Origin of the sequence: Desulfobacula sp., assembly GCF_030611305.1 — a bacterium.
In the GTDB taxonomy this organism is placed as follows: domain Bacteria; phylum Desulfobacterota; class Desulfobacteria; order Desulfobacterales; family Desulfobacteraceae; genus Desulfobacula.
The window spans coordinates 1-57,671 of sequence record NZ_JAUWQB010000004.1; the positions used below are offsets into that span (position 1 = coordinate 1).

The window sequence follows — 57,671 nt, forward strand, 5'->3', positions numbered from 1 at the left end:
GCTTTTTAGCGTCGATGGTACTGCATGGGAGACTGTGTGGGAGAGTAGAACGTTGCCGGTTCATTTTTTTAAAGGTCCACCCCATGATACTGCATCATGGGGTGGACCTTTTTTGTTTAAAGCTTGTTCTAAGTGGTGTGATTTATTGAAATCCAGACTAAAATTTCTCATTTCATAAATACAGATGCCATCAACCGTAAGAGCCCCATCTGCTATAACGGAATAGTTACTATTTATATGGGTGACGGTTTTTATATGTGCATGGATTTCTATTTTTTTATTTAAAGGTATGATTTGTCCCCTGTAGATCCATTCATGGGATTGGCCCTGTGTCATTTGTGTTTTATATTCGTTTGCCGGGATATCAAATTTTTTAAGAAGAAAAAATCGAATCATTTGAAGAAAGGATTCAATTCCTAGGGAACCAGGACAGACCGGGTCCTGATAAAAATGTGCATTAAAAAACCATTCTGAAGGATCAACTATTTTTATTGCCTTAATATATCCCTTTTCATAAAGACCGGCATCAAAGCTTAAAACTTCAATATTATCAATCATTCTCAGGGCCTTTGAAGGCATTCCGTTGTTGTTATCGTAATTTTTGTCTTCAGGTGTCAAAGGGGCATTATTTTCGAAGTGATAGCTTTTTGTATTTTCAAGATTTTTTTTAGATAATGAATATTTATCAAACCTGCTGTCTCTGATACCGATCTGATTTGAAAGGGCCTGTTGGGTAAAAAAACCAAAATTGGTCGTTCCTTTATAAACCGCATCCCCATCCTTTAATACTTCCATGTCAAAGTCCTGGATGATCATACTGCCGGCTTTGGATACATCCGTCATCCTGTTCCTGATTGTGATGGTTCCGCAGCCCCGGGATAAAGGGTGAATCAGTGTGGCTTTGCCCCCCAGATTTCGGAAATGGAGCCTCTCGTCACTTTCAAGGGCGGAACCCGCATATGCAGCCAGCCAGCCGCAGGGCTGAAGTGCAATTTCAAGGAGGATGCAAAATGGTATGGTATCAGTTTTGTTAGCGTTAAAATACCACGCATCTTTTGGAATATCATATTGAGTTTCAATCCAGCCGCCCGGTTTCATTTTCCATTGAGGGTGATCTGCTTTAAGTACCCGGTCCATAAAGAAATAAGGCGGCCTGGGAAGACGTGCAATCTGCCTTTCTTTATCAAATATTTTATATTTTTCTCCAAATGCTTTAGAAGGGTTCCCCTGGGCAAATGCAAGAATGGATTTTTTTGAAAAGAGAGGTTTGGTTTTAAATTTTCCATTTAAAGACGGGGAGGTTAAGGCTTCAAATCCGGTGATGCTGGCAACAACCGTATTTTCTTCATTCAGAAAGGTAAAATAGCCTTTTATTTTGGTTTTGGTTTCTTCATTTACGATAAAGAGAATTCGAATATTTCCTTTTAATTTATCAAAGGATGAATACAGCCTTAAATTGGCGATAAAACTTGGCAGGCAAACCTGTCCCATTCTCTCATGCGACCAGAGTATGGCAGCCTGGAAAGCCGCATCCAGCATCATGGGTTCAATACTCCATTTTGAATTGTAAGGGGTTTTAAACCATTGATCCGGATTAGGCGCCAAACATGTAATAATTTCAATGCCTTTTTTTGAATATCCATTGATAGATTGTATGCCTTGCAAGGCCTTCCCATGGAAAAGAACATCAAGATAAGCCTGATTTACTGGAATTGAATAGGGTTTTAATTCCATGAAAGCGGCTTTGGACAGCACCGGTGGCTTAGGCAGTCTATCTTTTAATATAACAGTACAACTTGAATGGATAAATGAGTGTTTGCTGCCATTTTCTGACGTAATGTTGCTGAATGTCCCATATCCATTTTCATCTGGTTTACACTTTTCTAGGCTTACATTGATACTTAAGTTTTTCTTCCCGGGTTTAATGCCCTTTAAAAGGCGCATGTTGTCTATTCCGGAAAAAACAAGGCCCGGATTATTTTTTTGGGCTGCATGGGCATGATATTCCATTAATAATGCAAAAGGAACTACAGGTTCTCCCGCTATCTGATGGGAGGCTAAAACAGGTGTTGACGTTAAACCTAAAGACAGGGTCATCGCCTTTGCAAGTTTTGGTTTTTTCGATTTTTTCTTTTCCAAAAGATGTGCCCCAATGATCACTTCAGGTCCATTCTTTTCTATGCTTCCCATTTCATTTAATAATTGTCTGGCTCCAGTCTTTAAAGGGATAAGGTCAATCCCTCGTTTTAAAAATTCTTTTTTCAAAGATGCATCAACCATCCCGCCTTCCCATGGACCCCAGTTGATTGACAGGAATCTACAGCCAGAGCGTTCTAATGCCAGTTTTTGAGCCGTCTTATTTAAGATTTCGTTTGCAATTGAATAGTCACATTGTCCCCGGTTGCCTGTTCGGGCAGCAATGGAAGAAAATAAAACAAAATATTTGAGTTTATCCTGTTTTGATGCAGACAGCAGCGTATCAAGCCCTTTTACTTTTGTTGTAAGCACAGACATAAATTGATCAATATGTTTATCAATGATCAGTTTGTCTTCAAGGACACCTGCGCCATGAATAATGGCTGTTATTTGCTTGAACTCTTTTCGTACAGTTTTAAAAATGCTCTCAATTTCTTTTGGTTTCCTAATATCTGCTGAGAAGTATCTAACCTGCGAGCCATTTTCATTCATCAATTGAATATTTTTTTTTACTTCCCGGTTGGATATGATTTTCTGATATGTTTTTTCTATATCAGCGGGTTTTGGTGTCTGACCTTTAAAGTCATGGGTCAGTATGGTTTTTTTCAGTATTCCGGGATCATGAATGTCTTTTGCCCATTCAGGTTCTGTAGAGGGAGCCTTTGATCTGCCTATAAGAACAATGGTGGGGGAATATTCTTTTGCCATTTCAATGGCACATGCTGCGGTAACGCCTTTGGCCCCGCCTGTAATGACGACTACATCATCGGATTTAAGGTCAACATTGCCATGTGTCAGGCTTTGATCGGTCAGAATCGGGATATTACAGCTGTCTCCATCCAGACCCATTTCGACAGAGCCATAGGTCATCATTAAAGAGACTGCAGCTCCGGCATTTTCCGCACATTTTTTTTTGGAATCAGGCATGTCCAATGCCCTGCACAGAACATTTTTCCACTCAAGACTGGCTGTTTTTGCAAGCCCTGCAAGTCCGCCATAAACCGGATCACTCCGGAAAGCTTTTCCTGTAAAGCCAAACCCACCGCCTAAAAAGGAGACAGTTGTTAAAAATGCACCTTTTTTACTACCTGAATCCATGAGATAACAGGCATTCTTCTTTACCAGCAAGAATGCGGATTTTAAAAAATTTATGGAAGTATCTGAATTGTTTTTATTAAAAGAGTCCGGTATCAGAACAAGACCTGCAGCATCCGGTAACTCTGGAATATTTCCTTTGCTGATATCGATCAGATCTGCATTTATTCCTAATTTTTCAAATTCCGTTTTAAACAGGTTGGCTATATTTGAGCCATCTATCGTAATGTAGACTTTTTTTTTAGCCAGCAATTCTATTTTTGCGCCATTATAGAACCTGATCTGATTGGTCGGGTATTCCTGTAAAGAAACTACCTGCCGGGTCAGTTTTTTATCTAAGCTGACATTATTTGATTCTACTTGATTTGATTTTACCTGGGGATCATCATTGGGCGCCGACATTTTTTTTATAACTTCAACAGGTGTTTTCTGATCACTCTTTGTCAGATATGTAATGATCTCTTCAATGGTTTTCAGATTTGCAATGTCATCGGAAGAAATGGTCTCGATATGATCCAGTTCCTGCTCAAGTTTTGAAAGAATTTCTACCCGCTTAATGGAATCAATGCCCAGGTCTGATTCAAGATTCATGGAAGGTTCAAGCATTTCAACAGGAAATCCTGTTAATTCGCTTATGGTATTGACCAGTATAGTTGAAACGGCTTGATAGGTATCCGGTTCAATATTCCTTTGATTTATACCGTCAGTGGTGTCTGTATTTGCTTCACAAGTGGTTTCAATGACAGAGGCCGTCTCATTTTGTATGGTATTACTAATATCTTTCAAAGTCCTTACGGAACCAATATTTTCAGTGGTTAATCCCTCACAGGAAGGAATCTGTTTTTCAAGTTCTGAAATAATCTCCACTTTTTTGATTGAATCAATGCCCAGATCAGATTCAATGTCCATATCTGATTCCAGCATCTCAACAGGGAAGCCTGTCAATTTGCTTACAATTTCAAACAGGATTTTTTCAATTTGAGCACAGGTAATTTTATTTTCAGACTCATCAGCCAGGTCTGTTTCAACTCGTTGTGGCGTTTCAATTTGAGTATCAGGTTCAAGCGCTTGAGTTTCACTGCTAAAGGAAGAGGATTGAGAAATCGTGATATTATCATTTTCCTGGCGGACAGGTTCCGGCTTGTGTTCGTTCATCGCAGGTGAAGCAAGATTACGGGTTTGTTCCATCATGCTCGCCAGGGTTTTGCTTGCCTGGGCCTGTGTTTCAAGAAATTTTTCATGGGCCCGGGCTGTTTGTGTTTGAAGCTGCTGTATGGCTTCAAGCCCTTTCTGAACCATTTTCATGGCTTCAGTGGCAGGTGAACTCAGATTATTACTATCATTTTTTTGTGTATTTTGAGACGTCATATCAGATCCTTTTAAAACTGACCTGTTTTTATTAACTGCTTGTTTTTGTGATGGTTCCGGTTTTGATTTTGGGATGCCGCACTTGTTTTTCGGCTTAGGATTGGCACCTGAAAGCTTTATTTTTATTTTTTTAGGCACAGGTTTTTTTGCTGCATCTTCCCAGGGGGTAAGGTCAACTGCAAATCCCCTTGAAGCGATCATACACAATACATGGGCAAGATCTTCAATGCCTGATTTCTTTCCTGAAGATTCGTCAAGAGAAATCGCTGTAATATCATTTTTTCGTAAAACTGATTTTATCAGACCTGTCAGTACAGCCTTGGGGCCGACTTCTATAAAAGTGGATACGTTTTTGTCAAGCATACACTCAATATTCTCAACAAAGTTGACCGGGCTTATCAGTTGATTTCCAAGAATCTTTTTGATTTCATGTTCTTTTCTTGCATAAGGTTTTCCGGTTGTGTTGGAGAGGACGTCAACAGGTGTAGGAGAAAATGCCTTTGAGGATAAATCTTTTTTAAAAGGTGTTACGGCATTTTGAACAAGTCTGCTGTGAAATGCTGCGGCAACAGGAAGTTTAACGGCTCTTAGTTTTTTTTGTTTACAGATTTTTTTTGCACGAAGGATTTCGTTAGTCGATCCAGATAAAACCCCCTGGGTTTTGCTGTTTTTATTTGCAAGAATCAAATCAAGTTTTTCATCTTTCACCAGTGCCTCAATATCTTCCAAAGGGGCTTGAACAGCAAGCATACTGCCCGAATCACCATCCTGGTGTGATCCGGCAGTTGCCATATATTTGCCCCGTGCAGCAGCAAGAAAAAGAAAAGATTTTTCATCCATCCAGTCGGCTGAACAAAGGGCTGACAATTCTCCAAAACTGTGGCCACAGGTTATTGCAGGTCTTATACCAAATCTTTTTAACACTTTAATCATGGCAAGGGAGACTGCACCTATAGCCGGCTGGGCAATGTCGGTCTGGCGAAGCTCTTCTTCCGATTTTGTTTTTGTCTGCAAATGGGATGGGGGAGGGAATATATATTTGTGCAGCGGCTTGAATTTTGACGATTTGTTGTTTGTTTTGGAAAAAATATCTGTTGCCTGTTCTAATGCTTCTAAAGCTTCAGGAAACAGCGAAACAAGATCTTTTCCCATACCCGTGTACTGGCTTCCCTGGCCGGGAAATAAAAAGCCCAGCTTTCCTCCTTTTTTTTCGGATGAAAAATAGATATTCGGTTGTGATTTGCCTGTATCAATGCTTTCTTTGGCTTTGGTTAGATTTTTTTGAATATCGTCATCTTTTTTGTGAACAATCAGCAGTCTGAAATCATGGCTGGCTGAAAAGTTTTGTCTTGATTCATGGGACTGCCAGGCGATGGTCTGCCTTTTTTCCTGAGCATCTTCTGTCTCATTCAGATCTGTTTTAAACGCATAGAGTTTGTCCAGAAGCCCCTCTTTTGTATCAGATGAAAAGGCAATGATTTGTATGGTCCCATCCCAGGAAACATGAGATTTTGAAGGGCTATACTCTTCCAAAACTATATGAAAATTACTTCCGCCAAAACCAAATGCGCTGACACCTGATCTTCTGGGATGACCCGATGATTTTATTGGTGATTTTGATACCCAGGGTTTAGATTCAGAATTTAAATAAAACGAAGAATTGTTGATGTCGAGTTCAGGATCAGGTTCCAGGGCTTTTAGCGTAGGGGGAAGGACCTTATTGTAAAGAGACAGCGCAGTCTTTATAATCCCTGCAGCCCCAGCTGCGGCCTTGGTATGGCCGATCATGGATTTAACCGAACCAATGGTCGTTTGATTTTTTCCAGAAGATTGTTCAAAGCATTTTTTTAATGCCTCAAATTCGACTTTGTCACCAACCCTTGTTCCGGTTCCATGTGCTTCCACGAGTTCAACCGTGGAAGGGTCGATATCTGCCTCGTGGTAAGCTTCGTTTAGTGCTTTAAGTTGTCCTTTGGAATTAGGGGCATAAACGGCAGAGGTTCTGCCATCGCTTGAAGTGCCGATTCCTTTAATGACGGCATAGATTCTGTCCTTATCCTTTTGAGCATCGTCAAGACGTTTTAAAACCAGCATCCCGACACCTTCACCCAGAACAGTACCGTCTGCATCTTTTGAAAAAGGTTTTGCATCGCTGGTGTGTGACAGAACCCCGGTTTTTGCAAAGCACATGTGCATGAAAATATCATTCAATGTATCCACACCACCGGTAATAGACATATCGCATTTTCCGGAAACAAGTTCCATGACCGCCGTATGAATGGCAGATAAAGAGCTTGCACAGGCAGCATCTGTTACCGTATTTGTTCCGGAAAGGTTTAAACGGTTTGCGATTCTGCCGGCAACAACATTGCCAAGAAGACCCGGAAATGAGTTCTCCTGCCATTGGACATAATCACCTTGTATCCGTTGAATGATTTCTTCTTTTTTATTTCCGCTGATTCCGGAATCTTCCAAAGCCTTTTTCCAGATAGGATGTCCAAGCCGTGCGCCCAAGGGAATAACCAGTTCCTGGGTGCCGGTAACCCCTAAAATTACATTGACCTTTTTTTGTTCAAGAACAGGATGATTTATCGGATATCCGGCATCTTCAAGGGCCATCCTCGCCACCTCAAGCCCCAAAAGCTGGGATGTGTCCGTGGCTTCTATATTATTGGGTGGGATACCATAACTTAAAGGGTCAAAGGTTACAGGCGGGAGAAAACCGCCTCTTTTGCAATAGATATGGTCTGGTGTGGATGGGTCCTGATCAAAATAGTCTTTTAATTTCCAATGGGTCTCATCCGGAATATCAACAATCGCATCAATGCCGTTAAACAGAAGATGCCAATATTCTTTCAAGTTACTGGATTTAGGGAAGATACATCCCATACCGATGATGGCAACGCTATTTTTATGATGTCCGTTATTTTTCTTATTCATATATAAATTTGAATTTAAATAATTAAAATTGTGGACAATATACTATCCTGAGGCAGGGGAATCACCCGATTGATCAGGATTTGACAAAAGTTTTACATTGAAAGGGGCGACTAAAGAAAGTTGAAAATTTCCTTTTTTTTCATGGGTTTGAGATCGCTTGCATCCATTGGCACCTCGATCCCCTGGATTTTTAAAATAGATGCCCTTATGCAGATACAGGCACCGAACATGAGATTTAAAGCGATTTCAGCAGTTCTGCGGTTTTCGTGGATTTCAAGAAAACTGCCTTTTACCCACTGGTTAAAGGCGCCAATGGCAGGCCCGCACCAGATCTGGTAATCTATTTTCCTTTTGGGAATGCCCTGGATGGCCCATTTTGACGAAAGACCAAGATAGGATCTGAAAACAAGGGCCATTTTATGTTTCGGATCACTTTGGGCTCTTTTAATTTCTTTAATATTCCCGGTTTTCCGGAAAAAATTTTTTGTGGAGTCCCAGGCCTCTTCAAAGGTTGTCTGTAGAAATTTCTCCTGGATCTCCTGCTTTGATTTTTCGTCGATTTCATCAAAACTATTGTGAGATTTATAAAGTCTATAAAGCTTATCAGCTCTTACTGGAAACAGGGTCCCCCTTTTTAAAACCTGGACCCTTGCTCCGATCTCAAACATATCCGCGGCAGGAGCCATGGCCATATCTGCCTGCTCAGCCCGGCAAAGCATTTTTTTGACATCTTCACAGATCCCCGCTTCAATACAGGATTGATTGATTGACCCAGTGAGGATATAGGCTGCTCCCATTCCAAAGGCGGCAGCTGCTGATTGTGGGGTGGCAATCCCCCCTGCAAGCCCAACGCACAGGGGCTCTTTGTAATTGTAGATTTTCATGAATTCGTTTTTTAAAGCAATCATGGTCGGCAATAAAGCCAGTGCCGGGCGATTGTCCGTATGCCCGCCCGAGTCTGCTTCTGCTGTCAAATCCTGGGCCATGGGAATATATTGAGACAGTCTGGCCTCCTGCCTTGTAATCAAGGCCTTTTCAAGGAGGATATTCACCAGTTTTTCAGGCGGCGGAGAGAAAAACTGCCGTGCAATTTCAATTCTTGATACTTTTGCGATGATATGATGGGGCGTAACAATATGCCCTTTATCGTTTTTATAAATTCCTTTAATTCGATAATAGACAAGGGCAGGGGTCATGCGCATGAAGGCAGCAGCACTGACCAAGGTGATGTTATGTTTTAAATAAAGGTCAACCGTAGCCATTTCATGGGCCGGGTCACCCAGGGAGTGGATCAGGTTAAAGCCAAAGGGCTTGTCTTTCAGGGTATTTTTCAGCTCGATAATATTTTCTTCAATCTTTTCAATGGAAAGGCCGCCGGCACCCAAAAAGCCGATCATCCCATTCTCTGACATGGTTTTTACCATATCCGCAGACGTAATTCCATTGGCCATGGCTCCGGCAATATACGGATATTTTAAAGAGTGCCGTTTCTTAAATTTTTCATCACCAAGGTTTTCAAGCCGGACAGCCGGAACAAATGCCTTGAAACGATGCAGATTATTATTTTTCGTTACAAAATTAAGCCCAGTATCGTTCTGAATAGCAAAAATGGGTTTGTTCACCTGCATGAGCAGTTCTTTTAAGGGTATTGAATTTTCCATAGGCATTTTTAATGTTTTCCGTATAAAAATTTAGACAAAAAGCTTTTAATTGCTGTTTTTACAAAATAGCAGCCATATCTAATACCATGAAAGGAATTTAAGAATCAATATGGAAATATTTGATTAATTTCTCGGATGATATTTTTGATGCATCTTCATTAGGTACTCCCTTGAGATGTGGGTATATATTTGTGTGGTCGATATGTCTGAATGGCCCAGCATGGTTTGTACCGACCTTAAATCAGCACCGCCTTCAAGCAAATGAGTCGCGAACGAATGCCTTAATGTATGGGGCGTGATATTTTTTGATATGTTGGTAAGAAGGGCATATTTTTTTATGATTTTCCAGAAAGATTGACGGGTCATGGGTTTTCCGGCCCTTGCAACAAAGAGATATGGTGTTGAAATTTTTTTTAAAAGGGATGATCTGCCCTCTTTGATCCACTTTTGCGTGATGGATCTTGCATGGGAACCAATGGGAACGATTCGCTCTTTGGAGCCCTTTCCCATCACTCTTACAAAATTTGCATCAAGGTTAACGTCCTGTAGACAGAGTGAGATAAGTTCAGATACCCTCAGGCCTGCTCCGTACATGATTTCCATCATTGCCGAATTCCGCATTTCCCTTGGTTTTCTGATATCCGGGACATCAAGAAGATCTGCAACTTCCCTGACACTCATGATTTTTGGGAGCGCTAGGCCGGTTTTAGGAATATCAACATTTTTTACAGGGCTTTTCGTTACTTTTTTTTCATTGATTAAGAATTTATATAAACCGCGGATGGTAATCAAATGCCGGGCTCTTGATTTAGCTGACAGTCCTTTTTTGGCAAGGTCGATAAGCCAGGCAAGAATGACGGCAGTATCCACATCATTTAAATCACGAATCCTGTTTTTTTCAAGAAAAGTGATGTATTGAGCCAGATCCGCTGAATAGGAGACCATACTGTTATCGGACAATCCTTTTTCAATAATAAGAAAATCAAGATATTTTTGGGTTAATTCATCCACACATTTCTCCTCTTTGATCTTGTTTCGCATTATGATATATTCACAATATTATTTCAACTCGTCCTGAATATTTCATTGGTTTTTATTTGGAAATCCGGGAGAGGATTTTGGTGGTGGATTTGGGGGTTAAACCATATGATGATTGAATTTTTTGATAATTGTGCTAAAGGTATATGGTTATGAGTAAAATAATTACTATAGCCGGCCAAAAGGGGGGAGCAGGTAAAAGCGTTACAGCTATAAATCTTGCCACATCATTGGCTTTATTAGAAAAAAAAACGCTGTTAATAGACTGTGATCTACAGGGATGTTCCACCCAGGGGTGTGGTATTAATGCCTTGGATTATAATTGTGATATCGCATCATTTTTGTCTGGTCGAGCAAAAATTACAGATACGGTTGTAAAAACTCAAGTCAACTATCTGGATATGATACCTGCAGGATTTAATTTGTTTCGAGTGGCCTTGAAGTTGGCAAAAAACCCTGAAAATGAAAAGATTTTACGCCTTTTTTTAAGGGATGTTGAAGACGAGTATGAGTATATTATAATTGACCCCCCCTCTTCGTATGGCTTTTTAAGCATTACAGCCATGACAGCAGCTGACTGGCTGGTTGTCTGCATGTCTGTTCATCACAATTCGGTCGAAGATTTCCATTGTTTGCTTCGAACAGTAAAATATATTCGGACAACTCACAATGTTCCCTTGAAAATAGCCGGATGTCTTTTCAACAAGTGTGAAACAAAAGAAGATATCCCCTCTTTTTTAGAAAACCAGAACTTGCCGGATATAAAACAAATGGTGTATAATACGTTTATTCCTGAAGACGACAATATTAAAAGATCAATTGATTTAAAGATTCCTGTAGCATTGCATGATATAAAGAGTCCGGCAGCTGCGGCATATTTGAGTTTTGCAAAGGAGATACATTTTTTCTTCAATTTGAGAGGTGTTTTATGAAACTTACAAAGGCAGAGACCATTCAGGAATGTGAAAAAGTATTTATTGATACAATAAATGAAGGATTAGACCGGGAAGCCATTGAAAAAATGCTTTTTGAAAAGCACAGCTTCACACTTCAAGAAGAAATAGATTACAAAAAAGGCGATCTTGTGGTTTATAATGATAATATCGCATATAAATTTGATTTCGAAATTAAGGTCCCATTATCTGTGATTTTTAACAGGCAAGGCGAATGTTTAGAGATTTCAACCGTACGAGATAATTTTGAGGAAGAGGGTGAAGATGATTTGCTTCATGAAGAGAATACGGTGGCCCCTCCAATAAGTCCTGAGCGGGATGGTAAAGTGGCTCAGATGGCTTCAAATATTGCAGATATGATTTCTGAGATAAACCAGCCAGAGATAGAACAGAAAGACAAATAATGGATACGGATGCTAAGCCAGACGAAGAATCGGCCCCCGGTATTGGATATGTCAGTATCAATGCTCATTGATAAAAGACTTGAAAGTATTTTTTTAAAAGTCTTAAAAGGCTCCCGTCTTTCCAGGGAAGACGGGATTTGTATTTATGAAACCCATGACCTGATTGGTTTGGGGCAGATTGCGAACCATGTCAGAAGGTCTTTGCATGGCAATAAGGCGTTCTATATTTATAACCAGCATTTAAATTATACCAATGTATGCAAGAACCGGTGTCGGTTTTGTGCATATGCCAGGGACCGCAAAGAAAAGGGTGCCTATACCTGGTCCGTTGAAGAGATTGAAAAAAGGCTTTTGGAGCGCATTGATGAGCCGGTTAATGAGCTGCATATTGTCGGGGGACTCAATGAAGACTTAAATTTTGATTATTTTATTGATCTTTTAAAGACCGTCAAAAAAGTGAGGCCCGGAGCCACTATTAAGGCATTTACCTGTGTGGAAATCGATTATTTGTCCAATCTTGCCAGGCTTTCTTTGGAAGAGACCATTCAAAGCTTGAAGGATGCAGGACTTGAAATGATGCCGGGTGGCGGAGCGGAAGTTTTAAATTCAAGAATCCATAAAGAATTATTCCCCAGAAAAATTAATCATGAACGCTGGCTTGAGATTGTAAGGGCTGTTCATAAAGCCGGGATTAAAACCAATGCCACCCTGTTGTATGGTCATATTGAAACCATTGAAGAGAGAGTGGATCATCTCATCACGCTGAGAGAATTGCAGGATGAAACAGGCGGTTTTTCAGCCTTTATCCCTCTTGCGTTTCATTCTGAAAACACAAAGATTCCGCATATCCCCCCAACAACTGCCATGGATGATTTAAAAAATGTGGCGGCAGCACGTCTTATGCTGGATAATTTTGATCATATTAAAGCCTACTGGGTGATGATCGGGGAAAAACTGGCCCAGGTGGCCTTAAATTTCGGGGCTGATGACCTGGACGGGACAATTATTGAAGAGAGGATTACCCATACGGCCGGTGCAAAATCAGCGACAGGTCTCACAAAGGAACAAATGGAGGATATGATCACAAAAGCCGGGTTTGAGCCTGTTGAACGGGATTCTTTCTATCGTCCGATTAACTGATTGTGTGAATATAATGGACCAATTAAATATAATTATTGAGAAGGTTAAAGAAAATCAAAGAATAGATGTCGATGAAGGTCTGGCGCTTTTCAGGCAGGCTGATTTTTTGACCCTGGCAAGTCTTGCAAACCACAAACGGTTTTATTATCACCCAGATACAATTGTCACCTATGTGGTGGACAGAAATATTAATTATACCAATATCTGTGCATCCGGTTGCAGGTTTTGTGCATTTTTTGAGTCCCCAAGTCAGGGCAAAGGGTATATTATTTCAAAACAGGACCTGTTTGATAAAATTCAGGAAACCATAGACCTTGGCGGGACCCAGATTCTTTTGCAGGGGGGTATGCATCCTGATCTTGAAATTGAGTATTATGTGGATCTATTAAGGTATATTAAAGAGAATTTTGATATTCATATTCACGGGTTTTCCCCCCCGGAAATAGATTTTATTGCGAACAAGTCTTCTTTATCCATTAGCGAAACCATATCGATTTTAAAGAAAGCGGGTCTTTCTTCCATCCCCGGCGGTGGAGCGGAGATTTTATGTGATGATATCCGGCAAAAGGTTTCCCCCAATAAGTGTTCATCGGAAGAATGGCTCGAAGTGATGCGCCAGGCCCATTTACAGGGAATGAGGTCCAGTGCCACGATGATGTTCGGCCATCTTGAAAAAGATTTCCATATCTTTGAGCATATGGATAAAATTAGAACCCTGCAGGATGAAACCCACGGATTTACAGCCTTTATCCCCTGGACCTTTCAACCGGACAATACAAAGATTGCTGTTAAAAAAAAGACCGGCGTTGAATATTTAAGGGTTCTGGCAATGTGCCGGTTGTTTCTTGATAATATTGATAATATCCAGGCCTCCTGGGTGACCCAGGGGGATAAAATTGCCCAGACCGCACTTTTTTTCGGTGCAAATGACATGGGGAGCACCATGATTGAAGAGAATGTTGTCGCTTCGGCAGGTGTTGATTTTATGCTTTCCAAAGAAGAACTGACGCGGTTGATTACCAGAGCAGGGTTTGAACCACGGCAACGGGACTGCTATTATCATCTGCTATGACTCCGAATTCCAAAAACGTTTCCTGTATTGAAAGCAGCAGCGGACGAGAACTTCACCGCGCCGGCTGGATTATTGTTGATTCTTCTACCATTATTGAGAATGGATACATTGAAATTGAGAATGGTTTCATCAAGGGTGTTCACAAAGGAATTCCAAAAGAAAAGAGTATTGATCATGGCCCTGGCGTATTAATGCCACCCCTTGTCAATACGCATCTGCACCTGGAATTGTCTGCTTTAAAAGGCTGTTTGCCTTTTGATAAGGGGTTTAAAATTTGGGTTAAAATGCTTTTGGAAAAAAGAGAGACCCTGGGAGAAGAAAAACTTATCAAAGAAGCCCGAAAGGCTGTCAGAAATTTAATAAAGTCCGGCAACCTCTATGCGGGTGATATCTCAACCCTTGGTATTATAAAATCAATTATTGAAGATTCTGCCTTAAATGGCGTCTGTTTCCAGGAGTTTCTAGGATCAGGCACTCAACCATTTTTTACACAAAAGAATGATTCTGTCTCTTTTTCTGTTGCAGGACATGCCCCTCATACCTCTTCTCCTCAACTGCTCAAGGCATTAAAACAATGTTCTAAATCAAAGGGGCTGCCTTTCTCCATCCATGTGGCAGAGTCTGATGATGAATCCGAGTTTATTAATGATAAAAAAGGGCAGTGGGCTGATTTTTTGACTGACCGGGGGATTGACTGGTCATCCTGGGATATCGGATCAAAAACACCTGTGTCATACATCAATGACATGGGGCTGCTCGACCTTTTAACCATAGCGGTTCATGTCTTGACTGTGAATGACAGGGATTTGGAAATACTTGCACGGTCAACAGCAAAGGTTTGTGTCTGCCCCAGGAGTAATCAAAATCTCCATGGAAAACTTCCTGATATTGAAAAGATGATAAATGTTGGCATTAAACCGGCTCTTGGGACTGACAGCCTTGCAAGCTGTGATTCTTTAAATATTTTTGATGAAATGGCCTTTGTGCAAAAACATTACCCAAGACTTGATCCCGCAACTATTTTCTCAATGGGCACCATAAACGGTGCCAGAGCCCTGGGGCTCGAACGATTGACCGGTACAATTTCAAAGGGCAAAAAGTCTCAATTTTTATACCGCCCAGTGAAAGCAACGAATAAAAAGGATCTTTTTCAAAGAATAATATCCAATGAATGACAAAAATGTATATATTGGGAAAATCAGCTATATCAATGATTCTCCTGTCTATTATGGTCTTGATCACGGCCTTTTGCCGGCCTGGTTGAAAATGGTGCCGGATGTGCCGTCTGTCTTAAACCGGAAAATAAAAACCGGACAGATAAAAGTAAGTCCCATATCAGCAGCTTTTTATGCCATGAATCACAGGGAGTTGTTATTGCTTCCAGATCTGTCCATATCCTGTGACGGCAGAGTGTTAAGTGTTATTTTAGCCAGCAATTATAAAATTGATGATCTTGAAGGCAAAAAGGTGATGTTCTCACAGGACTCGGCATCTGCCGCTTCTTTTTTGAAAATGATATTTAATCAGAGAAAGGTTTCTCCGGTCTATGAAATCGGGCCTGTAACCGATTGCCAGTCGATCTCCAAATCAGCTGATGCAGTATTGGTAATTGGAGATACAGCCCTTAAGCATCCCTGGGATCAGGTTTTTGAACATTGTATAGATTTAGGGCAGTTCTGGTATGAAATGACTCAACTCCCCTTTGTGTTTGCTGTCTGGGCGGTCAGACGATCTTTTGCACAGAAATACCCCTCCCGTGTAAAAGAAATTTACGAGTTGCTATTGGAGTCAAAAAAACAAGGATATCAGAATATTGACAAGGTTGTTGAAGCAGGAAAAAATAAATTAAACCTGGATCAATCTGTTATTGAAGAGTATTTTGACTTGCTTTATTGTGATCTTGATGACAGAAAAATCAAGTCAATGCAATTATTTTTTGACTCTCTTTTTGATCAGGGAATTTTAAATGAAAGAGCAGACATAGAATTTTTCAATCCCCAGTGAAGTCAAGATAGGCAACCCTCTATTTTAACCTTAAATAGAACACAATTGAGCAGTTGACACTTACGCATGGAGCATATTTTTTAACGGTTGAATCTTTTCAATATTGTTATAGACTTCCTTATTATCCATTGTGTTTTCAATATCATAATCATTTTGGAGCCCCATCCAGAACTCAGGAGATACTCCAAAATATTTTGATAGCCTTAACGCAGTATCTATAGTCACCCTTCTTTTTTTGTTTACAATTTCGCTTATTTTCATTTGTGATACATTAATATCTTTAGCTAACCTGTATTGGCTGATCCCCAAGGGCTTGATAAATTCTTCTAAAAGTATTTCTCCTGGATGAACAGGTTTTATCTTTTCCATTTTCATACCCCCTTTAGTGGTAATCCACTATTGCAACATTATAAGCGTCTGGATGTTCCCATGTAAAACATATACGCCACTGATCATTGATCCTGATGCTATATTGGTCTTTTCTATCTCCTTTTAATTTCTCCAATCTGTTAGATGGCGGTATCCTTAAATCAGTTAAGTTTTGTGAGTTTTTAATCATCCTTAATTTTCTAAGCGCTATTGCCTGTATGCTTTTAGGCCAGTTTTTTGAATAAATACGGTTAAACACTTTTTCTGTTTCTTTGCATTTAAAAGATTTGATCATGCCTGTATTATACGTTTCATAATAGTATTGTCAAGCAATAGTATAAACATCTAGTTGGAAAAATTTCGATAGGACCTGAGAATATTTAAGCCAGCCCTAAAAACTCCGAAGGCCCTTGATATAACCTGGTCGGGATGAGAGGATTCGAACCTCCGGCCCCAGCGTCCCGAACGCTGTGCTCTACCAGACTGAGCCACATCCCGACTGCAAGAAAAATTTATACACAAAAAAAAGCAAAAAGTCTAATTGAAAATATTTTCTTTGATTATTGTCGCTTCCCTTCCTGGTCCCACAGAGACGATCTTAATTTTGACATTGGAAAGTTCTTCAATCCTTGCAAGGTATTTTTTTACATTTTCCGGCAGGTCATTAAATTCTGTGATGCCTGAAATATCCTGCTTCCAGCCCGGATGAGTTTCATATACAGGAACACATTCCTGCAAAATTTTGATTTCAGGCGGAAAATTTGAAATTATTGTTCCGTTATGTTCATAACCAGTACAAATTTTAATCTCATCAAGATCATCAAGAACATCAAGTTTGGTGATGGCAAGACCTGTCAGACTGTTTAATCTTACAGCATTCCGAAGAACTACCATGTCCAGCCAGCCGCATCGTCTTTTTCTGCCCGTTGTCGCGCCGAATTCCGAACCGGTTTTCTGAATTTTATCTCCAATGTCATCAAATAATTCCGTTGGGAACGGGCCGGCCCCGACCCGTGTTGTATATGCTTTTACAATCCCGATGATGTCATCAAGATTTGCAGGGCCGACACCGGAGCCGTTGGCTGCGTTGCCGGATACAACAGAGGAAGATGTCACAAACGGATAGGTCCCGTGTTCAATGTCAAGGTGGGTCCCCTGGGCTCCCTCAAATAAAATGGTTTTATTGTTATTTATTCCGTCAAACAATATCACGGAAACATCTGCAATATAAGGCAGCAATCGATCTTTGATCTTTTGGAACTGATTGATAACCGTTTCAGGGGCAATGGTTTCGGTATTAAAATAATTTTCAAGATAAAAATTTTTTTCTTCAAGAAGAGTGATCACTTTTTCTTTGAAAAACTCAAAATCAAGAAGATCACAGAATCTGATCCCTCTCCGGGTTGCCTTATCCTCATAACAGGGACCGATTCCCCGGCCGGTTGTCCCGATTTTCTGGTCTCCTTTTTTGGCTTCCCTGGCAGAGTCGATCAGCTTGTGATAGGGCATGATGATATGAGCCCTGTTGCTTATTTTGAGCATATCCGGTGAAATATCAATATTATTGGATAATAAATAATCAATTTCTTCAAGTAAAACAAAGGGGTCAACCACAACGCCATTGCCGATAAAACATTTTTTCTGTTGGATAATCCCGGAAGGGATGAGGTGGCTGATAATTTCCTTTCCATTGACGACCATTGTATGGCCGGCATTGTTACCCCCCTGAAACCTGACAACATAGTCTGCGTATTCACTTAACAAGTCAACGATTTTGCCTTTTCCTTCATCTCCCCATTGCGTGCCGACAATTACTGTATTTCCCACTATTTACTCCTTTTATTTAAAAAAAAATCTTTTATGAGCTGTTTTGTTTTTTCTTTACATATCCCTGATACAATTTCAGGGTGATGGTTTAATCGTTTATCATCTGCCATGGTATATAATGAACCTGCCGCACCCCATTTCGGATCTTTTGCTCCAAAAACAACTCGTTTGATCCTGGCGTGGATAATGGCGCCCATACACATAATGCAAGGTTCAATGGTAACGTATAAAGTCGTGTCAATCAGCCTGTAATTGTTCAATACCTTAGAAGCCATGCGCATGGCATTGATTTCACCATGGCTTGTGGGGTCATTGGATGATATGGGACAATTGTAACCATATCCGATAACATCTTTATTCTTATCCACAATGACTGCGCCGACAGGGACTTCATCTATATCTGCTGCTTTTTTTGCCTCCAAAATGGCAAGATTCATATAATATTTATCATCCATAATCCAATCTATATTTATATAAAGCTTTTTACCCGAGGTCAAACGAATTAAGCGATTTGGTTATAGTAAGTTTTATGGTCAAAATCAAATATCCCAAAACAAAAAATCTTGAACTCTTTTAAAAACCCTGATATATACTGTTGGTCGTTTTTGCGCGCCCGTGGCTCAGTTGGATAGAGTACCTGACTACGAATCAGGGGGTCGGGAGTTCGAATCTCTCCGGGCGCGCCATTTTTTTTAAACAACTTCCAGACAAATTAAAAATCCGCAAGTCTCTGGTCATACATGGATCCCACCCCATATTCATTCCGGCGCATAAATTTATCCAGAGACGGGCCAATGATCTGCATCTCGGGATTTTCTTTTTGAACATCCCGGGCTATTCTTATCTCTTTGGTACAGCCGGTACTATAAGTTGAATCCTTGCCGATCCATTCCGGCGGGACTTTTTTGTTTATAAGTGAAAAGCTTTCGGCGATATCGTCCGATGTCTGAAACCTCCATATGTCTATATATGTACTTTTTTGAACAATTTCCCACATATACATGAGATCGTCTGCGTCCATCCCGGGTTCATAATAGGATGACGGGTTGATAATAAAAAGGTCGGCAGATTGTTTATGCAACTGGTCGATAAAGGTTTTCATTATTTTTTTTGCCACATCAATTTTTCCAGGGATGGATCCGATGATGCCGCTGTAAAACATGACAGACATGCCTTTCTTTTTGGCCGATTTCATTTGATGGATAATTTTATTGGCCTTTTCTTCCAGGTCCTTGTGGGAAAAGTTGATGAAGTCAGGGTGCCTGGTTTTGTAGGTGATCAGCAGTGCCTTTTTATCAAGGCTGATATTGATGATATTCTGGGTAAATCTAAAGTGGGAATCAATTAATCTTTTTTTCTGGGCCTCTCCCCGTGATATGACACAATCCACCTCTTTGAAGATTCTGGAAAAGGTGGTAGAGGCAAGCAAAAGATTTAAATTTTCCCGGGTCCCGTCAGATACCACATAGATATTTTTGTCATGTTTTAAGAGCTTTACCAGGTTGTTTTTGCTGATGGTTTTTTCATGAATAAAGTGCGCGTTTTCAAGTTCTTTTACCAGGATTGGATCTGTTCTGGTATCTGCCAGGCAGACTTTTTTAAAAAAGGGTGCCTCTTTTACAGCCAAAATAACCACATGTCCAAGCTCGGCAAGGAATTTGGCAATCGTAAGGTCCACGACCACTTCACCGGATTCATCGGCAAGCCAGAGAATTTTTTGTTTCCTGGCTTTGGCCAGCGTAAGTAATGGGGCTAATCCATTTCCTCTGATAGGGGTTTTAAAGATTTTTTTGATTTTGGTTAACGAAGGGGCCTTTGAATCTTCATGGGTCCACAGGCTATTTTGTGTGATCAGGGTCAACCGTCTTTGGAATTCAATCTCTTTGAGTTTTTCCCTTATTTCAAATAAGGAGAGATCTTTAATGTTTTGTAATGAGTCATCAATTTGGTTTAAGGCCTTTTCCATGGTGTCAGAGTCTATAAAACTTTTTATTTTTTTATTCACAGCTTTTTTATCTTCTGAATATGGATTTTCAATATGTGTACGGCTTAAAAAGATTTTGTATAATTTTTTTTCAAGCCTTGAAGGTATGAGAAGACCGGTTCGGGTCTCATCATCATATTTTATCTTGATTAATGTCTTTAAAAACCGGTTATCATACTCAGATCCTATTAACTCATCAATCATGGCCATGATCCTGTCAAACACCTGCTGGTAATACTTTTTTAAAAAAGGAGGGTATTTTCTGGACATAATCGCGTCAAACATTTTATCGGAACAGGGGAAATATCGTTCCCCGTTCTCGGGGTAGACCATAAATTCAATCTGTTCCCTTGAGGCGACCTTGGCAGGATAGGCAAACGGATCCATATGATTTTTAAGAAAAAAAGCGGTAAACCAGGCATCAAAATCAGGACTTTCTCCAACATGAACAGGTTTATATTCTTTGTTTTTCATATGCACTCCTTTTTGGGAAAAAACCTGTTCCATGGTATCATTTCAATTTAAAAATCCATAGTAATTAATTTGTTCCCTGTTTTAAGCTCAACAAGACTTGCCGAATAATTTTCAATTACACCGTAAGAATAAATACCATTCCGTGGAGAAGTGATGGAACCCGGGTTCATGAAGATATGCCCGTCTTTTTTTTCCAGAAAACAATGGTGGGTATGACCCTGAATTATAATATCAATATTTTTAGAATAGGTGAAAGGACGATGACCATGCGAAAGAAGGATCTTTTTGTTGAAAGCGCTAAATTCCATTATTGTGTCAAACCCCGGGAAAAAAGAGGGTGTATCACAATTTCCATAGACGTAATAAAAATGATGTTTGAATGTGTTCAAATCATTTTTTATGGATTCCGGTTGAAAATTTGTATTTGAGTAATTACCGTATCTCGTATCAAAAAGATCTCCGGCAATGGCAAGTTTATCAGACGGATTTAAAAGATTTTTCACGGTTAACCATGAACTGTAACTGCCATGAATGTCTGCTGTAACAATAAGTTTTTTCATACCGCCAATTTTTTCTTGTTAAAAAAAATAAAATTTCATACTATCGAATTCAAAGCAACTAAATTCTCAAAAAATGATATGAATTTAAAATTAGCAATGGTTAATATTCAAACATTTTTATGACTGATAACAATACGCACTCAAATAAAGAAATATTTGAGTATCATTATTTTTCACCCAAAAAGAATCTTAAAATCAGGTATGGGATAGCCCCTTGTCTTAAAGAGCCTGCAAGCGCCATTTTTCTTTTATTACATGGACAATCCGAGTTCATTGAAAAGTATAAGGGGATTGCCAGACAACTGCAGGAAAAAGGCTTCCAGGTTATCAGCCCGGATTGGCGGGGACAGGGACTGTCTTCCCGGGAGCTTGAAAACAGGCATAAAGGCCATATCAACCGGTTCGATGATTACGTGGATGATTTGGAAGCGCTCTATTTAAGGGTCATAGAGCCTCAAGGATTGCCGGTTTATATACTGGCACATTCCATGGGCGGGCATATTGCCCTGCGTTTTATGAGCAGGCAGCCTTTAAAAATAAAAAAAGCAGTCCTTGTTTCTCCCATGATTGATATTGTTTTGCCTGTAATGCTTCATCCGGTATTAAAATTATTATCAAAGAAATTGTCTAAAACGCCATTTGCAAAAAAATACACCCTTGGTTCAAGGGATTATTCTGTTAAAAAAGCAAAATTCAAGGGAAATAATTTATGCCATGATCCGGAAAAATACTGGATCCTACATAATGAGATTGCAAAGAATCCTGATCTTGCTCTCGGTGGTGTCACATGGGGCTGGCTGAACGCAGCCTTTGAATCTGTTGAAATTTTACAACAGGATGACATGATTGGCAGGATTACCACTCCTATACTGATGATCAGTGCCCAAAAAGATTCTATTGTATCATCAAAAGCCCAGGAAAAATTGAGCGGGAAATTACCCAATTGTTCATTTCTTTCGATTAAAGGCGCATTCCATGAGCTTCTTTTCGAGGAAATCGGGATCAACCGCCAGGTCTGGGAAGCGTTTAACCGGTTTGTTGTTGAATAATTACAGGGATTTTAATGTGTTGATTCTCTCAAGGACGGGCGGGTGGGAATAATTTAAAAACACATAAAAGGGATGAGGGGTTAAATTAGAAAGATTGTGGGCTGACAGTTTTTTTAAGGCATTGATCAACGGCCTGTTGTCTTTAATAGTCTCTGCGGCAAACCGGTCAGCCTCGTATTCATCTTTTCTTGATGAGATTTGAAAAAGAATTGAAATAAACAGATCTATAGGTGAGTATAGCATGCCAAAAAAGATCAAACCCGCATAAATGGAAACCTCATTCATAAAAAAGGCATGGAATAAACCTTCATGGGAGATAAATATGGAAATAAGATAAAAGATAAATCCCATTTGAAAAATACCTAAAATCATTCTTTTAATAATATGCTTCTTTTTAAAATGGCCCATTTCATGGGCAAGAACTGAAACCAGTTCTTCAATTGACTGTTCTTTAATAAGGGTATCGAATAAAACGATTCGTTTGTTTTTTCCAAACCCTGTAAAAAAAGCATTGGATTTGTTGCTCCTTTTGGACCCATCCATGACAAAAATATTGGAAAGTGCAAAATCAATTGATTTTGCATAATTCAATATGGCTTCCTTTAAAGGGGCATCTTCCAGGGGAGTGAATTTGTTGAATAACGGCATGATCCAGGTGGGAACGATATATTGAACAATAAGAAGGAAAACAGCACTTGCGGCCCAGCAGTAAATCCAGGCAAATTGGCCGCCAAATTCCAAGAAGCCAAGAATTAATGATAAAAGGATTCCTCCCAGAATTGCTGAAAGAACAATGGATTTAATAAGGTCGGCAAAAAAAAGTCTTGGCGTTGTCTTATTGAATCCAAATTTTTCTTCAATCACAAAAGTGGAATAAATACTGAAAGGCAGGGAGATCAGAAGTTTTAAAAATAAAAGAATGCCTGTAAAAAAAAGCCCTGAAAGAATTGAGCCGAAATTAAATGATCTGACAAAGGAATCAATGGCTTGGAAGCCACCCGAAAACCAAAACAGAATAATAATAATAAGGTCAACACTTGATGTGATAAATCCAAATTTTGTATTTGCCTTCAGGTAGTTCTGAGATTCAATATATTTTCCAGGTTTGTAATGGTTGTTAAATTCTTTTGGAAGGGGCTGGTTCAGATTTCCAAGATTTAGAAAATCTGCGATATTATCAATAAGGTAACTGCCTATCAGTGTTGTAAGAATGATAGCGGTAATAAATTGTTCCGAAAAAAGCATCTTTAAAGGAAAGCAGCCTTAAGAATTGATCAGATCTCTTAATTTACCAGAACATTTAAAGGTTACAACCCTTCTGGCCGGCAGGGTCATTTCTTGATCAGTTGCAGGATTTCTGCCTTTCCTGGCTTTTTTTTCGTTTACACAAAACTTCCCAAAACCACTGATCATGATATCTTCACCATTTTCAATTGTTTCTTTAATGATTTCAAGGAACTCTTCCATGACTTCATAGGTCGTTGTCCTGGATAAATTAAGCTTGTTTTGTATTTTTTCAGCAATAATTGTTTTGGTTAATGCCATAAATTCTACTCCTGCAACAAAATTTGGCTTTTCATTTAAGTTGGATATTAAAAATTGTTTGCTAAAATACTTTATTCCCTGGGCATTTGTCAAGTAACTAACCCAAGAATATTGAATTAAATTAAATCCTTGTTTGAAAACTCAAAAACGGGTACACAATAAAATTGCCATTCGTAACAAAGGTTATTTGAGCTTTGATATATTTTCCAATATGAGCTGAACCGGCCATAGCGATACGTTTTGTTTTAGATTGTTAATTTTTAAATTGTTTGCTATTTTATGTGGTACATAATAATTTCAAAAACTTAGGTGATTTAATAATAAAAGTCAAATGATTTTAAATGTTTAGTGATGGAGTGGAAAAGCCGATGATAAATGCACTGACTGCCCTGGATGGGAGATATGCCCGATTAACTACAGAGCTTGCTGATGTTTTTTCTGAGTATGGTTTGATAAAACACAGGGTGTTTGTTGAAATTGAATGGCTTAAATTCATATTAGTCGATCTGAAACTTGCCCCCTTTGATGATTTAAACATTGAGAAACTTGATAATATAGCCCAGACATTTGACCTGGAAGATGCTCGCAAGGTTAAGGAGATTGAAAAAGAGACGAATCATGATGTAAAGGCAGTTGAATATTTCATAAAGGATCAACTTGATCTTTTAGGGCTTTCAGATATAAAAGAGTGGGTCCACTTTGCCTGCACATCTGATGATATTAATAATACTTCCTATGCATTGATGTTGAAAAAAGGCAAAGAAATTGCCGTCGCTTTATTAAGGCAGTTCATCACCGATCTTGAGCTAAAGGCGTTACAGTATAAATCAATTCCAATGATGTCAAGAACCCATGGGCAGCCGGCAACACCCACGACGGTGGGAAAAGAATTTATAAATTTTGCCTGGCGAATCCTGCAGGAAGCAGATATTATCGATCAAAACAAAGTTCAGGCAAAAATAAACGGGGCAACCGGAAATTATAATGCGCATTATTTCGTATACCCTGAGATTAACTGGATTGAGGCGTCTCAACGATTTATTTCTACCCGCTTAAAGTTGGAACCTATCCTTTTTACAACCCAGGTAAATCCGAATCACTCCATTGCTTTTGTCCTGCATGCCATGATCAGGGCTGCGGCAACGATTATTGATCTGGACCGGGATATGTGGGGATATATCAGTCTGGGGTATTTTAAGCAACGAGTCAAAAAAGGAGAGGTCGGTTCATCCACCATGCCTCATAAGGTCAATCCTATTGATTTTGAAAACAGTGAAGGAAACATGGGGATTGCCATATCAATGATGGAACATCTTTGTGTCAAGTTGCAAAAATCAAGATTCCAAAGAGACTTGAGTGACAGTACGGTTTTGAGAAGCCTGGGATCTGCATTCGGTTATTTTGCAATTGGGGTGAAAAATGCCTTGAAAGGATTATCCAAGGTAGAACTGAATAATGAGGTGATACAAAAAGATCTTGACGATAACCAGGAACTCCTTGCAGAACCTTTCCAGACTGCCATGAGGGTGTTTGGTGAGGACAACCCGTACGAAAGACTGAAAGAGCTTACCCGTGGACAGAAAATCAATAAAAAAGATCTGGAAAAGTTTGTTGACGGTCTTGAAAAGGTGCCGGCAGATTTTAAAAAACGCATGAAGCAATTAACCCCTGAAACATATGTCGGGCTCGCACAAAATCTGGTTGATATTTATTTTAAAAAAAAATGACAGACAAATTATCAAAAAAAGATGGAACATTGCTTTTGGAACTCGCAAGGGAAAGCATTCTATGTGAGTTAGGGCAAGAAGATGACAAGCTTGGATCTTTGAAGACCAAAGTATCAACTTTAGTTTTGGAAGAAAGCCGTGGAACTTTTGTCAGCTTACATAAAAAAGGGGATCTCAGGGGCTGTATTGGCAATATAGAGCCGGTTAAAACGGTTTTCGAAGGGGTCAGGGACAATGCAAAACATGCAGCCTTTAATGATTCAAGGTTCAGTCCGCTGTCTTATAAAGAGTTAAAGGATACAATTATCGAGGTCAGTATTCTAACCCGGCCGCAAAAGCTTGATTACACTGATGCCGAGGATTTAATTGCAAAGCTCAGGCCTGATATTGATGGTGTGATAATCAAAAAGCACTATCATAGTTCGACTTTTCTGCCTCAGGTATGGAAACAGCTAAAAGAGCCCAAAACATTTTTAACACATCTTTGTAGAAAAGCCGGATTATCACCGGATGAATGGAAATCCGGCGGTCTTAGTGTCTTAACATATCAGGTTCAATTGTTTGAAGAGGAACGGTGACGTTTTTTTGAAAAACAAATGAAACAGAGCGTGGTTTTATAAAAAGAAAACAAAGAAGAGGTAATATATGGCAATTGATCAGGAATTGTTGAAAGCCATATCATCAATTGATAACCTTGATGATATGAACCACTTTTTTGAAGATATTTTCACTCCTGCCGAACTTGATGATATTTCTTTGAGATGGAAGCTTCTAAAGGATCTTCATAATGGACTGACCCAGCGTAAAATCGCAGAGAAATACGGTATCAGCCTGTGTAAGATTACAAGAGGCTCAAAAATTTTGAAAAACAAAAATTCCGCTGTATTAAAAGTATTAAATTCCTAAAGATTCGATATGAGCTCCAATGCCAGCTTTGACCATAATTCCAAATTTAATTGTTCAAGGTTTTTCGTTTTTTTCCATGCAAATTGAAATAGTTCGGAACCGGGGGAAAATTTTTCAGGAGCGGTTGTCAATATCCTGAAAACAGCGCCCAGGTGAACCTTTCCGACGTCTGTAATATCCTCGCTGATCACTCCGATAAAGTGTGGAAGGTCATTTTCAGATCTTTGATCAAGTTCTTCATTTAGTTCCCTTTCCATGCCCGTAATCAGAATTTGCAAAAAAGAGTCGTTTTGTGTTTTCCTGTCAATGGGATTAATATGACCGCCTATTCCGATGGACCAAAGGTCATGAAGCCGTTGTTCACTTCCTTTCCGGTTATATATAGCCGTCTTTTTAAAGTCTCTGGTTTGAAGAACGATATAGGGAATAATCTGTTTATAAGAGGGGTTTTCTTCTGCATCTGAGCGGTTAATAAACTCAAATCCTGTAGCAGAACAATTTTCAATAAACAGGTCCAGTCCCAATGGCACAATGCTTTTTTGCTGGACCCATGATTCTGGTAAGCGGTTCTTTTTAATACATAACACGGTTTCGTTTTTAGTCACAAAAATCATCCTTTTGCTTGTTGATTAATCCTAAATTTCATATTTCTATCATACCTTGCAAGAAAAATGAAATGCGATTTTTGGAGTTTTAATTGCAGATTTTATAGGGTCTGTGGTATTGAAGGTATAAAAACATTAAATATAAAAGGGTCTTATGTTATTTTTAAATAAATATGCAATTCAAAAGATAGATCAGAATATTATTCAAACAGCTGTTGAACAGGCTTACAGACTGGTGCTGAGTCAAAATTACAATATGCCGGACAGAATGCATGTAGCAGACAGACAAAACATACTTTTGTTAATGCCATGTTTTTCAGAAAAATTTTTTGCTACGAAATTGGTTTCAGTTTTTCCTGAAGCACAGAAGCATGGACAACCGGCAGTGAATGGGGTGATGGTCCTTTCTGATAATGTTTCAGGACAACCCTTGGCCGTCATGGATGGTGCAGCAGTCACTGCCCAGAGAACAGGTGCTGTCGGGGGATTAGGGGTTAAGCTTCTTACGGCTGAAACTGTGAAGACTGCCGGGGTTTTGGGTGCCGGGGTACAAGGGCTTAGCCAGGCCAGGTACCTTCTGTTTAATCGTAAGATAAAAACCCTTTATATTTATGATTTGTACGAAGAATCTGCAATAAGTATGAGCAGGACCCTGAAAAAAGAATATCCGAATGTTGAATATGTAATAACCGAGCATTCAAATCAACTGGTTGAAAATTCCAATGTCATTATTGCTGCGACAACGAGCAGCAAACCTTTGTTTGAAATCACTCCCGATGTTGTTATGGGAAAAACCTTTATTTCAATCGGTTCATTTAGACCCGACATGCAGGAGTTTCCAAATACAGTGATTGAAAACGCAGATGATATTTTTGTTGATACCATGTTTGCTGCCAAAGAGTCAGGTGACATTGCGATTCCTTTAAAAAATCATGTTGTAACAAAGGACGAGATAAAAGAATTTGCCGGGTTACTTGAAAAAAATACGTATCCTGAAACCAGAACTGTTTTTTTTAAATCCGTTGGGATGGCCTTGTTTGATTTAGCCGTATCCTCTGCTATTTATCAGCTGGCAGTGGAAAATAATATCGGGCAAACACTTGATTTTTAGTATGGAAATAAAAAATGTATTAGTTACCGGTGGTGGCGGTTTCCTGGGTAAGGCGATTGTTAAAAAACTTGTTAAGAAAAATCTGTCAGTCACTTCTTTTTCAAGAAATTTTTATCCTGACCTCGAAAATCTGGGTGTTTTACAGATCCAAGGGGATCTGGCAGATAAAAATGCAGTTGCTAAGGCCTTTAGAAATATTGATTCAGTATTTCATGTGGCTGCAAAACCGGGAATCTGGGGGCCCTTTGAAGAATTCTTTCAGGCAAACGTGACAGGGACTGAAAATGTGATATTTGCGTGTCTGGAAAATAAAATTAAACAATTGATATATACCAGTTCTCCCAGTGTAATATTTGATGAAAATGATATGGAAAATGTGGATGAAAGCGCTCCTTATCCGAAAAAATATCTGGCACCGTATCCTGAGACCAAAGCCATGGCTGAAAAAAAAGTGATAAGCGCTGCAAAAAAAGGGTTGAGCACCATCATCATTCGTCCGCACCTGATTTGGGGGCCGGAAGACAACCACATGGTACCTGGAATTATCAATAGAGCCAATAAATTGAAAAGGGTAGGGCGAAAGGATGATCTGGTTGATACAATCTATGTTGATAATGCTGCGGATGCGCATCTTCTGGCCTCTCAAAAGCTTATGGAAAATCCTTTATTATCAGGGAATATTTATTTTGTCAGCCAGGATGAACCTGTCTCAAAATGGGAAATGGCTGATGCCTTTTTGGATGCTGCTGGTTTGCCGCCGATAAGAGGACATGTTTCTGCAAAGGCAGCCTATATTGCAGGATCAATTTTTGAGTTTATTTACACGCTTTTCAATATTAAAAAAGAGCCGCCAATAACCCGGTTTGCCGCAAAAGAGCTTGCAACATCCCACTGGTTTAATATTTCAAGGGCTAAAAAGGATTTGGGCTATTATCCAAAGATTTCTACAAAAGAAGGACTTCGAAAATTAAAACAATGGTTTTCAACTGGGAAATAAAAAATTATGAAGCATTTTCAAAAACTCATCTCGCTTAAATTTAACAAATTCAAAAAGGTTATTGTTTTTGCTGCAAAAGGATTCAGGGAGGATCGGTGCAGCCTTCGGGCATCGGCTTTGACACTTTTTACACTTTTATCCATCGTTCCTGTGATGGCCATGGCATTCGGCATTGCAAAAGGATTTGGGTTCAAGGAAATCCTGGAAAAAAGAGTCCTTGAATTGTTTGCCGGCCAGGAAGAGGTAATCCAGAATGTTCTTGCCTTTTCAACCAATCTTCTTGAAAAAACAAAAGGCAGCCTAATGGCTGTTTTTGGTATTCTCTTACTTTTTTATTCTCTAATAAAACTCATCGGGCATATTGAAAGTGCATTCAATAAGATCTGGTGGGTGCATGATGACAGGCCATTGATTCGAAAATTTACAGATTATATCGCCATTTCAATCACAGCCGGTATCCTGGTTATTTTTTCAAGTAGCGCCAATATTTTTATTACAGCATATCTTGCCAAATTTTTGTCCCATATCAACCTTCCAGAAAATGTTGAACAATTAATTTCTCTGGGATTTAATATTTTTCCTTTTTTATCCATCTGGATATTGTTTATCTTTTTTTATATTTTTATTCCAAACAAGAAGGTAGATATTAAAGCGGCACTGGCTGGCGGTATAATTGCGGGAACTATATTCCAAGTAGCTCAAATGACCTATCTGAAATTCCAGGTAGGCGTTTCCAGTTATAATGCTATCTATGGCAGCTTTGCAGCCTTGCCCCTGTTTTTAATCTGGCTACAGGCCTCCTGGGCAATTGTTTTATTTGGAGCAGAAGTTGCATTTTCCTGGGAAAATACCGAAGCACTTGAAACCCAGGATATTGATTATGGCAAAATCAGTATCCGGTTAAAGAAATTGATTGTTTTGCGAATAGTTCACCTGTGTGTAAATCGGTTCGCTAACAAAGAGACACCTGCTTCAGATATTGATATCGCGTCAAAGATAAAAATTCCATTAAAAATAGTGAAAGTGTTGTTGGCAAAACTTATCGAATGCCGTATCCTGCTGGAGGTGAATGGACCAAACAACATTGGCTATGTCCCGGCTTCGGATATAGAGTGTCTTACAATTATAGATGTATTGACTGCGTTTGAACAAAGAGGTGATGACGTCATCCAGGTCGGCGGCACAATAGAATTTGAAGCCTTGGAAGAAAGCCTAAACGAGTTTGCCAACGTATGCAGACATTCTTCCGGAGAAAGAAATTTTAAGGATCTTTAACCCTTCAATCCTTCATACCATACATATTAAAAGAAACTTTATGAAACTGCAAAGACTCTTTTGGGTGGCCTTTTTTTACTTCATCAGGATATCCTATAGCAATGATTGATTCAATCATAATATTATCGGGTATCTTTAAAAGTTTTTTAACATAAGCATCCGCACTTTTAGCAGGACCATGTTCCCTTTTTCTAATTTGTATCCAGCAACTGCCAAGCCCAAGATCATGAGCGGCCAGATGGATAAAAACAGAAGCAATGGATGCATCTTCAACCCAGACATCACTTTCGGATATGTCACCGCAGACTGCGATTCCAAGAGGGGCCCCTTTTAAAAAGCCTGCTCCGTGGGGTTTGGCTTTGGAAAGCTTTTCAAGAAGATCTTTGTCTTCAATAACAATAAAGCGCCAGGGGTTAATGCCTCTTGAAGAAGGCGATCTTAAGGCGGCTGAAATAAGTGATTTTATTTTTTCTTTTTCAACTGGTTTATTCTTGAATTTTCTTATACTTCTTCTACTTGAAATCAGATCTAAAAACATAAACTATCCATTTAAAGTTAATGAAAACGTGTAATATTGCCCTGCAATTGCATTTCATCTAATTTTTTTCTTAACATTCGTTTAAATTTATTCCGTGTCAAAGGCCATAACAGGAGCAGTCCAAAAACATCGGTGATAAGTCCGGGTGTGATCAATACAACGCCTGCAGCGAATATAATGACGGCATCAATCAATTCTTCGGCCGGCATAAGTCCCTGCTGCAAGTTTGTTCTAAGCCTCATCATGGTATTCATGCCTTCCAGTCTGGCAAGCCAGGCCCCTAAAAATCCTGTCAGGATGACCAGCAAAATCGTATTAAGGCCTCCAATGACGGTCCCAATTTTTATCAATAAATAAAGTTCAATAACAGGAATCAGGGTAAAACATAAAAATAATTTTAAAAGCATTTTCTTTGTTCCTCGTTGCTTTGGATAACATTAAACATAATGATACCTAAACTTTTTTTGTCAAGTTTTCCGTATTACCTTGTTAAATGACTTTCAGACTGATATTCGGGTTCCAAATGTTTTTGATATCCTCTCTTTTAACAGATTGATTGATGATATCAAGGAAAGAATTCCTGGAAATTTCTGTAGCGCCCATGTTGAGAAGATGATTTGTCGTCACCTGACAGTCAATCAGGTCAAAGCCGCACTTTTTTAAATGGTTTGCAATCGCTACCAGAGCAATCTTGGACGCATCGCTTTCAAAGGAAAACATGGATTCACCAAAAAAAGATCCGCCAAGGCAAACGCCGTACAATCCGCCGACTAATCTGTCATCTCTCCAGGTTTCAATGGAATGGGCATGCCCCAATTTGTGAAGTTCTATATAAGAATCTATCATTTCATCCACAAGCCAGGTGCCTTTATCTTCATTTTTTCTCGGCCTTGCACAGGAAACAATGGCTTGCTCAAATGCGTTGTCTATTGTAACCTTAAAACGATTTTGTCTGATTTTTTTATTCAAGCTTTTTGAAATATTAATATCTTTGGGAAAGAGTACGAGCCTTGGATCAGGCGACCACCACAAGATGGGCTCATCTTTTGAAAACCAGGGAAATATTCCATTTTCATACGCAAGGAGAAGCCTTTTGGGCGACAGATCTCCCCCGACACATAAAAGTCCGTCAGATCTTGAAAGCCAAGCCGGGGGGAAGTCTATTCTTTCTGATAACCGGAAAAGGGGCATTTAGCTCTTAAATGTGAAATTAAGCTTATTATTCTTAAGACCAATTGAAATTTTACCGCCTTTTGCAAGCTTGCCAAAAAGAATTTCATCTGTGAGCTTATCCTTAACTGTTGTCTGGATAAGTCTTTCCAAAGGTCTGGCACCAAATTTTGGGTCATACCCTTCTTTTGCAAGAAATGATCGAACTTTAGCAGAATAGCTCAACCTAATCTTTTTGACCTCGAGCATGGATTTAAGTTCTTTCATGTTTTTATCAACAATCATCTCCATGACCTTAGGGGACAGATGGTTAAACTGGACAATACCGTCAAGCCGGTTCCGAAATTCAGGGCTGAATGCTTTTTCGATGGCTTTTAACCCTTTGGAATCAACATGTGCTGACTGGGAGCCAAATCCGATGGCGTTGGCATTCATTTCTCTTGCACCGGCATTGGTCGTCATGATGATGATAACATTTCTAAAATCTGCTGATTTCCCGTTGTTATCTGTCAGGGTAGCATAGTCCATGACTTGTAAAAGAATGTTAAAAAGATCCATATGAGCTTTTTCAATTTCATCCAGCAACAGAACAGAGTGAGGATGTTTTCTGATACTGTCCGTTAGAATACCTCCCTGCTCAAACCCTACATATCCGGGAGGAGCCCCGATAAGCCTGGAAACTGCATGTTTTTCCATGTATTCACTCATATCAAATCTCAAAAACTCTATTCCCATATGATGGGCAAGCTGTTTTGCAACCTCTGTTTTACCGACGCCGGTGGGTCCCATGAAAAGGAAAGATCCAATGGGACGATCCGGTGAGGCAAGACCTGCTCTTGATCTTTTAATGGAAGTGGTCATGGTCTTGATGGCATTATCCTGTCCGAATATAACTTTAAAAAGTCTTTTGGGCAGGGATTCCAGGTTGGCCTTATCTGTCGATGTAACACTTGTGACAGGTACTTTGGCAATTTTAGCAACAATTTTTTCAATATCTTTGGAACTTACGGTTTTCCGCTTGCCCTTTCCCTTGAGCCGCAGGTAGGCACCTGTTTCATCAATAACATCAATGGCTTTGTCCGGCAGGAGCCGGTCATTGATATATTTATCAGAGAGATAGGCTGCGGCTTCTATCGTCTCAGCCGAGTATGTCAGTCCGTGATGCTCTTCATAGTAAGGTTTAAGTCCATTCAAAATTTGAGTTGTCTCTTCAACGGAAGGCTCTGAAACCTCAATTTTTTCAAATCTTCTTGAAAAAGCGCGGTCTTTTTCAAAATAATTTTTATACTCTTCATAGGTCGTAGTGCCGACACATTTAATATCCCCGGAAGAAAGCGCCGGCTTTAAAATATTTGAGGCATCCATAGAACCGCTGGTGGTTGCACCGGCTCCTACGACTGTATGGATTTCATCGATAATCAGCAATGCATTCTCTTTGGATTCAAGGGCATTAATAACATCTTTGAGGCGTTGTTCAAAGTCTCCTCGATATTTTGTCCCAGCAAGGAGAGCCCCCATATCAAGGGAGAACAGTTCACAATTTTCCAAAAGATCCGGCACTAATTTGTCATTTATCTGTATAGCAAGTCCTTCGGCGATTGCTGTTTTTCCGACTCCGGGATCTCCCACCAGGATAGGATTGTTTTTTCTTCTGCGGCAAAGAATCTGCATGAGCCTGTCCATTTCGTTGGCTCTTCCGATGAGCGGATCAATCTTTTTGTCCGCTGCCTTTTTCAGCAGATTTGTTGTAAAAGTTTCCAAAGGATCTTTCTTTTTCCCCTGTTTTGTTTTTTTGTCCGCATGTTTAAATACTCTCCGGGAAGGATCCAAAGGCGGACCAGTTTTTTTCACCGGTTCAGCGGTATGTGAAATATATTTTAATACGTCAAGACGGGTAATTCCTTCTGATTCAAGGTAAAATGCAGCATGGGAATCTTTTTCCTGGAAAATGGATGCAAGAATATCCCCTAAATTGACCTCATTCTTCTCAGCAGACCTGGCATGGTTGATGGCTCGTTGTATCATTCGCTGGAATCCGATGGTCTGTTGCAACACATATTCTTCTTTTGTACCAATTCTGGTTAACTTTTCATCAAAGAATCTTTCAAGTTCTTCTTTTATCTGTTCCGGGCTGCCCCCACATTTTTCAATAGTCTGGGCACCAGTTTCATGGTTAAGGATTGCATAAAGAACGTGTTCAACACATACATACTCATGCCTTCTTTTTTTTGCCTCCCGTACGGCAAAACCGAGGGTTGTACTGAGTTCTTTGCTAATCATAATCTACTCCTTCTCCATTGTGCTTTTTAAAGGAAAACTTTTACTGCTTGCCAGGTTGTGTACCGTTTCAACTTTAGTCTCTGCAATCTGCCTTGGGTAGATACCGCATATTTCTTTTCCCTTATTATGTATATTAAGCATCATTTGCGTCGCTTTTTCAAGTGATTTTCCGAAAACGTCTACAAGAATCTGTACAACAAACTCCATGCTAGTATAATCGTCATTATGCAGGATGACTTTATACATGGAAGGCCAATCATTTTTTGATCTGGATGAAATCTCATCTTTTATTTCTGAATCAGTGGATGCCATTACCAGTATTCCCTATGTCATACAGCATTTTTTATATTTTTTACCGCTTCCGCAGGGGCAGGGATCATTCCTTTTTATTTTTTTAGAAGACCGTTTCACTGGTTGCTTTATACTGGAGCCATCTGAATGGGAAAAAGTAAGACCGTCTTGTTCTTCTTTTTTCATCTCATCCACCCGGGAAGAGGTTGATACCTGGATTTTGAATAAAATACTCACTATTTCTTCTTTTATCCGTTCCATCAAACCATGGAACATATCAAAGCCTTCTTTCTTATAAATTCGCAAAGGATCCTGCTGTGCATATCCGCGCAGTCCGATACCCTCTTTTAAATGGTCCATGGATAACAGATGTTCTTTCCACCGGGTATCAACGGTTTGAAGAATGATATGTCTTTCGATTTCCCTTGTGATGTCCGTTCCAATAGAGACTTCTTTTTGTCGGTAAGTTTCTTTCAAATTTTCAAAAAGAGTTTCTGACAGCTGTTCCGGGCTGTAATTTTCATTCACAGCGGTTTCAAGGTCAGGGTTAAAGATAAATAGTTGTTTGATTCTGTTTTCAAGGCCTTGTAAATCCCATTGTTTGACAGGGGTTTTTTCGATGGCAAATTCATCAACAAGATCATAGGCTTTGTCTTCGATCATTTCTATAACAGCCGTTTTCAAGTTTTTTTCAAGCAATGCTTTGCGTCTTTGTCGGTAGATCACTTCCCTTTGCTGGTTCATCACATCATCATATTCAAGCAAATGCTTTCTGATTTCAAAGTTGTGACCTTCAACCTTTGACTGGGCATTTTCTATGGCCCGGCTGATAAATGAATGTTCGATATGCTCGCCTTCTTCAATTCCAAGTTTATCCATAACCGCATGAATTCGATCCCCGCCAAAAATTCTTAAGAGATCATCTTCCAAAGAGAGATAGAATCTTGAAGATCCCTGGTCACCCTGTCTGCCGGAACGACCTCGAAGCTGGTTATCAATTCGCCTGGATTCATGGCGGGATGTGCCCAGAATATGAAGCCCGCCAAGTTCTTTTACCCCTTCTCCAAGAACAATATCCGTACCACGGCCAGCCATATTGGTTGAAATGGTGATAGCTCCTTTTTGTCCTGCATTGGCAACAATTTCAGCCTCTGCTTTATGGTGCTTTGCATTTAAAACAGTGTGTTTGATGCCTTTCTTCTTGAGTTTTTTACTCATATCCTCGGAAACATCAATGGAAATGGTTCCTACAAGGACAGGCTGGCCTTTTTTATGAAGCCTTATCATTTCTTTTATGGCAGCGTCATATTTTTCTTTTTTTGTTTTGTATATCAGATCCGGAAAATCTTCACGGATCATTTCCATATGGGTCGGGATTACCAGGACATCGAGGTTATATATTTTTTTAAATTCAGGAGCTTCGGTTTCAGCCGTACCGGTCATACCGGATAATTTGTTATACATCCTGAAATAGTTCTGGAATGTGATGGATGCAAGGGTTTGATTTTCATTTTCGATTTTGACATTTTCTTTTGCTTCAAGGGCCTGGTGAAGTCCTTCGCTGTAACGTCGACCTGTCATTAAACGTCCTGTAAATTCATCAACAATGATCACCTGGTTGTTTTTAACAATATAATCCGTATCCCGGTTGAAAAGAGTGTGGGCTTTCAGGGCCTGGTTCAAATGGTGGAGTATTTCTATATTTGCCGGATCATATAGATTGTCCACCTTGAGAATGTTTTCACCCATGGCAATTCCTGTTTCTGTTAAAGAAACACTTTTTGATTCTTCATCAAGAGTATAATCCGTATCTTTTTTAAAGGCCGGGATAATGGCATTGACATGGGTATAAAAATGGGTGGATTTTTCAGCCGGCCCTGAAATGATCAGCGGTGTTCTGGCTTCATCAATAAGAATACTGTCAACCTCATCCACAATGGCAAAATTGAGTTCTTTCTGGGCAAGGGATTCTGTGTCAAATTTCATATTGTCCCTTAGGTAATCAAACCCGAATTCATTGTTTGTGCCATAGGTGATATCTGAACTATAGGCCACTTTTCTTTCCTGATCATCAATATCATGGATAATGGCACCAACTCTTAATCCCAGAAAATTGTAAATTTGGGCCATCCACTCCGCATCACGCTTGGCCAGGTAATCATTGACAGTGATAATGTGAACCCCTTTTCCTGACAAGGCATTAAGGTAGGCAGGAAGGGTGGACATCAATGTCTTTCCTTCACCGGTTTTCATTTCAGCAATACTTCCATTGTGAAGTGCGATACCGCCAATGAGCTGAACATCAAAATGGCGTAGCCCGAGAGTTCTGACAGAGGCTTCCCTTACCAGGGCAAAGGCAGATGGTAAAATAGCATCCAAGGTTTCGCCGTTTTCAATTTTTTCTTTGAATTCAATTGTTTTTTGAGCTATCTGGTCATCAGACAACTCTTGCATTTGAGGCTCAAGAAGATTGATTTCATCAACAATCGGTTGGAGCGTTTTTAAAATCCTGTCATTGTTAGATCCAAAGATCTTCGTAAAAAAATTGAATACCATGTATAATTTACCTAATTTTTAAATCTATAAAAAAATAAAATCGTTTCAGATAAGACATATAAGCATTAATTTGCCAAATTAAAACAAAAAATTTAAATTATTGTTTATTTGGGGAAAAAATGAAAAGGCTGAAAGATGTACATGCACACATAAAAATTATAAAGACTAATTTAGAATGTACTTTAAAGGATTCACAGGAGTGCCGTTAATCCTGACTTCATAATGAACATGAGGACCTGTACTTTTTCCTGTGTTGCCGAGAAGGGCAATAACATCACCCCGTTTAACTTTTTGACCCGGTTTGACCAGAAGTTTTTTCAAGTGCCCGTACTTGGTGACCCGGCCATGACCATGATCAATCACCACCAGGTTGCCAATGTGCATTTTTCTGGCAGCATAAGAGATTCTGCCATTGGCCGTTGCAATAATTTTTGTTCCACTTTTATTTGAGATATCCAGGCCCGCGTGAAATTCTTTTTGTCCGGTAAAAGGAGATGTCCGATATCCGAACCTTGAAGAAATCCATCCGTCAACCGGTTTTATGGAAGGAGTGGATGCAAGAAGGTTTCTTTTTTGTTCAAGCAGTTTAATCAGATGTTCAAAATCAAGAGTTTGTTTTTGGGCAGCAAGATTTGTCTGGCCCACCTGCTGGTGCATTTCACGCATCAGGTTGTTATGCTTTTGGTCTAATGGAATATCCTGGTCAAGTTCGTCTCTTGGGATGCCGCCGATTCCGATCAAGCCGCTTGAGTCGCTGGTTTGTTTAATGTCTGCGATGAGCCTTACCTTATCTTCAAATTTTGAAAGATTATCAACCTGTTTTTTTAAAATTTCCAGTTCACCGGAAAAAATTTGAATCTGGCTTCTCTGGTTTCTGATTTCATCATTTTGTTTAATGATGGTTTGATTTAAAACTATATTATTAAATGATATTTTTTTAAGCCGAAAGTAATCGTATCCAATGAAGGATGCTCCGCCAATCGCAGTAATAACAGTGAGAAGTATAAACCTTAATGTGGTCTTGCGGATAGAAAATTCCTTGATATTAGAAGTGGCGCCGGAATGAAACCATATTTCAATGCTTTTTCTCATTACAACCTTTTTTAGTTAGATATCTTTTTTATGTCAAGTATAATATTCATTACAAAGGTCCTTGAACCGGATTTAAGCCTGTTTCATCATTTAAACCAAACAGTATATTCATGTTTTGAACCGCCTGTCCCGCAGCACCCTTTAAAAGGTTGTCAATGGCGGAAACAATAATAATTTGTTTTGTTTTTTCATCAAAGTGAAAGCCAATATCACAGCAGTTAGTCCCTTTAACATGAGAAGTTGCCGGATACATATTTTTGTCAAGTATTCTTACAAAAGGCTCATCACCATAATAGGAATGTAAGGTTTTTCTGATATTCTTTTCGTTTGCATCATTTGTTGACTGAGCATAAATTGTTGACAGCATTCCCCTTGTTAAGGGAAGCAAGTGTGGCACAAAGGTTATGTCCACTTTTTGTTGCGAATGAATACTTAAGACTTCATTTATTTCAGGGGTATGCCTGTGGTTCCCAATTTTATAGGCGTTGAATGATTCATTGACTTCGCAAAAATGAGTGGAAGGCGATAAAGAGCGTCCTGCACCGCTTACACCGGATTTTGAATCTGAAATAATGCCATCGGGCCGGATCAATCCCTCCTTTAAAAGAGGAAGTAAGGGTAATAGAATGCTTGTGGGATAGCAGCCCGGGTTGCCGACAAGGTTTGATGTCTTTATCCGGTCCCTGTATATTTCACTAAGACCATAAACACTTTCTTTTAAGAGATGCTTTGAGGTGTGTTTCTGATAGGCCGATTCATATGTTTTTGCGTCTGTGAATCTGTAGTCAGCTGATAAATCAACAACTTTTACCTTATGTTCCAGAAGCGTTGGTACATGCATCATTGATACTTTGTGCGGCAGTGCTAAAAACATGACATCTACTTTTTTGGAAAGTGATTTAATATCTAAATCTTCACAAATCAGATTTTCAAATCCTCTCATGGAAGGGAAAATATTTGTCAAAGATTTACCTTTATAGCTGTTTGATGTAACAGCACACAATTTAGCTTTTGGATGATTGGAAATCAGTTTGACAAGTTCAACACCTGTATACCCGGATGCTCCCGCAATGCCTACGTTTATCATATGCTTCCTTATTATCTTGAAAATTTTTACAAGTCTTTTGCTTTAGCAGATAGAAGTGCTCTTTTACAAATTAAATTTTACTGTACTCTACTAAAGTATGGTCTTCTCCTTGCAGTTCTTTGTTAATGATATCAGATATCATTTCCCAGTTCCCTTTTGCAAGACCGGCACCTATTTTCGGGTAGCCGATTTTCTGATTTGCAAAATCATTCTTTATCCCGGCAAAGAGTTTTTGGATGGCTTCATAATCAACCAGTACACCGTGGCCTGAAAAATCATATTGGGTATATCCGTTAATAATGGTGAAAATATTGTCATTTCTTTCAATGCGTGCCATAGAGTATGCGCCCAGTTTTTTCTTATCTCCCATCCCTGTTTTCAGATCGGCTTGATAAGCCTCTGGAAAATTATCTCTGATCAGTTTTGCTATACCCGCTCCCATGGAACAAAAGCAGTTGCAACCATGGATAATGACATCAAAGCGTCCGGTCAGAGCGAATTGAACCAGATCGCCTTTTAATATATTCATCATTGAATTATCCTCCAGTTAACACTAGTGGATGCAAAAAAATCGACATTGAAAATCTGTAATAAACACTAAGAATTTATCAATATAAAATTTGGCTTAGAAACAGTTTGGTTCTGTCATTCTGAGGATTGTTGAAAAACTCTTCAGGTTCGTTCTCTTCAATAATTTCTCCTTCATCCATAAAAAGAACCCTGTGCGCAACGCTTTTTGCAAAACCCATCTCGTGGGTTACAACAATCATGGTCATGCCATCTCGTGCCAGGTTTACAATGACATCAAGAACCTCTTTTACCATTTCAGGATCAAGGGCTGAAGTCGCCTCATCAAAAAGCATTATATTGGGTTTCATGCAAAGGCTTCTCGCAATTGCCACCCTTTGCTGTTGACCTCCGGATAGCTGGCCCGGGAATTTTGCTGCTTGTTCTGCAATCTGAACTTTTTCAAGGTAAAGCATTGCTATTTCTTCAGCTTCTTTTTTGGGTATTTTCCTCACCCATATAGGTCCGATTGTTAAATTTTCAACAATTGTAAGGTGGGGAAACAGATTGAAATGTTGAAAAACCATACCCACTTCAGATCTGACTTTTTCAATATTTTTAAGGTCCTTGGTAAGCTCAATACCATCAACAATTATTTGACCTTTCTGGTGCTCTTCAAGTCTGTTTATACATCTTATAAGTGTTGATTTTCCAGATCCGGACGGGCCGCAAACAACAATAATCTCTTTCTTTTTAACAGTGATATTAATATTGTTTAAAACATGGAAATCACCGTACCATTTATGCATATTGATAATTTCAATCACTGTATCTTCACTTGAAACATCTTCTTTTTTAATTTTTTCTTCGCTCATAAATAATCGCTTTATAAATAAAGTTGTTAATAATAATTATTATAAACCTGTATCAAGTTCTTTTTCCAGCTTTCTGCTATAGTTAGACATAAAAAAGCAACATACAAAATAAATTAACGCTATAAATATGTACGCTTCTGCTGAAAATCCCATCCATTTTGGTTCTGACAAGGTTGTCTGTGTCGTTTTTAATAAATCATATAACCCGATTATAACGACAAGGGATGTATCTTTAAAAGCAGAAATTAAAACGCTGACAGATGGCGGAATAACAATTTTTAATGCCTGGGGCAGGATAATCAGTCTCATGGTCTGCAAATAATTTAATCCAAGGGAATCAGCTGCTTCAAACTGGCCTTTATTCATTCCCTGTAAGCCGCCTCTGACAACCTCCGCAACATATGCTGCCGTAAACATGATAATGGCAACCTGGGCTCTCAAGATTGCATTTATTGAGACCCCTTCAGGCAAGAATAATGGAAAAACCACAGAAGACATAAATAATAAACTGATTAAAGGAACACCCCTAATCAGTTCGATATAAAAAACACAGAATGTTTTAATAACCGGCATTTCTGACTGCCGACCCAGGGCCAGAAGAATACCTAAAGGATAGGCTGCTGTTAAACCAAAAACAGACAGGAGTAATGTTAGGATTATCCCCCCCCATCTTTCAATATCAACAGGTTCAAGTCCTAAAATACCACCTTTTAATAATACCCCCATAATCACTAATGCAATAATCCAGGAATATCCAAGAAATGCATTCCAGTAATTTCTATTTCTACTTATAAAAAGTAATGATACCAGCATGAAAATAGCTGTTATAGGACGCCATAAGATATCCTGGGGATAAAATCCAAAAAGAATAATTTTATAATTACTTGAAATGATCGACCAGCATGCACCGCCTGATTCCCTGCAGTTAGCATCCGGAAGCCAGGAACTGTCTATTAAAGCCCAATTTAAAAAAGGAATAATTGAAAACCATAAGATACTGACAATAATAATAGTTAGTATAGTATTAAAAGGACTAGAAAATAAATTTTCTCTGATCCATCCCAAAATACCAACACTTGATATTGGCGGTTTAATTATGACCTTATTTTCATTTTTTGCATGTAATTCCATAAAAACTTGATTTTACAATCATCACCTTTCAACTATTGCCATTTTTTTGTTATAAAAATTCATAAAAGCTGAGGTTGATAAACTGAATATAAGATATACAATCATGATTAACATAACGCCCTCAATTGCCTGGCCTGTTTGATTAATCGCAGTTCCGGCAACAGAAACAAAATCCGGATACCCAATGGCTACAGCAAGTGAGCTGTTTTTTGTTAAATTGAGCATCTGGCTTGTTAAAGGCGGAATAATAACCCGTAATGCCTGGGGAAGAATAATGAGATTTAAAAGCTGTCCGGGTTTTAAACCGATGGCCACTGCAGCTTCTGTCTGACCTTTACTGACGGCTTGAATCCCTGCTCTTACAACTTCAGCAACAAACGCTGCCGTATATAAAACAAGTCCTAAAAGAAGCGCTGCGAATTCAGGACTAATGGTTAATCCGCCCTTAAAGTTAAATCCTTTTAATTCGGGAACACTCATATCCGTCGGAGTCCCGCCAATTATCCAGCACACAAAAGGAAATCCAATTAATAAAATTATGGAAGTAATAATAACAGGGAAAGGCTTACCCGTTAAATCCTGTCTTTTTTTAGCCCATTTTTTCAGGAAAAAAATTACAATAACGGCAATTATTATAGCAATTGCCATATATTTATAAACAGGATGTGCTTGTGGAATTCCAAAGATTAATCCTCTGTTACATAAAAACAAACCTTTGAATGGCGTTAATGCTTCTTTTGGCGAAGGTAGCATTTCATAAAAAAAAGCATACCAGAAAAAAAGTTGTAATAAGATCGGTATGTCTTGAAACAGTTCAATATATCCTGCTGCACATTTATTAATCAGCCAGTTTTTTGATAATCTGGCTATCCCAAGAAATGTTCCGAGAACAACCGTCAGGATGATTCCAATAAATGATACCAGCAGAGTATTAAAAAAACCGACAGAAAGAGCTCTGGCATACCTGTCTGCTGCCGAATACTCAATTAAAGATTCTCCGATTTCAAAAGCGGCTTCCTTATTTAAGAATCCAAATCCTGTCGCAATTGATTGTCTTTCCAAATTGGTCATTGTGTTGGAAACGAGGTACCATGCAACAAAAGCAAATAAACACGCCGCTCCAATCTGATAAAGTATGGATCGTTTATCAGGATCATACCAGAAGGATATGTTCTCAGAAATTTTATTATTACTATCTGTATTCATTATGCTTTTTAAATGCTTTCAAAAAAAATATGGTGCAATTTTCATTGCACCATATTAAATGCAAAGTTAGGAATTACTTGAATGGTGGAGAGTACATTAAGCCGCCATCTGTCCAAAGTGCATTAAGCCCTCTTTCTATACCAAGCTGAGTATTAATACCAACGTTTCTTTCAAAGATTTCGCCATAATTACCAACCATTTTAATGATGTTGTAAGCGAACTTTTCATCAAGACCAATCGCTTTCCCAATACCTTTTGTAACGCCCAGGAATCTTTTGATTTTAGGGTCATTGCTTTTCAGCATTTCATCAACATTCTTAGAAGTAATACCAAGCTCTTCAGCATTTATAAGAGCAAGTACAGAATAATTAACAATGTCTTTCCACTGGTTATCTCCGTGCCTTACTGCAGGAGCCAGGGGTTCCTTTGAAATTATTTCAGGAAGAATCATATAGTCCGCAGGATTTGGAGCAACTGCGCGCGTTCCTGCAAGCTGGGACGCATCTGATGTTAAACAGTCGCACCGGCCTGCAAAAAAGGCCTTGGCAAGTTCGGCGGTGTCTTCAATAACAACCGGATTCATTTTCATTCCGTTTGCCCTGAAATAATCAGCAACGTTCATTTCTGTAGTCGTTCCAGGAAGAACACATACTGTAGCACCATCAAGTTCTTTAGCGCTTTTCACACCCAGTTTTTTGGGAATTAGGAATCCCTGACCGTCATAATAATTTACCTGGCAGAAATCAAGGCCAAGAGCCGTGTCCCGGCTTAAGGTTTGTGTACAATTTCTGAAAAGAACATCAATTTCTCCTGACTGCAATGCTGTAAATCTTGTTTTGGCTGTCAGAGGAGTGAATTTTAATTTGTCAGGACTGCCAAAAACTGCGACAGAAACAGCCCTGGCAGAATCAACATCAAGGCCTCTCCAGACACCTTTATCATCGGCTTTTCCAAAGCCAAAAAGGCTGCCGTTGACTCCAACTTGAATCCACCCCTTCGCTCTAACATCTTCAAGTGTTCCAGCCATGGCAAATGTGGACATAGCAAGAACGGTAAGGCAAACTGCTAATACTTTTAATAATTTCATAGATACTCCCCTCCATTTACTTAGATTAATTGATTTAGAATAATTCTGTAAGAATTATTCCTGCGTATGTATTGCTTGAATCTTTAAAGCCTTTGCAACTATTAGCATATTCGTAATATTTTTCAAGAATTATTATTGAATGATATACTATTTTTTCAATAGAGTCGCAGTAAAAAAAATGTAATATTGGAAAAAATAATATTAATTTAATGAAATAAGATTTATATTAGTCATATGTTGTCCTGTGTAAAAATTTTCAGAGAGCCTGTAAATGCCATATCCCATATGGCAGGTGCCCTTGCATCTATAATCGGTTTAACATTAATGGTTGTGTTTGCTGCAATCAAGGCAGATACATGGCATGTAGTCTCTTTTGCCATTTTTGGTACCACATTGGTTTTAATGTATACGGCAAGTTTTCTTTATCATGGATTGAAAATATCTGAAAAAACTTTATTGGTTTTTCGAAGGATTGATCATATTATGATCTTTATGCTCATAGCTGGATCATATACACCCGTTTGCCTTGTGCCGTTGCGCGGTCCCTGGGGATGGAGTATCTTTGGTGCGGTCTGGGGCATTGCAATTATTGGAATAGGATTAAAGATTTTTGCAATGAATGTACCCAGATGGATTTCCACCATGATTTATCTGATCATGGGATGGCTGTGTGTGATTGCGGTTTATCCTCTTGTAAAAACCCTTGAGCCTGTCTGCCTTTTTTGGCTGGCTTTAGGCGGACTGTTTTACAGTGCCGGCGCCATTATCTATTCCATAAAAAAACCAGATCCATTTCCCGGTATATTTGGATTCCATGAAATATGGCATTTGTTTGTGTTATTGGGAAGTGCCAGTCATTTTTGGCTTGCATTCAAACATCTAATGTACATAAGCCCTGCTTAAACGTAAGGTTTCTTTCATTGTAAAAACAGATCATATTGGGTAGTATTTTTTCCTTGCATGCTTATTTTCTATCCATGGTTTTTAGCAGGGAGCAGATATGAAAATTAATAATGTCAAAAAAATAACAGACTGCAAACATCTGAATCTTTTTTCAATCAGTTATAAAGATCGGATAAATTGTGAAAAACAATGGATTTTTGCATCACGATCAAAGGACTTAAATCCCCTTGAAAAAAATTATACAAAACCGGATGCGGTCGTTATTGTTCCGCTTCATAAACCAGAATCAAAAATAGTCGTAATAAAAGAATTCAGAGTTGCCCTTGGCGGTTATCAATACGGATTTCCGGCAGGTCTGGTGGATATTGGTGAGACAGTTGAGCAGACAGGAAAAAGGGAACTTTTTGAAGAAACCGGGTTGACCGTTACAAAGGTGTTAAAAAAAAGTCCTGCCATTTTTTCATCTTCCGGTATGACCGACGAGTCCATCAGTTTGCTGTTTGTTGAATGCGAAGGCCACCCCACAAGCCGGTTCAATGAAGCGTCCGAGGATATTGAAGTCATGACGTTATCCAGGGAACAGGCCTCAGATATTCTATATGGCAACAAGATCAAGTTTGATGTGAAATCCTGGATAATTTTGAACACCTTTGCCACTCAGGGGACCATTTAAATGTTTTCTAATTTTTTATATTTTCTTATCGCTTTGATCATATATACAACCTCTGAACTGTTTGAGACGGTTAAAAGCTTTGATAATAGCCTTGTTTTCGCCAGTTTTATGATCAGTGCTTTATTTGTTTTTATTTGTCATATTGCATTTAAACGGCTTTCAAAAAAGGCATCTGAAAACCCTTACGGGAACATTGACCATTTAATCAATACTTATATTTCACATCTGTCTGTACTTGCGCTGGTGATTTTTGCCGTAAATATTTATGGGTTCAAACTAAATCTTTTATTTTCCGGAATAAAATTATTTGATGTTATTCCAACGATTGAAGCCATTATTTTTTTAGGGCTGTTTCTTTTATATCTGATAATTATCTGGAATGCAGCATATGGTGTTCAGAAGCGATATTTTGCAGGAAAAGTATCAAAAAAGAACTTTATCATGTCCAATGTTTCCTTTTCTTTACCAGCGCTTCTGCCCTGGTTTTTCCTGTCAATAGTTGCCGATATCCTGGGATTGTTGCCCTGGCAACCGGTTAGGCAATTATTAAAAACCCCTGCCGGAGAAATTGGATATATCGCCTTGTTTCTTGTTGCTATAGCCATTTTCGGGCCTGTGTTAATCAAAAAACTTTGGAATTGCAAGCCATTAGAGCCGGGATTACCAAGAACCAGAATCGAAGGTGTTTGCCAAAAAGTCGGACTAAAATATTCAAATATTTTAAAATGGGAGTTGTTTGGCGGCACCATGATTACAGCCGGCGTAATGGGTCTTGTCGGGCGATTCCGGTATATTCTTGTTACACCCGCCTTGCTCCATTCATTGAATGATGATGAAATAGATGCGGTTATAATGCATGAGATCGGGCATGTTCAAAAATATCATATGTTGTTTTACCTTTTCTTTTTTGCAGGGTTTATTGCCTGTAATTTTGTCTTCTTTGAACCCGTTATGCTGTTATTATATATTTTTGAACCCGTCTATAAGTTGTTTGAGTTTATCGGTATTGAAAAAAATACGGCTTACCCGATTTTAATCAGCACAACACTTATAGGATCTTTTATTCTTTATTTCAGGTTTGTATTCGGATTTTTCATGAGAAACTTTGAACGTCAGGCTGATATTCATGTCTACCATTTCACCGATGATGCATCCCCGCTTATTTCAACATTCTACAAGATCGCATCCTTTTCCAGACAATCCATTGAAAAGCCCAACTGGCATCATTTCAGTATCGGCCAAAGAGTAAGGTTTCTGGAAAAATGTCAATCGACCCCCGCTTTGATAAAGGCCCATCATTTACAAGTCAGAAAGTTGATTATCGGATATTTTGTCCTGGTTATTATACTATTTGGTTTTGGTTATTCCATTAATTATGGCATGGCCAAGGAAGCATTCGGCAATTTTATAGCTGAAAACATTCTTTTTCAACAGCTGGATGTTGATCCTGAAAACTCGGGCCTTCATGCTGTTGTCGGCGATTATTATTATAACAAGAAAAATTATGAAAAGGCCATTGATTCATATGAAAATGTTTTGAGGGTGGATTATGAAAATGTCCATGCATTAAATAATTTGTCATGGCTTTTTGCAACATGTCCAAAAGAAGAGTACAGGAACAGGAAAAAGGCTCTGAAATATGCCACAAGGGCTTTGGAGCAAAAAAGAGAAGCCTTTATTTTAGACACCTATGCCGAAGCGCTTTTTGTCAATAATGATATCCAGGATGCTGTAACTGCCGCGAAAGAGGCCCTGAACCGTTCAAAAGACAAAAAAGAGTATTACAAAAGTCAATTGCAGCGGTTTGAGAAAATGTTAAACCCCTGAAGTTTTAGATGCCAATGGGCAAAAATGCCATACCCGCTATCTGCACCACTTTTTTTATGATCCTGCCACTTCTGTTGGAAACGATTGATGCCATGGTATCCTGAAGAGAAATGATCTTTCCGAAAATGCGTTCATAGCTTAAATTTTGCACTTCACCTTTCAAACTATTGGTGAGGATGAATAACTGGCCGTTACCCTTTTTTCTTGTTTTAAGTCGCCAGACAACGATTTCAATATTTCGGGCACTGTTGTACAGATTTTGTGCATCCAGATAATCCAGCATGAAGAGTTCACATTTGCTGTTATATGATTTATGAATCATTGTATATAAACCAACCATCAGTGCAAAGACGCGATCGCCTTCAAATTCGGGCTCAAATCCCAGCAAAATAGCATCCGTACTCTCTTGGAATTTAAGTTCTTCATGTCTTTTATCAACCGGACATATAAATATTTGGTTTAGACGGGAATCAATTGTCTTGCCTTGAATTTTTTTTAATTCATATGGATTTTTTTTGTAAAGCTTTACTGTGAGGTTTTTTAAAAGGGTGATCGCCTGATTCATGTGAATTTCAGAGATAACATCAATATTGGTTTTGGCAAGATCCTTAACACGAAATCCAGAAGATGCACTGCACCCTGATAATAAAAAGATACAGAGGAGAGTAAAAGTAAGAAATTTTTTCAGAAAAGAATCGAAAATGATTTTCTCCTTTTGTGATTCAGCCGTGAGAGGAGTGATTCTGATTTCAGGGCTGAATAATTTACAGTACTTTTTCGGTTTTATATTCTTGAATTCCTTTATGCATCGTCTTAACAGCAAGCTGAATACAATGATGTTTTTTTTCCGGAATATTTCCAAGGACTTTAAAAACATCTCCGTCATTTATTTTTAATGCATCATCAATTGTTTTGCCCTTTACCAGATCAACTGCAGCCATGGCAGCAGAAATTGCTCCGGCGCAACCTGTGATTTCATACCGGACATCATCGATGAGGTTATTATCATCAATTTTAAGGTAGACCCTCATAATATCTCCACAGGATCCGATTTTTTCAGATATCTGGTCAGCATTTTCAATATGACCCATATATTTTTTTTCAAGATAATAATTAATTGCCGGATCAGCATATCCTGCACCTGACAACATTCTACGTTCGGCATCAGCTGGTGTAATTTCTGTAACCACTGTTTGTCCCTTTATTTCACCCTGATCTAAAAAGAATATTTTACCGGGCATAATAATAAAATATTTCATCATAAAATTAAAACATGTGTCTTAAAATAATGAATTTCTTTTTTATGTCAAGCAAAATGGATAAAACTTGATTATTTGTTATAGTCTATAATGGTAATATTGATAACTTCATTACGTACAAACCCGTTGCAGATAAATAATACTTGAGATTATTGTAAGCTGTGATATTCTAGTTTAAATTTTTCTGGGTTTATTTCCCAAGAGATGTAACGATTATGGCAATACTTTTAGGGCTCATATTATATTTTCGGCTACCATCTGACAGGTAAAATAAGGAGAACAGGTTATGAAAGAGTTGATTACGTACATTGCGAAAGCGCTGGTTGACAATTCGGATCAGGTCGAAGTCCAGGAAATTAAGGCTCAACAGACTCTTGTATTGGAATTACGGGTTGCAAAAGAAGATCTTGGGAAGGTCATTGGCAAAAAAGGCAGAACAGCTCAGGCCATGCGAACTATTTTATCCTGCGCATCTGCAAAGGAACAGAAAAGAGTCATTCTGGAAATTGTAGAGTAATCACCCCTGTCACGCAATGAAACAGAGGTAATCTCAATTCCAATTAAAAAAAGATTTGAGCCCAGAAAAAATTAATCTTCAAGAGCTTTTAAAACAGAAGCATCATTTTTTAAAGCTGCAATTTTTTCTCCAGCCGGAAGTTTTTTAATTTGGTACTCAAGTTTAAGAGCGTTGCTTTTTGTAAGATCTTTCCTGACAGCAACTAATTTCACTGGTAGTCTGGATCTTGTATATTTTGAAGCAACCCCTTCGTTGTGTTTTAACAGACGGTTTTCGAGATTTTTGGTAACACCACAATACAAGGATCTATCAGCGCATTCTAATAGGTAGACCTGCCAATTTTTTATATTATTATGCAAAGGAACGGCTGAAAAGGTTTTCAATGGCTTTTTTACCTTCATCCGAAATGTTTCTGGTTCCTGTCCCGCAAAAAGTTTTATGTAAAATTACAGGTTCATCTTCCACCCATTCATTTTCTTTCCATGTATACCACTTATTTTTGTCTTGATCAAAAACGCTTACAGGTCTGTTAAAAAATTTGGCAAGCTCAACACCCCAGCCAGTTCCGCCTTTAACCGTTTTGTCAGACTGAATCCAACCGATTGCAAACACCTGATACCCTTTATTAACCATATGGAAAATAATCTGAAAAACTTTTCTGATTTTATCTACCCGTGCATATCTCCTGCCCATTCGTGCGGATACTATCTCCATACTGATATTGCCTTTTTTCAGTTCCTCATCACTAAGCATGGTAATGTTTTTTTCCCGCGAACACTTATGCCCCTCAAACGAGAAATTTATTTCATTGATTCCATACTTTTGGGCGCATTCTCCAAAAGTTTCTTCTGTGCCTTTAAGTCCGCCACTGTAAATACTGTACTCTTTATTACTCATAGTTGTTATTTCTCCTTTTTTTGTCCCTCATATTAGCTTGGTTTTTTGAATGAGCGGAACTAAATATGCGAATTCAACGTTTTTTGCAATAGTTTTTTGTCTGAAAGTAAATAATATTTTTTTATAACGCCAATAAAGTATATAATCTTGTCGAAACTATCAAGCTATTTAGGCATTATGTTAATATAATTTGGTTGGAAGTGCCCGGTGGCAATCGAAAGGTGCAACACACCCGTGAATGGATACGAATTTTTAAATTTCGGTTCAATAAGCAAAAAGGCTTTCAACCGAAAAGCTGAAAACCTTTGTCTTTTAAATGGCTGGGTGATAAGGATTTGAACCTTAATTGACGGAGTCAGAGTCCGTAGTCCTGCCGTTGGACGATCACCCAGCAAAATAATGATGGGCTTATATATCAAGCCTGTTGTTTAGTCAAGAATTATCTTGGCTCCTGGGTTTGTTAAAGGCAGGTGGATTATGGTATATAAGACATTAGGTGTTCCATATTTTTTCATAAAAATTATGATATATGGGAGGGAAAGATGGCTGTTACAGTATTGATTAAAAGAAAGTTTGTGCCTGGAAATGAAAGCTTGCTGGAAGAGCTATACCGGGAGATGAGAAGTGCTGCTTTAAATCAGGAAGGCTATATCGGGGCTGAAACCTTAAAACGGGTAGATATAAAAGGGGAACTTCTTGTCATAAGTAAATGGCAGCATATTGATGACTGGTCAAAATGGCTTGTCAGCAAGGAGAGAAGAACATACCAGGAACGGATTGACAGCCTTACCAGTGCTGAAACCAAATTTGAGATTTATACTCATTAATCAGGATGAAATGAATTATAATAAAAAACTTAAGGATCTTGAAAAAAGATTGACTAAACTGTCCTCTTTTGCAGTGGCTTTTTCAGGCGGTGTTGACAGTAGCTTTCTGCTGGCAGTGGCAAAAAAAATAAATCCTCAAAATTTGCTTGCCATTACTGTTTCTTCACAGTTCGTGCCGGAAAGGGAAATTGAGTTTGCAAAGAGAATCGCCCTTTCAATTGGGGTTCAACATATCTGTCTTGATGTGGATATTCTTGAAAATGGAGATGTGGTTCGTAATACTTTAGATCGTTGTTACTATTGCAAAAAACAAATGTTTTCACTGATAAAAGAGATAGCTGAAAATCTGGGTATTAAATCTTTAGTTCACGCCGTAAACCTGGATGATTTAAAAGACTTTCGGCCTGGATTAAAAGCGGCAAAAGAGCTTGGCTTCTATTCTCCTCTGGTAGATGCAAACCATACAAAAGCTGATATCAGGATGCTTTCAAGGCAATTGGGGATAGAAACATGGGACAAGCCTTCCCAATCCTGCCTGGCAACAAGGATTCCATATCATAAAAAGATAACAGCTAAAAATATCATTATGGTTGATAAAGCAGAATTTTTTCTACAGGATTTGGGATTTGCTCAGGTGCGGGTGAGATGCCATGGGAAAACAGCTAGGATTGAAGTTGAACCCGGGCTGGTAGACAGGATATTTAATAGTGATATCAGACAAAAGGTGTCAAAGAAATTTCGAAAAATAGGATTTGAGTATACCAGTATTGATATTGATGGTTATAAAACAGGGAAGATGAATCATGAAACTTCGGACAATAAAAATCCGCAGCCATAAAATTCAATTACAGACTGCGGATTTGGGTTTATTAATGGTGTGGATTATTTTTTCTGGATTTCAAGATCGTTGAAAAAATATCCAATTTCAAAAGCGGCGGTTTCAGGTGCATCAGAACCATGGACAACATTTTTTTCTATATTTGTTGCATAATCTTTTCTGATCGTGCCTTCTTCTGCTTCTTCAAAATTGGTAGCCCCCATGAGTTTCCTGTTTTTTGCAATCACATTTTCTCCTTCAAGAACCATGACAACAATAGGTCCTGAAGTCATAAAATCCGTCAGACTGTCAAAAAACGGGCGGTCTTTATGAACGGCATAAAACCCTTTAGCCTGTGTTTTTGTAAGCTGAATCATTTTCATGGCGGCAATTTGAATACCATCGGTTTCAAACCGTTTGATCACTTCACCAACCACGTTTTTTGCAACCCCATCGGGTTTGATTATTGATAATGTTCTTTCCACAATCCAAATCCTTTCAATTATTATTAAAAACGGGCTTGAAAATTATCATAAAACCGTATTATAAGTCAATATCTATGCGGCCGGGTTAAATAACACACAAAACATCAATATTTTAAATGATATGAAAATTTTAAGGATTGCAGTCACAGGATCGGCAGGTTCAGGAAAGAGTCTTGTATGTCAGAGGTTTAAAGAGATTGGCCTGGTCACTTTGGATTGTGATGTGATTGCAAGGTATGTTGTGGAACCTGGAGAAGAGGCCTTTGAAAAGGTAGTTGAATTGTTTGGCCAAAAAGTGGTCCGGAAAGAGGGAACTCTGGACAGGGCAACGCTGCGAAATATCATCATGAATGATTCATTACTTCGACAAAAAATGGAGAACATTTTACATCCTCAAATTATCAAAGAAATGGTTTCTCAAATAGAGAATGCAGAGATTAAGGACAAAAAAGCGGTGGTCGTCGAGGTGCCTTTATTGTTTGAATTAGGCATGGAGGAACAATTTGATATCACGATTGCTGTCATGGCAAAGGATATGGATCTTATCAAAAGAATTTCTGACCGGGACAATGTTACAAAGAAAGATGCCCAAAAGATACTTGACCTTCAAATGTCCCAGGAAAATAAAATGACAAGGGCGGATTATGTTATTCTCAACGAGGGGAAAAGGTCTGAACTCTTTGAATCTGTTGACAATCTCTTTAACAAAATCCAAAAAGAATTCTTGACAACGTGATATTTTTACCTTATTAATCAAACGTTAAATAAGGAATTTTAAAATATCTGACTGTTTTTTCACATCATTTTTGGCTTTTAGACTTCAAAAGGTATATTTCAACAAAACTTTAGCCTGTAAAAGACAATAAAATAAATTTGGGAGAATGAATGAACCTTGTAAAATTAAATGAGATGAAGATTAGTGAGTTGACCAAGCTTGCTAAGAAATATAAAGTTAAAGGGATCAGTGGCCTTAAAAAACAGGACTTAATTTTTGCTTTGCTCCAGGCAAACATTGAGGAGACTGGGCAGGTTTATGGTGAAGGTACGCTTGAAATTCTCCCGGATGGTTTTGGATTTTTAAGGGCTCCCGGATATAATTATCTTCCCGGCCCCGATGATATCTATGTCTCTCCTTCTCAAATCCGAAGGTTTAATTTAAGAACCGGTGATACAATTTCCGGTCAGGTTCGAAAACCCAAAGATTCTGAGCGGTATTTTGCATTACTGAAAGTGGAAGCCGTTAATTTTAAAAATCCGGAGCTTGCTGCAGAAACCATTCTTTTTGATAATTTGTTGCCCCTCTATCCTGAACAAAAAATGAATCTTGAGGCTGAGTCAGATAATTATTCCATGCGTGTGATAGATTTGGTATCACCCATAGGGTTTGGTCAGCGCGGTTTGATTGTGTCTCCGCCCAAAGCCGGTAAAACCATGCTTTTGCAAAATATTGCCAACAGTATGGTTAAGGCGCATAAAGATATCATTCCAATGATTGTTCTGATTGATGAACGCCCGGAAGAAGTGACCGATATGGCACGAAATGTTGATGCCGAAGTTGTAAGTTCAACCTTTGATGAACCGTCAGAACGCCATGTTCAGGTGGCTGAGATGGTCATTGCGAAGGCCAAAAGAATTGTTGAGCAGGGCAAGGATGTTGTGATTTTGCTTGACAGTATTACAAGGCTTGCAAGGGCATATAATTCTGTAATGCCGCCATCCGGCAAAATCCTTTCCGGTGGTGTGGATTCAAACGCCCTTGACAGACCCAAAAGATTTTTCGGTGCAGCAAGAAATATCGAAGATGGCGGCAGTCTGACCATTATCGCAACCGCATTGGTTGATACCGGAAGCCGTATGGATGAAGTTATATTCGAAGAATTTAAAGGCACCGGCAATATGGAACTTGTTCTGGATAGAAAGCTTTCTGACAAAAGAGTTTTTCCTGCTATTGATATGAATAAATCAGGTACGAGAAAAGAGGAATTGTTGCTTGATCCAATGGTTTTGAACCGTGTGTGGATCTTACGAAAATTATTGTCGAGTTTAAATTCTGTTGACAGCATGCAATTTTTACTTGAAAAAATGAAAGGAACAAAGGATAATAAAGAGTTTCTTGAATTGATGAATTCATAAGTTAAGAATTAAATGATTGCCAAAGATATGGCATGGTAAGGAGTTTTAAGGGAAATGAAAAAAAAGATACATCCAAAATACACAAGATCTACAGCTTCTTGTGCTTGCGGTGCGACATTTGAAGTTGGGTCAACAAAAGAGAATATCAAAGTGGAAATTTGTTCCCAGTGTCATCCTTTCTTCACCGGGAAACAAAAGCTGGTTGACACTGCCGGAAGAATCGATCGTTTCAAAAAGAAATATGCAGGGTTTGACGCGACAAAACTTATTTAACACTTTTTAGTAATTTGTAATCAAAAAGGGGTCTTAACAAAAGAGCCCCTTTTGAGTTTTTGAATTATGATAAAAAAATTAAAAGGCATTGAAGAAAGATTTATTAAGCTTGAGCAGCTCTTGAGTGATCCGGCCGTTATCAGCGATCAAAAAAAGTATCGGGACTATCTGATAGAACATGGGGAACTCAATAAAATTGTTCCGGTGTTCAGGGAGTATGAAGGGCTTTTGGAGGAGCACAAAGAGGCAAAGGAACTTTTAAAGGATAATGACCTTGAAATACGGGCCATGGCCAGAGAAGAGATTCCGGGTCTTGACTCAAAAATTGAAGCAGTAAAATCACAACTCAATATCCTTTTGATGCCAAAAGATCCCAGGGATGATAAAAATGTTCTCCTTGAGATCCGGGCTGGAACCGGTGGAGAAGAGGCAGGTATTTTTACCGGCGATTTGTTTAGAATGTACTCAAGGTATACTGAATCCAAAAACTGGGCCATGGAGATTGTTGAGAAAAATGACTCCAGTTCAGGCGGGTTTAAGGAGATTGTATTCCTGGTGCGCGGGAAGGGCGCATTCAGCAGTTTTAAATATGAAAGCGGCACCCATCGTGTCCAGCGAGTGCCTGAAACAGAGGCCCAGGGAAGGGTTCATACATCTGCTGTTACCGTAGCCGTTCTTCCCGAGGCCGAAGATATTGATATTGATATCAATCCTGCTGATCTTAAAATTGATGTGTTCAGGTCTTCCGGACCTGGCGGGCAATCGGTAAATACAACAGATTCTGCGGTCAGAATTACCCATATTCCAACCGGTGTTACAGCCACATGTCAGGATGAGAAATCCCAGCATAAAAACAAGGCCAAAGCCATGGGTGTTCTTAAGTCCCGTATCCTTGACGCCAAAGTCAGGGAAGAGGAAGGGAAAAGAGCAGCTGAGAGAAAAGGACAGGTGGGAACAGGTGACCGAAGCGGCAGGATCAGGACATACAATTTTCCCCAAGGGCGAATGACAGATCACCGAATCGGTCTTACGCTTTACAAACTGGACAGTATTATGGAAGGTAATATCCAGGAAATCATTGATGAGCTTAAAACATATAACCAGGTACAGGCATTAAAGGAAATTGCCTAAAAAAATTGAATGATTGGACAATCATTAAGATTCTTGTCTGGACAGAATCCTATTTTAAAGACCATTCCATTGACAGTCCCAGGTTGACTGCCCAAATGCTGCTTGCCCATAGCCTTGGCATAAAGCGACTTGATCTTTATCTTCAGCATGACCGTCCCCTTCAAAAAAATGAGCTGTCCGATTTTAAAGCTTTAATCAGAAGAAGAATTCAAAACGAGCCCGTAGCATATATCATCGGAGAAAAAGGGTTCTTTGAATCTGATTTTAAGGTGGCAAGCGAGGTTTTGATTCCCCGGCCCGATACGGAAACCATTGTTGAAGAAGCATTAAAAGTATTAAATGCCTGTCAAGGCAACTTAAAATCCAAAACCGTTCTTGAGTTGGGGACAGGTTCCGGGGCGATTATTGTTTCTTTGGCAAAAGCGGCTCCGGATCATCTCTATTTTGCCAGCGATATTTCTGTGATGGCGCTTTCGATTGCAAAAAAAAATGCGGAAAAAATAGCCCCAAAAATAATTAATGAAAAGATTCATTTTTTTGCCGGTGACTGGTTTTCATCATTAAAAGCAATTCCACGATTTGATCTGATTGTTTCAAACCCACCTTATATTCCGACCAAGGATATTCAAAACCTGCAGCCTGAAATAAGGCAGTTTGAACCCATTATTGCTCTTGATGGCGGCAGGGACGGGCTTGCCTGTTTGAGATCCATTTTAGATGGCGCTCATCGCTATCTTGTCCCGGGTGGAATAATTTTGCTTGAAATGGGCTTTGATCAGAAAGAGGGTGTTCAAAATATTTCAAAACAATATCTTCAGTATCAATCCATTGAATTCATAAGGGATTTGGCGGGGCATAGCAGGGTGGTTTTAATTAAAAAATCAATTGATTAACTCTTTTTTTTTTGATATATAAATTAGGATTTTTGTTGGATAGTAAAAAACTCACATTCAGGGACTTGAAAATCAGGTGCTTTGGGAAAAGTCGAATTTCAGGAATGATCTGAATGGTGGATAAAACCATTAATTAATTTGGAGAACAAATGGCTTACATTACAATTAGAGAACTTTTGGAAGCTGGTGTGCATTTCGGGCATCAGACCAAACGCTGGAACCCAAAGATGAAAAAGTATATCTTTGGAGCAAGAAACGGAATTTACATCATTGATCTGCAGCAGACCGTAAAACTATTCAAAGAGGCCCATGATTTTATCAAAAGTGTGGCTGCCAAAGGTCAGGATGTCCTTTTTGTCGGTACAAAAAAACAGGCATCCGAGGCGATCTATGAAGAAGCAAACCGTGCTGAAGGGTTTTATGTTCAAAACCGATGGCTCGGCGGTATGCTGACCAACTTTCAGACTATTAAGAATAATATCACCCGGTTTCATTTTTTAAATTCAATTGAAAATGATGGAACCCTTGAAAATTATCCGAAAAAAGAGCAGGCAAAAATGCTCAAAGAAAAAACCAAGCTGGAGTTTGCCATTGGCGGTATCAGTCATATGAAAAGATTACCAGGGGCAATTTTTGTTATTGATCCTAAGAATGAAACCATTGCAGTGAAAGAGGGTAAAAGGCTTGGGATTCCAATTATTGCTGTTGTTGATACAAACTGTGATCCTGATGATATTGATTACGTGATTCCTGGAAATGATGATGCCATCAGAGCTATCCGTCTTTTTGCTTCCCGTATTGCCGATGCCTGCATCGAGGGAAGGGCACTTTATGATGAAAAACAAAAGGCTGAATCCGATAAAAAAGGTGCAGAAGAAAGCAAAGGTTCTTCCGATGAAAAAGTGTTGATTGAGGT

At 38.9% G+C, this 57,671-nt stretch carries 55 protein-coding genes and 3 tRNA genes (1 of these 58 running past the window's edge); 26 read left to right on the forward strand and 32 right to left on the reverse strand.

Translation table 11 applies throughout. The features are described 5' to 3' along the window. Positions 1-60: 60 nt before the first annotated feature. The 3 genes from QAI40_RS01200 to xerD form a co-directional block, all read right to left on the reverse strand. Positions 61-7,599 (reverse strand): type I polyketide synthase, encoded by a 7,539-nt coding sequence (locus tag QAI40_RS01200; RefSeq protein ID WP_299976543.1) that lies wholly within the window; start codon positions 7,597-7,599, stop codon positions 61-63. 110 nt (positions 7,600-7,709) lie between these two features. Further along, a complete protein-coding gene (locus QAI40_RS01205; protein WP_299976540.1) occupies positions 7,710-9,266 on the reverse strand; it encodes a PfaD family polyunsaturated fatty acid/polyketide biosynthesis protein in 1,557 nt (518 codons plus the stop codon). Between the two features lie 117 nt (positions 9,267-9,383). Beyond that, positions 9,384-10,271, reverse strand: a complete 888-nt coding sequence (gene xerD / locus QAI40_RS01210) for a site-specific tyrosine recombinase XerD (protein WP_299976537.1) — start codon at positions 10,269-10,271, stop codon at positions 9,384-9,386. A 179-nt stretch (positions 10,272-10,450) separates the two neighbouring features. Here xerD and QAI40_RS01215 point away from each other — a divergent pair, with 179 nt between their 5' ends. From QAI40_RS01215 to QAI40_RS01240, 6 genes are read left to right on the forward strand one after another with little or no spacing between them, the layout of a single operon-like run. Continuing rightward, entirely contained in the window at positions 10,451-11,230 is a 780-nt protein-coding gene (locus QAI40_RS01215) for a ParA family protein (protein WP_299976535.1), read from the forward strand. Further along, on the forward strand, positions 11,227-11,655 hold the full coding sequence (locus QAI40_RS01220) for a hypothetical protein (RefSeq protein ID WP_299976532.1): 429 nt from the start codon (positions 11,227-11,229) through the stop codon (positions 11,653-11,655). Before QAI40_RS01215 ends, QAI40_RS01220 begins: the two co-directional genes overlap by 4 nt. 60 nt (positions 11,656-11,715) lie before the next feature. Beyond that, positions 11,716-12,795, forward strand: coding sequence for an aminofutalosine synthase MqnE (gene mqnE / locus QAI40_RS01225; RefSeq protein ID WP_299976529.1), 1,080 nt, complete (start codon positions 11,716-11,718; stop codon positions 12,793-12,795). 13 nt (positions 12,796-12,808) lie between these two features. After that, complete coding sequence (mqnC, locus tag QAI40_RS01230; RefSeq protein ID WP_299976526.1) at positions 12,809-13,867, forward strand: cyclic dehypoxanthinyl futalosine synthase; 1,059 nt, start codon at positions 12,809-12,811, stop codon at positions 13,865-13,867. Continuing rightward, positions 13,864-15,042, forward strand: coding sequence for an amidohydrolase family protein (locus QAI40_RS01235; protein WP_299976523.1), 1,179 nt, complete (start codon positions 13,864-13,866; stop codon positions 15,040-15,042). The genes mqnC and QAI40_RS01235 overlap by 4 nt, the downstream gene beginning before the upstream one ends. Beyond that, positions 15,035-15,871, forward strand: coding sequence for a menaquinone biosynthetic enzyme MqnA/MqnD family protein (locus QAI40_RS01240; RefSeq protein WP_299976520.1), 837 nt, complete (start codon positions 15,035-15,037; stop codon positions 15,869-15,871). The genes QAI40_RS01235 and QAI40_RS01240 overlap by 8 nt, the downstream gene beginning before the upstream one ends. A gap of 60 nt (positions 15,872-15,931) precedes the next feature. On the opposite strand, the gene QAI40_RS01245 is transcribed toward QAI40_RS01240, so the two are convergent. The 5 genes from QAI40_RS01245 to tadA form a co-directional block, all read right to left on the reverse strand. After that, positions 15,932-16,240 carry a HigA family addiction module antitoxin gene (locus QAI40_RS01245; RefSeq protein ID WP_299976517.1) on the reverse strand — a complete coding sequence of 103 codons (309 nt, stop codon included), beginning with the start codon at positions 16,238-16,240 and terminating at the stop codon, positions 15,932-15,934. Between the two features lie 13 nt (positions 16,241-16,253). Continuing rightward, on the reverse strand, positions 16,254-16,535 hold the full coding sequence (locus QAI40_RS01250) for a type II toxin-antitoxin system RelE/ParE family toxin (protein WP_299976515.1): 282 nt from the start codon (positions 16,533-16,535) through the stop codon (positions 16,254-16,256). Positions 16,536-16,661: 126 nt separating this feature from the next. After that, positions 16,662-16,738 (reverse strand) — tRNA-Pro (locus tag QAI40_RS01255). 39 nt (positions 16,739-16,777) lie between these two features. Beyond that, positions 16,778-18,067 (reverse strand): adenylosuccinate synthase, encoded by a 1,290-nt coding sequence (locus QAI40_RS01260; protein ID WP_299976512.1) that lies wholly within the window; start codon positions 18,065-18,067, stop codon positions 16,778-16,780. Beyond that, positions 18,067-18,522: a tRNA adenosine(34) deaminase TadA gene (tadA, locus tag QAI40_RS01265; protein WP_299976509.1), complete on the reverse strand. Its 456-nt coding sequence runs from the start codon at positions 18,520-18,522 to the stop codon at positions 18,067-18,069. Before tadA ends, QAI40_RS01260 begins: the two co-directional genes overlap by 1 nt. A gap of 154 nt (positions 18,523-18,676) precedes the next feature. Between tadA and QAI40_RS01270 the strand changes: the two genes are divergently transcribed. Then, positions 18,677-18,753, forward strand: a tRNA-Arg gene (locus QAI40_RS01270). 26 nt (positions 18,754-18,779) lie between these two features. Here QAI40_RS01270 and QAI40_RS01275 read toward each other — a convergent pair. Next, positions 18,780-20,525, reverse strand: coding sequence for a hypothetical protein (locus QAI40_RS01275; RefSeq protein ID WP_299976506.1), 1,746 nt, complete (start codon positions 20,523-20,525; stop codon positions 18,780-18,782). Between the two features lie 47 nt (positions 20,526-20,572). Next, a complete protein-coding gene (locus QAI40_RS01280; RefSeq protein WP_299976503.1) occupies positions 20,573-21,085 on the reverse strand; it encodes a YfcE family phosphodiesterase in 513 nt (170 codons plus the stop codon). Between the two features lie 119 nt (positions 21,086-21,204). Between QAI40_RS01280 and QAI40_RS01285 the strand changes: the two genes are divergently transcribed. Beyond that, complete coding sequence (locus QAI40_RS01285; RefSeq protein ID WP_299976499.1) at positions 21,205-22,134, forward strand: alpha/beta fold hydrolase; 930 nt, start codon at positions 21,205-21,207, stop codon at positions 22,132-22,134. Here the strand turns inward: QAI40_RS01285 and QAI40_RS01290 are convergent, their stop codons facing one another. Together QAI40_RS01290 and QAI40_RS01295 are read right to left on the reverse strand one after the other, a co-directional pair. Continuing rightward, positions 22,135-23,379 (reverse strand): M48 family metallopeptidase, encoded by a 1,245-nt coding sequence (locus QAI40_RS01290; RefSeq protein WP_299976496.1) that lies wholly within the window; start codon positions 23,377-23,379, stop codon positions 22,135-22,137. An 18-nt stretch (positions 23,380-23,397) separates the two neighbouring features. Further along, a complete protein-coding gene (locus QAI40_RS01295; RefSeq protein ID WP_299976493.1) occupies positions 23,398-23,679 on the reverse strand; it encodes an integration host factor subunit alpha in 282 nt (93 codons plus the stop codon). 368 nt (positions 23,680-24,047) lie between these two features. On the opposite strand from QAI40_RS01295, the gene purB reads away from it, so the two are divergent. The 3 genes from purB to QAI40_RS01310 all read left to right on the forward strand — a co-directional run bounded on the left by purB (position 24,048) and on the right by QAI40_RS01310 (position 26,312). Continuing rightward, entirely contained in the window at positions 24,048-25,406 is a 1,359-nt protein-coding gene (gene purB, locus QAI40_RS01300; RefSeq protein WP_299976491.1) for an adenylosuccinate lyase, read from the forward strand. Beyond that, positions 25,403-25,984, forward strand: a complete 582-nt coding sequence (gene amrA / locus QAI40_RS01305; RefSeq protein ID WP_299976488.1) for an AmmeMemoRadiSam system protein A — start codon at positions 25,403-25,405, stop codon at positions 25,982-25,984. The genes purB and amrA overlap by 4 nt, the downstream gene beginning before the upstream one ends. A gap of 67 nt (positions 25,985-26,051) precedes the next feature. Continuing rightward, on the forward strand, positions 26,052-26,312 hold the full coding sequence (locus QAI40_RS01310; RefSeq protein WP_299976487.1) for a Trp family transcriptional regulator: 261 nt from the start codon (positions 26,052-26,054) through the stop codon (positions 26,310-26,312). Here QAI40_RS01310 and QAI40_RS01315 read toward each other — a convergent pair. Beyond that, a complete protein-coding gene (locus QAI40_RS01315; RefSeq protein ID WP_442875331.1) occupies positions 26,309-26,926 on the reverse strand; it encodes a phosphoesterase in 618 nt (205 codons plus the stop codon). The genes QAI40_RS01310 and QAI40_RS01315 overlap by 4 nt on opposite strands. Before the next feature lie 145 nt (positions 26,927-27,071). On the opposite strand from QAI40_RS01315, the gene QAI40_RS01320 reads away from it, so the two are divergent. From QAI40_RS01320 to QAI40_RS01330, 3 genes are read left to right on the forward strand one after another with little or no spacing between them, the layout of a single operon-like run. Then, positions 27,072-28,028, forward strand: a complete 957-nt coding sequence (locus QAI40_RS01320) for an ornithine cyclodeaminase family protein (protein ID WP_304511424.1) — start codon at positions 27,072-27,074, stop codon at positions 28,026-28,028. A 1-nt stretch (position 28,029) separates the two neighbouring features. Further along, the gene (locus tag QAI40_RS01325; RefSeq protein WP_299976478.1) at positions 28,030-29,025 is read left to right on the forward strand and encodes an NAD-dependent epimerase/dehydratase family protein; all 996 of its coding nucleotides are present in this window, start codon (positions 28,030-28,032) and stop codon (positions 29,023-29,025) included. Positions 29,026-29,031: 6 nt separating this feature from the next. Continuing rightward, complete coding sequence (locus QAI40_RS01330) at positions 29,032-30,300, forward strand: YhjD/YihY/BrkB family envelope integrity protein (RefSeq protein ID WP_299976475.1); 1,269 nt, start codon at positions 29,032-29,034, stop codon at positions 30,298-30,300. A 4-nt stretch (positions 30,301-30,304) separates the two neighbouring features. Here QAI40_RS01330 and QAI40_RS01335 read toward each other — a convergent pair whose 3' ends face one another. From QAI40_RS01335 to QAI40_RS01395, 13 genes are all read right to left on the reverse strand, one after another. Then, positions 30,305-30,838, reverse strand: coding sequence for a nitroreductase family protein (locus QAI40_RS01335; RefSeq protein ID WP_299976472.1), 534 nt, complete (start codon positions 30,836-30,838; stop codon positions 30,305-30,307). 17 nt (positions 30,839-30,855) lie between these two features. After that, the gene (locus QAI40_RS01340) at positions 30,856-31,245 is read right to left on the reverse strand and encodes an FxsA family protein (protein WP_299976469.1); all 390 of its coding nucleotides are present in this window, start codon (positions 31,243-31,245) and stop codon (positions 30,856-30,858) included. Positions 31,246-31,327: 82 nt separating this feature from the next. After that, positions 31,328-32,029, reverse strand: coding sequence for a leucyl/phenylalanyl-tRNA--protein transferase (gene aat / locus QAI40_RS01345; RefSeq protein ID WP_299976466.1), 702 nt, complete (start codon positions 32,027-32,029; stop codon positions 31,328-31,330). Further along, complete coding sequence (gene clpA / locus QAI40_RS01350) at positions 32,030-34,288, reverse strand: ATP-dependent Clp protease ATP-binding subunit ClpA (protein ID WP_299976463.1); 2,259 nt, start codon at positions 34,286-34,288, stop codon at positions 32,030-32,032. A gap of 3 nt (positions 34,289-34,291) precedes the next feature. After that, complete coding sequence (gene clpS, locus QAI40_RS01355) at positions 34,292-34,600, reverse strand: ATP-dependent Clp protease adapter ClpS (protein ID WP_299976460.1); 309 nt, start codon at positions 34,598-34,600, stop codon at positions 34,292-34,294. A 12-nt stretch (positions 34,601-34,612) separates the two neighbouring features. Beyond that, the gene (gene secA, locus QAI40_RS01360; RefSeq protein ID WP_299976457.1) at positions 34,613-37,135 is read right to left on the reverse strand and encodes a preprotein translocase subunit SecA; all 2,523 of its coding nucleotides are present in this window, start codon (positions 37,133-37,135) and stop codon (positions 34,613-34,615) included. A 165-nt stretch (positions 37,136-37,300) separates the two neighbouring features. Next, complete coding sequence (locus QAI40_RS01365) at positions 37,301-38,227, reverse strand: M23 family metallopeptidase (RefSeq protein ID WP_299976454.1); 927 nt, start codon at positions 38,225-38,227, stop codon at positions 37,301-37,303. A 49-nt stretch (positions 38,228-38,276) separates the two neighbouring features. Then, positions 38,277-39,314 carry an N-acetyl-gamma-glutamyl-phosphate reductase gene (argC, locus tag QAI40_RS01370; protein WP_299976452.1) on the reverse strand — a complete coding sequence of 346 codons (1,038 nt, stop codon included), beginning with the start codon at positions 39,312-39,314 and terminating at the stop codon, positions 38,277-38,279. A gap of 70 nt (positions 39,315-39,384) precedes the next feature. Then, positions 39,385-39,846, reverse strand: a complete 462-nt coding sequence (locus QAI40_RS01375; RefSeq protein WP_299976449.1) for a macro domain-containing protein — start codon at positions 39,844-39,846, stop codon at positions 39,385-39,387. A 76-nt stretch (positions 39,847-39,922) separates the two neighbouring features. Next, on the reverse strand, positions 39,923-40,696 hold the full coding sequence (locus tag QAI40_RS01380; RefSeq protein ID WP_304511425.1) for an amino acid ABC transporter ATP-binding protein: 774 nt from the start codon (positions 40,694-40,696) through the stop codon (positions 39,923-39,925). Between the two features lie 39 nt (positions 40,697-40,735). Further along, positions 40,736-41,827 carry an amino acid ABC transporter permease gene (locus QAI40_RS01385; protein ID WP_299976443.1) on the reverse strand — a complete coding sequence of 364 codons (1,092 nt, stop codon included), beginning with the start codon at positions 41,825-41,827 and terminating at the stop codon, positions 40,736-40,738. Between the two features lie 21 nt (positions 41,828-41,848). Then, on the reverse strand, positions 41,849-43,033 hold the full coding sequence (locus tag QAI40_RS01390) for an amino acid ABC transporter permease (RefSeq protein WP_299976441.1): 1,185 nt from the start codon (positions 43,031-43,033) through the stop codon (positions 41,849-41,851). A gap of 73 nt (positions 43,034-43,106) precedes the next feature. Then, positions 43,107-44,120, reverse strand: coding sequence for an amino acid ABC transporter substrate-binding protein (locus QAI40_RS01395; protein WP_299976439.1), 1,014 nt, complete (start codon positions 44,118-44,120; stop codon positions 43,107-43,109). 234 nt (positions 44,121-44,354) lie between these two features. Here QAI40_RS01395 and trhA point away from each other — a divergent pair, with 234 nt between their 5' ends. The 3 genes from trhA to QAI40_RS01410 all read left to right on the forward strand — a co-directional run bounded on the left by trhA (position 44,355) and on the right by QAI40_RS01410 (position 47,523). Further along, complete coding sequence (gene trhA, locus QAI40_RS01400) at positions 44,355-45,023, forward strand: PAQR family membrane homeostasis protein TrhA (RefSeq protein WP_299976437.1); 669 nt, start codon at positions 44,355-44,357, stop codon at positions 45,021-45,023. A 97-nt stretch (positions 45,024-45,120) separates the two neighbouring features. After that, positions 45,121-45,696 carry an NUDIX hydrolase gene (locus QAI40_RS01405; protein ID WP_299976434.1) on the forward strand — a complete coding sequence of 192 codons (576 nt, stop codon included), beginning with the start codon at positions 45,121-45,123 and terminating at the stop codon, positions 45,694-45,696. After that, positions 45,697-47,523 carry a M48 family metallopeptidase gene (locus QAI40_RS01410; RefSeq protein ID WP_299976432.1) on the forward strand — a complete coding sequence of 609 codons (1,827 nt, stop codon included), beginning with the start codon at positions 45,697-45,699 and terminating at the stop codon, positions 47,521-47,523. Positions 47,524-47,527: 4 nt separating this feature from the next. Here the strand turns inward: QAI40_RS01410 and QAI40_RS01415 are convergent, their stop codons facing one another. Together QAI40_RS01415 and QAI40_RS01420 are read right to left on the reverse strand one after the other, a co-directional pair. Beyond that, on the reverse strand, positions 47,528-48,088 hold the full coding sequence (locus QAI40_RS01415) for a hypothetical protein (protein WP_299976428.1): 561 nt from the start codon (positions 48,086-48,088) through the stop codon (positions 47,528-47,530). A 199-nt stretch (positions 48,089-48,287) separates the two neighbouring features. After that, entirely contained in the window at positions 48,288-48,764 is a 477-nt protein-coding gene (locus QAI40_RS01420) for an iron-sulfur cluster assembly scaffold protein (protein WP_304511426.1), read from the reverse strand. 304 nt (positions 48,765-49,068) lie between these two features. Between QAI40_RS01420 and QAI40_RS01425 the strand changes: the two genes are divergently transcribed. Next, positions 49,069-49,299, forward strand: a complete 231-nt coding sequence (locus tag QAI40_RS01425) for a KH domain-containing protein (RefSeq protein ID WP_291346387.1) — start codon at positions 49,069-49,071, stop codon at positions 49,297-49,299. A 71-nt stretch (positions 49,300-49,370) separates the two neighbouring features. On the opposite strand, the gene QAI40_RS01430 is transcribed toward QAI40_RS01425, so the two are convergent. The 3 genes from QAI40_RS01430 to QAI40_RS01440 all read right to left on the reverse strand — a co-directional run bounded on the left by QAI40_RS01430 (position 49,371) and on the right by QAI40_RS01440 (position 50,587). Further along, positions 49,371-49,682 carry a GIY-YIG nuclease family protein gene (locus QAI40_RS01430; RefSeq protein ID WP_299976420.1) on the reverse strand — a complete coding sequence of 104 codons (312 nt, stop codon included), beginning with the start codon at positions 49,680-49,682 and terminating at the stop codon, positions 49,371-49,373. Further along, positions 49,651-50,196, reverse strand: coding sequence for a hypothetical protein (locus QAI40_RS01435; protein ID WP_299976417.1), 546 nt, complete (start codon positions 50,194-50,196; stop codon positions 49,651-49,653). Before QAI40_RS01435 ends, QAI40_RS01430 begins: the two co-directional genes overlap by 32 nt. Before the next feature lie 317 nt (positions 50,197-50,513). Continuing rightward, a tRNA-Gln gene (locus tag QAI40_RS01440) sits at positions 50,514-50,587 on the reverse strand. Positions 50,588-50,738: 151 nt separating this feature from the next. Here QAI40_RS01440 and QAI40_RS01445 point away from each other — a divergent pair. Both QAI40_RS01445 and larE read left to right on the forward strand, forming a co-directional pair. Then, entirely contained in the window at positions 50,739-51,023 is a 285-nt protein-coding gene (locus QAI40_RS01445) for an antibiotic biosynthesis monooxygenase family protein (RefSeq protein ID WP_299976415.1), read from the forward strand. A 10-nt stretch (positions 51,024-51,033) separates the two neighbouring features. Beyond that, entirely contained in the window at positions 51,034-51,861 is an 828-nt protein-coding gene (larE, locus tag QAI40_RS01450) for an ATP-dependent sacrificial sulfur transferase LarE (protein ID WP_299976412.1), read from the forward strand. Between the two features lie 44 nt (positions 51,862-51,905). On the opposite strand, the gene ndk is transcribed toward larE, so the two are convergent. Then, on the reverse strand, positions 51,906-52,325 hold the full coding sequence (ndk, locus tag QAI40_RS01455) for a nucleoside-diphosphate kinase (protein WP_299976409.1): 420 nt from the start codon (positions 52,323-52,325) through the stop codon (positions 51,906-51,908). A 121-nt stretch (positions 52,326-52,446) separates the two neighbouring features. Here ndk and coaE point away from each other — a divergent pair, with 121 nt between their 5' ends. From coaE to rpsB, 6 genes are all read left to right on the forward strand, one after another. Next, positions 52,447-53,061, forward strand: coding sequence for a dephospho-CoA kinase (coaE, locus tag QAI40_RS01460; protein WP_299976406.1), 615 nt, complete (start codon positions 52,447-52,449; stop codon positions 53,059-53,061). Between the two features lie 149 nt (positions 53,062-53,210). Continuing rightward, complete coding sequence (gene rho, locus QAI40_RS01465; protein WP_299976403.1) at positions 53,211-54,458, forward strand: transcription termination factor Rho; 1,248 nt, start codon at positions 53,211-53,213, stop codon at positions 54,456-54,458. A gap of 54 nt (positions 54,459-54,512) precedes the next feature. After that, positions 54,513-54,731: a 50S ribosomal protein L31 gene (rpmE, locus tag QAI40_RS01470; RefSeq protein ID WP_291346228.1), complete on the forward strand. Its 219-nt coding sequence runs from the start codon at positions 54,513-54,515 to the stop codon at positions 54,729-54,731. A gap of 66 nt (positions 54,732-54,797) precedes the next feature. Beyond that, a complete protein-coding gene (prfA, locus tag QAI40_RS01475; protein ID WP_299976400.1) occupies positions 54,798-55,862 on the forward strand; it encodes a peptide chain release factor 1 in 1,065 nt (354 codons plus the stop codon). A gap of 5 nt (positions 55,863-55,867) precedes the next feature. Continuing rightward, complete coding sequence (gene prmC / locus QAI40_RS01480; protein ID WP_299976397.1) at positions 55,868-56,755, forward strand: peptide chain release factor N(5)-glutamine methyltransferase; 888 nt, start codon at positions 55,868-55,870, stop codon at positions 56,753-56,755. Positions 56,756-56,904: 149 nt separating this feature from the next. After that, positions 56,905-57,671, forward strand: the 5' portion of a protein-coding gene (gene rpsB, locus QAI40_RS01485) for a 30S ribosomal protein S2 (RefSeq protein ID WP_299976394.1). Its footprint extends 103 nt past the window's final position; the window shows 767 of its 870 coding nt (coding positions 1-767); it begins with the start codon at positions 56,905-56,907; the stop codon falls past the right edge of the window.

Bases quoted from the DNA above. Each gene is read 5' to 3' on its own strand.
- clpS (WP_299976460.1), bottom strand. From the start codon at position 34,600: ATGGCATCCACTGATTCAGAAATAAAAGATGAGATTTCATCCAGATCA.
- amrA (WP_299976488.1), top strand. From the start codon at position 25,403: ATGACAGACAAATTATCAAAAAAAGATGGAACATTGCTTTTGGAACTC.
- tadA (WP_299976509.1), bottom strand. From the start codon at position 18,522: ATGGATGATAAATATTATATGAATCTTGCCATTTTGGAGGCAAAAAAA.
- prfA (WP_299976400.1), top strand. From the start codon at position 54,798: ATGATAAAAAAATTAAAAGGCATTGAAGAAAGATTTATTAAGCTTGAG.
- mqnE (WP_299976529.1), top strand. From the start codon at position 11,716: ATGCTCATTGATAAAAGACTTGAAAGTATTTTTTTAAAAGTCTTAAAA.
- QAI40_RS01275 (WP_299976506.1), bottom strand. From the start codon at position 20,525: ATGAAAAACAAAGAATATAAACCTGTTCATGTTGGAGAAAGTCCTGAT.
- QAI40_RS01340 (WP_299976469.1), bottom strand. From the start codon at position 31,245: ATGCTTTTAAAATTATTTTTATGTTTTACCCTGATTCCTGTTATTGAA.
- QAI40_RS01310 (WP_299976487.1), top strand. From the start codon at position 26,052: ATGGCAATTGATCAGGAATTGTTGAAAGCCATATCATCAATTGATAAC.
- QAI40_RS01315 (WP_442875331.1), bottom strand. From the start codon at position 26,926: ATGATTTTTGTGACTAAAAACGAAACCGTGTTATGTATTAAAAAGAAC.
- QAI40_RS01365 (WP_299976454.1), bottom strand. From the start codon at position 38,227: ATGAGAAAAAGCATTGAAATATGGTTTCATTCCGGCGCCACTTCTAAT.
- clpA (WP_299976463.1), bottom strand. From the start codon at position 34,288: ATGATTAGCAAAGAACTCAGTACAACCCTCGGTTTTGCCGTACGGGAG.
- QAI40_RS01200 (WP_299976543.1), bottom strand. From the start codon at position 7,599: ATGAATAAGAAAAATAACGGACATCATAAAAATAGCGTTGCCATCATC.
- QAI40_RS01290 (WP_299976496.1), bottom strand. From the start codon at position 23,379: ATGCTTTTTTCGGAACAATTTATTACCGCTATCATTCTTACAACACTG.
- QAI40_RS01240 (WP_299976520.1), top strand. From the start codon at position 15,035: ATGAATGACAAAAATGTATATATTGGGAAAATCAGCTATATCAATGAT.
- QAI40_RS01325 (WP_299976478.1), top strand. From the start codon at position 28,030: ATGGAAATAAAAAATGTATTAGTTACCGGTGGTGGCGGTTTCCTGGGT.
- coaE (WP_299976406.1), top strand. From the start codon at position 52,447: ATGAAAATTTTAAGGATTGCAGTCACAGGATCGGCAGGTTCAGGAAAG.
- QAI40_RS01390 (WP_299976441.1), bottom strand. From the start codon at position 43,033: ATGAATACAGATAGTAATAATAAAATTTCTGAGAACATATCCTTCTGG.
- QAI40_RS01405 (WP_299976434.1), top strand. From the start codon at position 45,121: ATGAAAATTAATAATGTCAAAAAAATAACAGACTGCAAACATCTGAAT.
- QAI40_RS01220 (WP_299976532.1), top strand. From the start codon at position 11,227: ATGAAACTTACAAAGGCAGAGACCATTCAGGAATGTGAAAAAGTATTT.
- QAI40_RS01335 (WP_299976472.1), bottom strand. From the start codon at position 30,838: ATGTTTTTAGATCTGATTTCAAGTAGAAGAAGTATAAGAAAATTCAAG.
- argC (WP_299976452.1), bottom strand. From the start codon at position 39,314: ATGATAAACGTAGGCATTGCGGGAGCATCCGGGTATACAGGTGTTGAA.
- QAI40_RS01380 (WP_304511425.1), bottom strand. From the start codon at position 40,696: ATGAGCGAAGAAAAAATTAAAAAAGAAGATGTTTCAAGTGAAGATACA.
- secA (WP_299976457.1), bottom strand. From the start codon at position 37,135: ATGGTATTCAATTTTTTTACGAAGATCTTTGGATCTAACAATGACAGG.
- QAI40_RS01395 (WP_299976439.1), bottom strand. From the start codon at position 44,120: ATGAAATTATTAAAAGTATTAGCAGTTTGCCTTACCGTTCTTGCTATG.
- trhA (WP_299976437.1), top strand. From the start codon at position 44,355: ATGTTGTCCTGTGTAAAAATTTTCAGAGAGCCTGTAAATGCCATATCC.
- larE (WP_299976412.1), top strand. From the start codon at position 51,034: ATGAATTATAATAAAAAACTTAAGGATCTTGAAAAAAGATTGACTAAA.
- QAI40_RS01245 (WP_299976517.1), bottom strand. From the start codon at position 16,240: ATGGAAAAGATAAAACCTGTTCATCCAGGAGAAATACTTTTAGAAGAA.
- QAI40_RS01420 (WP_304511426.1), bottom strand. From the start codon at position 48,764: ATGCCCGGTAAAATATTCTTTTTAGATCAGGGTGAAATAAAGGGACAA.
- rho (WP_299976403.1), top strand. From the start codon at position 53,211: ATGAACCTTGTAAAATTAAATGAGATGAAGATTAGTGAGTTGACCAAG.
- QAI40_RS01330 (WP_299976475.1), top strand. From the start codon at position 29,032: ATGAAGCATTTTCAAAAACTCATCTCGCTTAAATTTAACAAATTCAAA.
- QAI40_RS01205 (WP_299976540.1), bottom strand. From the start codon at position 9,266: ATGCCTATGGAAAATTCAATACCCTTAAAAGAACTGCTCATGCAGGTG.
- QAI40_RS01235 (WP_299976523.1), top strand. From the start codon at position 13,864: ATGACTCCGAATTCCAAAAACGTTTCCTGTATTGAAAGCAGCAGCGGA.
- purB (WP_299976491.1), top strand. From the start codon at position 24,048: ATGATAAATGCACTGACTGCCCTGGATGGGAGATATGCCCGATTAACT.
- QAI40_RS01415 (WP_299976428.1), bottom strand. From the start codon at position 48,088: ATGAATCAGGCGATCACCCTTTTAAAAAACCTCACAGTAAAGCTTTAC.
- QAI40_RS01215 (WP_299976535.1), top strand. From the start codon at position 10,451: ATGAGTAAAATAATTACTATAGCCGGCCAAAAGGGGGGAGCAGGTAAA.
- QAI40_RS01425 (WP_291346387.1), top strand. From the start codon at position 49,069: ATGAAAGAGTTGATTACGTACATTGCGAAAGCGCTGGTTGACAATTCG.
- rpmE (WP_291346228.1), top strand. From the start codon at position 54,513: ATGAAAAAAAAGATACATCCAAAATACACAAGATCTACAGCTTCTTGT.
- mqnC (WP_299976526.1), top strand. From the start codon at position 12,809: ATGGACCAATTAAATATAATTATTGAGAAGGTTAAAGAAAATCAAAGA.
- QAI40_RS01250 (WP_299976515.1), bottom strand. From the start codon at position 16,535: ATGATCAAATCTTTTAAATGCAAAGAAACAGAAAAAGTGTTTAACCGT.
- QAI40_RS01295 (WP_299976493.1), bottom strand. From the start codon at position 23,679: ATGGCATTAACCAAAACAATTATTGCTGAAAAAATACAAAACAAGCTT.
- QAI40_RS01435 (WP_299976417.1), bottom strand. From the start codon at position 50,196: ATGAGTAATAAAGAGTACAGTATTTACAGTGGCGGACTTAAAGGCACA.
- QAI40_RS01385 (WP_299976443.1), bottom strand. From the start codon at position 41,827: ATGGAATTACATGCAAAAAATGAAAATAAGGTCATAATTAAACCGCCA.
- QAI40_RS01445 (WP_299976415.1), top strand. From the start codon at position 50,739: ATGGCTGTTACAGTATTGATTAAAAGAAAGTTTGTGCCTGGAAATGAA.
- QAI40_RS01410 (WP_299976432.1), top strand. From the start codon at position 45,697: ATGTTTTCTAATTTTTTATATTTTCTTATCGCTTTGATCATATATACA.
- aat (WP_299976466.1), bottom strand. From the start codon at position 32,029: ATGCCCCTTTTCCGGTTATCAGAAAGAATAGACTTCCCCCCGGCTTGG.
- QAI40_RS01285 (WP_299976499.1), top strand. From the start codon at position 21,205: ATGACTGATAACAATACGCACTCAAATAAAGAAATATTTGAGTATCAT.
- QAI40_RS01280 (WP_299976503.1), bottom strand. From the start codon at position 21,085: ATGAAAAAACTTATTGTTACAGCAGACATTCATGGCAGTTACAGTTCA.
- QAI40_RS01320 (WP_304511424.1), top strand. From the start codon at position 27,072: ATGTTATTTTTAAATAAATATGCAATTCAAAAGATAGATCAGAATATT.
- QAI40_RS01375 (WP_299976449.1), bottom strand. From the start codon at position 39,846: ATGATGAATATATTAAAAGGCGATCTGGTTCAATTCGCTCTGACCGGA.